The 57,197-nt window shown below is 71.5% G+C and carries 51 protein-coding genes, 1 pseudogene and 1 riboswitch (2 of these 53 running past the window's edge); of the genes and pseudogenes, 15 read left to right on the plus strand and 37 right to left on the minus strand.

Features of this window, described 5'->3' with window-relative positions; all coding sequences use genetic code 11:
- From gvpO to ABZ194_RS09145, 9 genes are all read right to left on the minus strand, one after another.
- A protein-coding gene (gene gvpO / locus ABZ194_RS09105) for a gas vesicle protein GvpO (protein WP_355594042.1) crosses the window boundary here: on the minus strand, positions 1–198 show its 5' end (the start). 282 nt of this gene lie to the left of the window's left edge; 198 of the gene's 480 nt are visible here — the first part of the coding sequence; the start codon lies at positions 196–198; its stop codon lies beyond the left edge, outside the window.
- Between the two features lie 36 nt (positions 199–234).
- Positions 235–465: a gas vesicle protein GvpG gene (locus tag ABZ194_RS09110; RefSeq protein WP_355594277.1), complete on the minus strand. Its 231-nt coding sequence runs from the start codon at positions 463–465 to the stop codon at positions 235–237.
- Positions 466–477: 12 nt separating this feature from the next.
- Entirely contained in the window at positions 478–1,368 is an 891-nt protein-coding gene (locus ABZ194_RS09115) for a GvpL/GvpF family gas vesicle protein (RefSeq protein ID WP_355594044.1), read from the minus strand.
- A gap of 1 nt (position 1,369) precedes the next feature.
- Positions 1,370–1,774: a gas vesicle protein GvpJ gene (gene gvpJ, locus ABZ194_RS09120; protein WP_355594279.1), complete on the minus strand. Its 405-nt coding sequence runs from the start codon at positions 1,772–1,774 to the stop codon at positions 1,370–1,372.
- Positions 1,775–1,813: 39 nt separating this feature from the next.
- On the minus strand, positions 1,814–3,001 hold the full coding sequence (locus tag ABZ194_RS09125; RefSeq protein WP_355594046.1) for an SRPBCC family protein: 1,188 nt from the start codon (positions 2,999–3,001) through the stop codon (positions 1,814–1,816).
- Between the two features lie 5 nt (positions 3,002–3,006).
- Positions 3,007–3,612, minus strand: a complete 606-nt coding sequence (locus tag ABZ194_RS09130; RefSeq protein ID WP_355594048.1) for a hypothetical protein — start codon at positions 3,610–3,612, stop codon at positions 3,007–3,009.
- Positions 3,613–3,857: 245 nt separating this feature from the next.
- On the minus strand, positions 3,858–5,291 hold the full coding sequence (locus ABZ194_RS09135) for a pyridoxal-dependent decarboxylase (protein WP_355594050.1): 1,434 nt from the start codon (positions 5,289–5,291) through the stop codon (positions 3,858–3,860).
- A gap of 127 nt (positions 5,292–5,418) precedes the next feature.
- Positions 5,419–7,065: a phosphomethylpyrimidine synthase ThiC gene (gene thiC, locus ABZ194_RS09140; RefSeq protein WP_355594052.1), complete on the minus strand. Its 1,647-nt coding sequence runs from the start codon at positions 7,063–7,065 to the stop codon at positions 5,419–5,421.
- Positions 7,058–7,169: riboswitch (TPP riboswitch) on the minus strand. (Overlaps the previous gene by 8 nt.)
- 81 nt (positions 7,170–7,250) lie before the next feature.
- Complete coding sequence (locus ABZ194_RS09145; protein WP_355594054.1) at positions 7,251–8,816, minus strand: succinic semialdehyde dehydrogenase; 1,566 nt, start codon at positions 8,814–8,816, stop codon at positions 7,251–7,253.
- Positions 8,817–8,901: 85 nt separating this feature from the next.
- On the opposite strand from ABZ194_RS09145, the gene ABZ194_RS09150 reads away from it, so the two are divergent.
- Complete coding sequence (locus tag ABZ194_RS09150; RefSeq protein ID WP_355594056.1) at positions 8,902–11,055, plus strand: beta-propeller domain-containing protein; 2,154 nt, start codon at positions 8,902–8,904, stop codon at positions 11,053–11,055.
- 292 nt (positions 11,056–11,347) lie between these two features.
- Entirely contained in the window at positions 11,348–14,251 is a 2,904-nt protein-coding gene (locus tag ABZ194_RS09155; RefSeq protein WP_355594058.1) for a M36 family metallopeptidase, read from the plus strand.
- A gap of 108 nt (positions 14,252–14,359) precedes the next feature.
- On the opposite strand, the gene ABZ194_RS09160 is transcribed toward ABZ194_RS09155, so the two are convergent.
- From ABZ194_RS09160 to ABZ194_RS09195, 8 genes and pseudogenes are all read right to left on the minus strand, one after another.
- Positions 14,360–17,968 (minus strand): CDP-glycerol glycerophosphotransferase family protein, encoded by a 3,609-nt coding sequence (locus tag ABZ194_RS09160; RefSeq protein ID WP_355594060.1) that lies wholly within the window; start codon positions 17,966–17,968, stop codon positions 14,360–14,362.
- Between the two features lie 19 nt (positions 17,969–17,987).
- Positions 17,988–18,197, minus strand: a complete 210-nt coding sequence (locus tag ABZ194_RS09165) for a hypothetical protein (protein WP_355594062.1) — start codon at positions 18,195–18,197, stop codon at positions 17,988–17,990.
- A 37-nt stretch (positions 18,198–18,234) separates the two neighbouring features.
- Positions 18,235–18,423: pseudogene (locus ABZ194_RS09170) on the minus strand (UDP-glucose 6-dehydrogenase); the annotation flags it as partial.
- On the minus strand, positions 18,420–20,066 hold the full coding sequence (locus tag ABZ194_RS09175; protein ID WP_355594064.1) for a glycosyltransferase: 1,647 nt from the start codon (positions 20,064–20,066) through the stop codon (positions 18,420–18,422). The gene ABZ194_RS09175 and the pseudogene ABZ194_RS09170, both read right to left, overlap by 4 nt.
- 29 nt (positions 20,067–20,095) lie before the next feature.
- On the minus strand, positions 20,096–22,126 hold the full coding sequence (locus ABZ194_RS09180) for a glycosyltransferase (RefSeq protein ID WP_355594066.1): 2,031 nt from the start codon (positions 22,124–22,126) through the stop codon (positions 20,096–20,098).
- Positions 22,123–23,160: a class I SAM-dependent methyltransferase gene (locus tag ABZ194_RS09185; RefSeq protein WP_355594068.1), complete on the minus strand. Its 1,038-nt coding sequence runs from the start codon at positions 23,158–23,160 to the stop codon at positions 22,123–22,125. The genes ABZ194_RS09180 and ABZ194_RS09185 overlap by 4 nt, the downstream gene beginning before the upstream one ends.
- 274 nt (positions 23,161–23,434) lie before the next feature.
- Positions 23,435–25,177, minus strand: coding sequence for a glycerol-3-phosphate dehydrogenase/oxidase (locus tag ABZ194_RS09190; RefSeq protein ID WP_355594070.1), 1,743 nt, complete (start codon positions 25,175–25,177; stop codon positions 23,435–23,437).
- A gap of 243 nt (positions 25,178–25,420) precedes the next feature.
- A complete protein-coding gene (locus ABZ194_RS09195; RefSeq protein WP_355594072.1) occupies positions 25,421–26,404 on the minus strand; it encodes a transcriptional regulator in 984 nt (327 codons plus the stop codon).
- A gap of 57 nt (positions 26,405–26,461) precedes the next feature.
- On the opposite strand from ABZ194_RS09195, the gene ABZ194_RS09200 reads away from it, so the two are divergent.
- Together ABZ194_RS09200 and nagA are read left to right on the plus strand one after the other, a co-directional pair.
- Positions 26,462–27,634, plus strand: a complete 1,173-nt coding sequence (locus tag ABZ194_RS09200) for an MFS transporter (protein WP_355594074.1) — start codon at positions 26,462–26,464, stop codon at positions 27,632–27,634.
- Between the two features lie 35 nt (positions 27,635–27,669).
- Entirely contained in the window at positions 27,670–28,806 is a 1,137-nt protein-coding gene (gene nagA / locus ABZ194_RS09205) for an N-acetylglucosamine-6-phosphate deacetylase (RefSeq protein WP_355594076.1), read from the plus strand.
- 64 nt (positions 28,807–28,870) lie between these two features.
- On the opposite strand, the gene ABZ194_RS09210 is transcribed toward nagA, so the two are convergent.
- From ABZ194_RS09210 to guaB, 3 genes are all read right to left on the minus strand, one after another.
- The gene (locus tag ABZ194_RS09210; RefSeq protein ID WP_355594078.1) at positions 28,871–29,806 is read right to left on the minus strand and encodes a hypothetical protein; all 936 of its coding nucleotides are present in this window, start codon (positions 29,804–29,806) and stop codon (positions 28,871–28,873) included.
- A 77-nt stretch (positions 29,807–29,883) separates the two neighbouring features.
- The gene (locus ABZ194_RS09215) at positions 29,884–31,002 is read right to left on the minus strand and encodes a GuaB3 family IMP dehydrogenase-related protein (RefSeq protein WP_355594080.1); all 1,119 of its coding nucleotides are present in this window, start codon (positions 31,000–31,002) and stop codon (positions 29,884–29,886) included.
- Between the two features lie 184 nt (positions 31,003–31,186).
- Positions 31,187–32,668: an IMP dehydrogenase gene (gene guaB, locus ABZ194_RS09220; protein ID WP_355594082.1), complete on the minus strand. Its 1,482-nt coding sequence runs from the start codon at positions 32,666–32,668 to the stop codon at positions 31,187–31,189.
- 191 nt (positions 32,669–32,859) lie between these two features.
- Here guaB and ABZ194_RS09225 point away from each other — a divergent pair, with 191 nt between their 5' ends.
- Complete coding sequence (locus ABZ194_RS09225; protein WP_355594084.1) at positions 32,860–33,237, plus strand: DUF5319 family protein; 378 nt, start codon at positions 32,860–32,862, stop codon at positions 33,235–33,237.
- Here the strand turns inward: ABZ194_RS09225 and ABZ194_RS09230 are convergent.
- The 4 genes from ABZ194_RS09230 to groES form a co-directional block, all read right to left on the minus strand.
- On the minus strand, positions 33,198–33,401 hold the full coding sequence (locus ABZ194_RS09230; protein WP_355594086.1) for a hypothetical protein: 204 nt from the start codon (positions 33,399–33,401) through the stop codon (positions 33,198–33,200). The genes ABZ194_RS09225 and ABZ194_RS09230 overlap by 40 nt on opposite strands.
- A 91-nt stretch (positions 33,402–33,492) precedes the next feature.
- Complete coding sequence (locus tag ABZ194_RS09235) at positions 33,493–34,131, minus strand: sigma-70 family RNA polymerase sigma factor (protein ID WP_355594088.1); 639 nt, start codon at positions 34,129–34,131, stop codon at positions 33,493–33,495.
- A gap of 273 nt (positions 34,132–34,404) precedes the next feature.
- A complete protein-coding gene (gene groL / locus ABZ194_RS09240) occupies positions 34,405–36,027 on the minus strand; it encodes a chaperonin GroEL (RefSeq protein ID WP_355594090.1) in 1,623 nt (540 codons plus the stop codon).
- Positions 36,028–36,117: 90 nt separating this feature from the next.
- The gene (groES, locus tag ABZ194_RS09245) at positions 36,118–36,429 is read right to left on the minus strand and encodes a co-chaperone GroES (RefSeq protein WP_184712660.1); all 312 of its coding nucleotides are present in this window, start codon (positions 36,427–36,429) and stop codon (positions 36,118–36,120) included.
- A gap of 267 nt (positions 36,430–36,696) precedes the next feature.
- Between groES and ABZ194_RS09250 the strand changes: the two genes are divergently transcribed.
- The 3 genes from ABZ194_RS09250 to ABZ194_RS09260 all read left to right on the plus strand — a co-directional run bounded on the left by ABZ194_RS09250 (position 36,697) and on the right by ABZ194_RS09260 (position 39,953).
- On the plus strand, positions 36,697–37,377 hold the full coding sequence (locus ABZ194_RS09250) for a Uma2 family endonuclease (protein WP_355594093.1): 681 nt from the start codon (positions 36,697–36,699) through the stop codon (positions 37,375–37,377).
- Positions 37,378–37,396: 19 nt separating this feature from the next.
- Positions 37,397–38,563, plus strand: coding sequence for a class I SAM-dependent methyltransferase (locus tag ABZ194_RS09255; protein WP_355594095.1), 1,167 nt, complete (start codon positions 37,397–37,399; stop codon positions 38,561–38,563).
- Between the two features lie 190 nt (positions 38,564–38,753).
- The gene (locus ABZ194_RS09260) at positions 38,754–39,953 is read left to right on the plus strand and encodes a hypothetical protein (RefSeq protein ID WP_355594097.1); all 1,200 of its coding nucleotides are present in this window, start codon (positions 38,754–38,756) and stop codon (positions 39,951–39,953) included.
- Between the two features lie 77 nt (positions 39,954–40,030).
- On the opposite strand, the gene tsaD is transcribed toward ABZ194_RS09260, so the two are convergent.
- The 11 genes from tsaD to glmS all read right to left on the minus strand — a co-directional run bounded on the left by tsaD (position 40,031) and on the right by glmS (position 50,427).
- On the minus strand, positions 40,031–41,062 hold the full coding sequence (gene tsaD, locus ABZ194_RS09265) for a tRNA (adenosine(37)-N6)-threonylcarbamoyltransferase complex transferase subunit TsaD (protein ID WP_355594099.1): 1,032 nt from the start codon (positions 41,060–41,062) through the stop codon (positions 40,031–40,033).
- Positions 41,055–41,507, minus strand: a complete 453-nt coding sequence (gene rimI, locus ABZ194_RS09270) for a ribosomal protein S18-alanine N-acetyltransferase (RefSeq protein WP_355594101.1) — start codon at positions 41,505–41,507, stop codon at positions 41,055–41,057. Before rimI ends, tsaD begins: the two co-directional genes overlap by 8 nt.
- Entirely contained in the window at positions 41,504–42,187 is a 684-nt protein-coding gene (gene tsaB, locus ABZ194_RS09275; protein ID WP_355594103.1) for a tRNA (adenosine(37)-N6)-threonylcarbamoyltransferase complex dimerization subunit type 1 TsaB, read from the minus strand. Before tsaB ends, rimI begins: the two co-directional genes overlap by 4 nt.
- A 132-nt stretch (positions 42,188–42,319) precedes the next feature.
- Positions 42,320–42,871 (minus strand): class F sortase, encoded by a 552-nt coding sequence (locus ABZ194_RS09280; RefSeq protein WP_355594105.1) that lies wholly within the window; start codon positions 42,869–42,871, stop codon positions 42,320–42,322.
- A gap of 7 nt (positions 42,872–42,878) precedes the next feature.
- Positions 42,879–43,580 (minus strand): hypothetical protein, encoded by a 702-nt coding sequence (locus tag ABZ194_RS09285; RefSeq protein WP_355594107.1) that lies wholly within the window; start codon positions 43,578–43,580, stop codon positions 42,879–42,881.
- Between the two features lie 198 nt (positions 43,581–43,778).
- Entirely contained in the window at positions 43,779–44,222 is a 444-nt protein-coding gene (tsaE, locus tag ABZ194_RS09290; protein WP_355594109.1) for a tRNA (adenosine(37)-N6)-threonylcarbamoyltransferase complex ATPase subunit type 1 TsaE, read from the minus strand.
- On the minus strand, positions 44,219–45,367 hold the full coding sequence (locus tag ABZ194_RS09295) for an alpha/beta hydrolase (protein WP_355594111.1): 1,149 nt from the start codon (positions 45,365–45,367) through the stop codon (positions 44,219–44,221). The genes tsaE and ABZ194_RS09295 overlap by 4 nt, the downstream gene beginning before the upstream one ends.
- A gap of 15 nt (positions 45,368–45,382) precedes the next feature.
- Positions 45,383–46,510 (minus strand): alanine racemase, encoded by a 1,128-nt coding sequence (gene alr, locus ABZ194_RS09300; RefSeq protein WP_355594113.1) that lies wholly within the window; start codon positions 46,508–46,510, stop codon positions 45,383–45,385.
- A gap of 17 nt (positions 46,511–46,527) precedes the next feature.
- Entirely contained in the window at positions 46,528–48,006 is a 1,479-nt protein-coding gene (locus ABZ194_RS09305) for an NAD(P)H-hydrate dehydratase (protein ID WP_355594115.1), read from the minus strand.
- Positions 48,007–48,075: 69 nt separating this feature from the next.
- Complete coding sequence (locus ABZ194_RS09310) at positions 48,076–48,426, minus strand: holo-ACP synthase (protein WP_355594117.1); 351 nt, start codon at positions 48,424–48,426, stop codon at positions 48,076–48,078.
- A gap of 156 nt (positions 48,427–48,582) precedes the next feature.
- The gene (glmS, locus tag ABZ194_RS09315) at positions 48,583–50,427 is read right to left on the minus strand and encodes a glutamine--fructose-6-phosphate transaminase (isomerizing) (protein ID WP_355594119.1); all 1,845 of its coding nucleotides are present in this window, start codon (positions 50,425–50,427) and stop codon (positions 48,583–48,585) included.
- Between the two features lie 169 nt (positions 50,428–50,596).
- Between glmS and coaA the strand changes: the two genes are divergently transcribed.
- Positions 50,597–51,499 (plus strand): type I pantothenate kinase, encoded by a 903-nt coding sequence (coaA, locus tag ABZ194_RS09320; protein ID WP_355594281.1) that lies wholly within the window; start codon positions 50,597–50,599, stop codon positions 51,497–51,499.
- A 102-nt stretch (positions 51,500–51,601) separates the two neighbouring features.
- Here the strand turns inward: coaA and ABZ194_RS09325 are convergent, their stop codons facing one another.
- Both ABZ194_RS09325 and ABZ194_RS09330 read right to left on the minus strand, forming a co-directional pair.
- A complete protein-coding gene (locus ABZ194_RS09325; protein WP_355594121.1) occupies positions 51,602–52,765 on the minus strand; it encodes a protein-L-isoaspartate(D-aspartate) O-methyltransferase in 1,164 nt (387 codons plus the stop codon).
- On the minus strand, positions 52,765–52,890 hold the full coding sequence (locus tag ABZ194_RS09330; RefSeq protein ID WP_355594123.1) for a hypothetical protein: 126 nt from the start codon (positions 52,888–52,890) through the stop codon (positions 52,765–52,767). Before ABZ194_RS09330 ends, ABZ194_RS09325 begins: the two co-directional genes overlap by 1 nt.
- 627 nt (positions 52,891–53,517) lie before the next feature.
- Between ABZ194_RS09330 and ABZ194_RS09335 the strand changes: the two genes are divergently transcribed.
- From ABZ194_RS09335 to ABZ194_RS09360, 6 genes are all read left to right on the plus strand, one after another.
- The gene (locus ABZ194_RS09335; RefSeq protein ID WP_355594125.1) at positions 53,518–54,048 is read left to right on the plus strand and encodes a UTRA domain-containing protein; all 531 of its coding nucleotides are present in this window, start codon (positions 53,518–53,520) and stop codon (positions 54,046–54,048) included.
- Positions 54,049–54,091: 43 nt separating this feature from the next.
- Positions 54,092–54,763: a GntR family transcriptional regulator gene (locus ABZ194_RS09340; protein WP_355594127.1), complete on the plus strand. Its 672-nt coding sequence runs from the start codon at positions 54,092–54,094 to the stop codon at positions 54,761–54,763.
- A gap of 234 nt (positions 54,764–54,997) precedes the next feature.
- Positions 54,998–55,258: a hypothetical protein gene (locus tag ABZ194_RS09345; RefSeq protein ID WP_355594129.1), complete on the plus strand. Its 261-nt coding sequence runs from the start codon at positions 54,998–55,000 to the stop codon at positions 55,256–55,258.
- A complete protein-coding gene (locus tag ABZ194_RS09350) occupies positions 55,255–55,581 on the plus strand; it encodes a hypothetical protein (RefSeq protein ID WP_355594131.1) in 327 nt (108 codons plus the stop codon). The genes ABZ194_RS09345 and ABZ194_RS09350 overlap by 4 nt, the downstream gene beginning before the upstream one ends.
- Positions 55,582–55,882: 301 nt before the next feature.
- Positions 55,883–56,842 (plus strand): DUF389 domain-containing protein, encoded by a 960-nt coding sequence (locus ABZ194_RS09355; protein ID WP_355594133.1) that lies wholly within the window; start codon positions 55,883–55,885, stop codon positions 56,840–56,842.
- Between the two features lie 229 nt (positions 56,843–57,071).
- Positions 57,072–57,197, plus strand: the beginning of a protein-coding gene (locus ABZ194_RS09360; RefSeq protein ID WP_355594135.1) for an ABC transporter ATP-binding protein. The gene runs 780 nt beyond the window's last position; the window shows 126 of its 906 coding nt (coding positions 1–126); the start codon lies at positions 57,072–57,074; the stop codon falls past the right edge of the window.

A 57,197-nucleotide genomic window follows, 5' to 3' on the forward strand; every position in this document is an offset into this window, starting at 1 on the left:
TGAGACCGGCTCGTCCTCCTCGTCTCCCTCTTCCTCCTCGTTTTCCTCGCCCTCCTCGTCCAGGACCTCCTCCTCGTCCTCGTAAAGGTCGTCGTCCTCGCCGGGGGGCTCCTCGTAGAGATCGTCGGGAGCCTGGGCGTCGGCGACTGGCTTCTCGGGAGACCCGCGCTTACCCTGCGACCCACGCTTGACGGACACGAGACCACCCCCCTTCCTGGCTTTCCTCTCGCACGGTCACACCGGCGGGCCCGGCTGAGCGATCACCTGCCCGAGGATCCGCTCCACCTCCAGGGCCGCGTCCTCCTCGGAGATCTCGCCGGTGAGCCTGGCCTCCTCCACCTCCTCCAGCCGGCGCCGGACCGCCATCGGACTCCGGGTCTCCAGATCGACCTGCTCCTGGATGATCTCCGCGAGCCGGATCAGCCCTTTGACGGGGGCGAGCGGCCAGCCGAAGAGCAGTTCCATCAGATCCACGCGTCATCCCTCCTCGCTCGGGGAGCCCACGAAGTCGTACGGCGCCAGCGGGCCGATCAGGCGCAGCTTGACCCGGTCGGCCCACTGGTGACCGAACTCGTTCACGATCTCCTCAAGATCCCCCCGCCGGTCGGTCTCCGCCAGGAGGGCCAGGTGCACCGCGTCCCATTCGTGAGACGGCTCGCGGACGGCGACGGCGACGCACACCGGGGCGAGCGCGTCGGCCAGCGTCCGCGTGTCGGTGTCGCGGCCGGCCTCCACCGCCTGGCCGATCACCTCTCCCAGCCGGATCCGCGCGTCCCAGGTCGCCTCCTCCGGCAGACCGCGGATCTCCTCACGCAGCCTCGCGGCCTCCGCGTTCCCTGCGAGGATCTCGCCGACCACCACCTGCTCGGCGTAGCGGCCCTTGACGACGTACTCCGCCCGCCCCTCAAGCTCGCGCAGCGCGGTGAGGAACTCGTCGTGGTAGGGGGTCAGCAGCTCGTCGACGACCGCCTGCGGGGTTTTGACCACCGCCCCGAAGCGGAGCGGCAGGACCGGCACCTCCGTGACGGCGGCATCCAGCAGCCGCTGGTGGGCGAAGAGGTCCTCCGGCCTGCCGAGCGGGTGATCTACGGAGACGTCGCTTGTCAGCGCGGCGATCTCGCCGTGCCGTACCAGCTTGATCCGTCCTGGGGGATCTCCCACCCCGCGGGCGTCGGAGGCGAGTTCGACGTCGGCCGGCACGATGCCGTAGATGTAGGAGGCCGTGCCGGATCCGTCGGGGGTGCCCCGCTCGGAGGCGGCCCGTTCAGGGGCGGCCCGCTTGGAGGCGGCCTTCGCGGACCCATGAGAGGTGGAGCCCCCCTTCGCCGGTCTCCTGCCGGTTTCCGATCGTCCGCTGGATGGAGGCATCTCATCGCTCCCGTCGCTTCCGCCGAGGGGCAGGTTCCTCTTCCTCCTCCTCGGGCTCACCGACGAGGTCGTGGAGTTTCTCACCCGCCGCCTCCAGCACCCCCTGAGCCGCGCCCTTGGTCGTGGCCTTGCTCCCGCCCTGGGTGACGTCCTGCAGGAGATCCGGCAGGCCCTTCTGTCCTGTCTGGGATAGATCGAGGCGGTTTACGGCCTCGGCAAACCGCAGGTAGGTGTCCACGCTCGCCACGACGACGCGCACGTCGATCGTCAGAAGCTCGATGCCGACGAGCGAGACCCTGACATAGGCGTCGATCACAAGTCCCTTGTCGAGGATCGTGTCGATGACGTCGGCCAGGCCCGACGCGGAGGACCCGCCGGCCGGCCCTCCCCCCGAAGGTTGAACCATGGTCATCGGCTTCTCCTCGGTCTCCGTTTCCTGTCAGGATCACGCGCTCCGCGCGGCGGCCCTTCTACGACGGACCGGACGTGAGGGCGGCTCCTCCTCGGGCTCCTCCTCGGGCTCTTCGCGAGACCGGCCCCGTGCCGGACGCCGGGCCCGCGCCCTGGGCCGCTCCTCCTCTTCCTCTTCCTCTTCCTCTTCCTCTTCCTCCTCCTCTTCTGGCTCCTCTTCTTCCTCCTCCGGCTCTTCTTCTTCCTCTTCCTCTTCCTCCTCTTCCTCCGCCCGCTCCCCCTCGGGCTCCTCTTCCTCCTCCTCGGGCTCCTCTTCCTCGGCGCCCTCGGGCTCTTCTTCCTCCGCCCGCTTCTCTTCGGGCTCCTCCTCCTCGGCGCCCTCGCGCTCCTGCTCCTCCGCGAGAGCGGTCTCGTGGTCCTTGACGACCTGGCTGTCGCGTATCTCACCCCGCCAGCCCTCGATCTCATCGGGGTGCAGTACGGACTGCGTCATGACATGGCGGCGGAAGTGCTTGAACTCCAGCCGCACACGCCGTCCCTGGGCCCTCCAGATGTTGCCGGTCCGCTCGAACAATCCCTGCGGGTGGTACTCCAGCACGAGCAGGATCCGGGTGAGGTCGGGGGCGATCTCGTGGAAGGTCACGGCGCCGTCGACATAGCCCTTCGGCCCCTTGGATCGCCAGATGATCCGCTGGTCGGGGATCTGCTCGACGATCGTCGACTCCCAGTTGCGGTGGGAGAGGAAGATCTGCGCCTTCCAGGCCACCTTCTCCTCGGCCTCCTGCTCCACGCTTTCGACCTTCTTCATGAAGCTCGGGAAGTCCTGGAACTGGGTCCACTGGTCGTAGACGAGCCTCCGTGGAGCGCCGATGTCAAGGGTCTCGACGATGTTGGTGAACTTCAGTTTCTTGCTCCTGCCGCCTTTGCCCCCCTTGCCGCCCCCGGTCATCAGGGACAGCGTGCCGCCGGCCAGCTTGCCGAGCCCCTTCCTCAGCGGCCCGCCCGAGCCCGTGGACCCGATCAGTGTGCTGACCAGACTCGGCCCCTCGTTTTCGACGTAGTCGAGGAGCCTGTCGGTCAGCCCGTCGATCTTGTCGGTCACGGAGGCCAGCAGCCGCTCCAACGCGGCTTCGACGAGACGCTGCACCTCATCGGTCAACGGATTGGCGGGAAGATCCTGAACGGCTTCCTTGACCGGCCCGCCCTGCGACTTCTCGGCCATCGTGATCACCTCCGCGCCCGGCGAACCGGCCGGTCGGACGACGACGCCTTTTCCCGGGTCGCGGTGCCCCGGCTCCTCGCCGGCTGCTTTCTCGGCTCCTCGGGCTCGGACTCCTCGGGCTCCTCGTCCTCAGCCGGAACCCTCCTCCGGGGCCTGGTGGCCGTTTCCTTGGCCGCCGGCCGCTTCCCGGCCCCGCTCGCCGACTCCTTACGGGGTCCGGCGGTGGTCTTCCTCCGAGGCTTCTCCACCGCCTCCTCGCCTTCCTCCTCCTCGTCCTCCTCGTCCGGTTCTCCTTCGAGACCGGTGGCGCCCAGCGGCCCCTTGGCCCGTTCGGAGAGCCTGGAGCTCAGCGAGTTGATCTGCCTGCTCGCCGCGGTGACGGCCGCGGCCTTGCCCGCTTCCAGCAGGCCGCTGCGGACGCTCTCGGCGATCTTCTCCAGTTCCGGGGAGGATCCGAGGAGCTTCATTCCCTGTTCCAGCAGGTTGCCCTGGGCGCCGAGCCTGCCCGTCGCCCCGGCCAGCGCGAGGGTGAGCGCCAGGCGCAGCTTGTGACACCGGCCAAGGAGATAGCCCACGGCGATGGCCAGGGCGAGCTCTGTCTTACCTTCCATGTTCACTGCTCCTCACCCGATCACCCGCCCGGAAATCCCTCCCAGACGGCCCAATTGACCGGTCACACAAGTAGAGGAGGGCGCCAGCGGGTACTGACGCCGGCCTGTTGTGAACGTGCGCGAGGCACGTGGCTTTCGATCGGCGCCTTCATACCCGAGAAGGGGACACAAAAACACATAGCAGAACAAACCGGACATGCTTGATCGAGATTTGGAGCGGAGAAACGACGCCGCCCGGCACCCGCTCACTCACCGGCGGAAAGCCCCACCTCACCGATCCGGTCGAGCAGCGCCTCCAGGGTCTTGTCGTCCGTGGCGGGGGCCATCACGGTGACCCGCAGATGGCGGAGGCCGCCGATCTCCGTCGAGGTGAGATGGAACGCACCGTCCGCCATTAGGCGCTCACGGATCAGGGCCTGGTCGCCCGTGCCGTACCGGAAGCAGACGATGTTGCTCTCCGGCTCGTAGGGGCACTCGAAGCCGGGCCGCTGCCGGGCCAGCTCCCAGAAGCGGCGCGCGGTGGCGTACTGCCGCGCGACGTGGTCGCCCAGGCCCCGCTCACCTCGCCAGGCCAGGTTGAGGAAGACCTTCAGGCCCAGCTCGGCCTTGCTGCACTCGACGGTCCTGCCGATCAGGTCGACGCCCCGCTCACCCTGGGGAAGGTCCCGCTCCCCCTGGGGAAAGTCCTGGTCGCCGTAGAACAGATAGCTGGCCCGCTGCCGGAAGGCCGCGTCCAGGTCGCCCCCGCGCCTGGTGAGGACCGCGGCCACCAGGCTGGAGGTCCGCAGCATCTTGTGCGCGTCCCAGATCAGCGAGTCGGCGAGCCCGAGCCCGTCGAGCAGGTGACGGTGCTCCTCGGTGAGCAGCGCCGACGCGCCGTGGGCGCCGTCCACGTGGAACCAGACGCCGTTGGCCGCGCAGAACTCGCCGATGCCGCGCAGGTCGTCGTGGAGCCCGGTGCCCGTCGCGCAGGCGGCGGCCACCAGGGCCATCGGCCGCCGTCCCGCCCGCCGTACTCGGTCCAGGGCGTCGGGGAGGCGGGCGACGTCGATCCGGCCGAGCCGGTCCGCGTCCAGCGGCACGACGGCCCGCTCCCCCAGGCCCAGGATCGCGGCGGCCCGGGTGAGCGAGTAGTGGGCGGACTCGGGCGCGAGCAGGGCGAGGTCGCCGGGGACGCCGTCGGTCCACGCCTCCGGTGCCGCCGCCGCCCGCGCGGCCAGCAGGGCGGTGAGGTTGGCCAGTGATCCGCCGTGGGTGAGCACGCCGCCGCCCGCCTCGCCGTACCCGACCTTCTCCAGCATCCAGCGCAGGACCTCGAACTCGACCGTCGCCGCCGAGGCGCCCATCTCGTAGATCGCCATCGGGTTGTTGGCCGCGCCGTGGACGAAGTCGGCGAGCGCGGCGGGGAAGTCGGGGGCGGTGATCTGGTGACCCAGGTGGCCGGGGTGGTGCAGCCGGGTGCCCTCGTCCAGGTAGGCCGCCAGGAACTCCGCGTAGGTCTCCGGCGTCATCCCGCCCTCGCGGATCCACCGCCCGAGGTCGAGCCGCGCGGCCAGTTCGCGCGGCGGGCGTCGCCGGAGCACGGGGGGCAGTCCCCGCTGGCTGTCCTCCACGTAGGAGGCCAGCCGGTCGACGGTCACGCCCGCGGCGCTGACGAACTCCTCAACGTTCCAGGTCACACCGGGATACTGGTCGAATCTACGACAGATCGCCAATAGAGCATGAATTCCGGAACCGGTTCACCCCCGACGAGGGCCGGCCCCGGCCAGGGTCACCCCTCGGCCAAGGGCCGGCCGCCGGCCGGGATCAGTCCTCGGCCAGGGGCAGGTAGACGCGACCGCCCCGGCGGGTGAACTCCTCGGCCTTCTCCCGCATCCCCGCGCTCAGGGCCTCCTCCTCGGGCATGCCGTGCTTCTCCGCGTAGGCGCGCACATCCCGGGTGATCTTCATGGAGCAGAAGTGCGGCCCGCACATCGAGCAGAAGTGCGCGGTCTTCGCCGGGGCCGCGGGGAGGGTCTCGTCGTGGAAGGACCGCGCGGTGTCCGGGTCGAGGGAGAGGTCGAACTGGTCCTCCCAGCGGAACTCGAAGCGGGCGTCGGACAGGGCGTCGTCCCAGGCCTGCGCCCCGGGATGCCCCTTGGCCAGGTCGGCCGCGTGCGCCGCGATCTTGTAGGCGATCACCCCCGCCTTCACGTCGTCGCGATCGGGCAGGCCCAGGTGCTCCTTCGGCGTGACGTAGCAGAGCATCGCGGTGCCGTACCAGCCGATCATCGCGGCGCCGATGGCCGAGGTGATGTGGTCGTAGCCGGGCGCGATGTCGGTGGTCAGCGGCCCCAGGGTGTAGAACGGCGCCTCGGCGCAGAGCTCCATCTGCAGGTCGACGTTCTCCTTGATCTTGTGCATGGGCACGTGACCCGGCCCCTCCACCATGACCTGGCAGTCGTACTCCCAGGCGACCTTCGTCAGCTCCCCCAGCGTCCGCAACTCCGCGAACTGGGCCTCGTCGTTGGCGTCGTGGATGGAGCCCGGCCGCAGTCCGTCGCCGAGGGAGAAGGTCACGTCGTAGGAGGCGAAGATCTCGCACAGCTCCCGGAAGTTCGTGTAGACGAAGTTCTCCGCGTGGTGGGCGAGGCACCAGGCCGCGAGGATCGAGCCGCCGCGTGAGACGATCCCGGTCTTCCTGCGGGCGGTCAGCGGCACGTACGCCAGCCGTACGCCGGCGTGCACCGTCATGTAGTCGACGCCCTGCTCGCACTGCTCGATCACCGTGTCGCGGAAGACCTCCCAGGTCAGCGCCTCGGGACGGCCGCCGACCTTCTCCAGGGCCTGGTAGATGGGCACGGTGCCGACCGGCACGGGGGAGTTGCGGAGGATCCACTCGCGGGTCTCGTGGATCCTCGGCCCGGTGGACAGGTCCATGATCGTGTCGGCGCCCCAGCGGGTGGCCCAGCGCATCTTCTCCACCTCCTCGTCGATCGAGGAGACGACGGCCGAGTTGCCGATGTTGGCGTTGATCTTCACCAGGAAGTTGCGGCCGATGATCATCGGCTCGCTCTCCGGGTGGTTCACGTTGGCGGGCAGGACCGCCCGGCCGCGGGCCAGCTCGTCGCGGACGAACTCCGGTGCGACGCCCTCGCGCAGGGCGACGAACTCCATCTCCGGCGTGATCTCGCCGCGCCTCGCGTGCGCCATCTGGGTGGCGCCCGGGGACGGGGAGCCGGAGTCCCGGTACGGCGGGCCGGAGTCCCGCCGCTCGGTGCGGGGGGAACGCCACGCCGACCTCAGCTCGGGCAGCCCCCGGCCGAGGTCCGCGGTGTACGCCGGATCGGTGTAGGGCCCTGAGGTGTCGTAGAGGACGACGGTGGCGCCGTTGGTCAGCGAAACCTCGCGCATCGGCACGCGGATGTCCGGACGCGAGCCGACGAGATAGGTCTTTCTGGCAGGGGACGGCATGAGCACAACTCCCTACGCCGGCATTACCCGGTCAGGTTCAAGCGGTCGGCGGCCGTGTCAGCCGCCCTCTCAGCCCGGTGCTCCGGGCTCCCGCGTTCGGTCTTCCAGACACTAACCCGAGACCGCCCCATTGCCGCAACCCGCGACCGTGGGGTATGGGCGCCGCCCACGGGTGCCGGGGACCGTCAGTGCAGGCGGAACCGTTTCATGGCCTTGAGCAGGCCGGACAGGGTGTCGGCGTACTTGTCGTAGGTCATGCCCAGGATCGGCTCGAAGCCCAGCCTCAAGGACTGGCTGGCGACGGTCTGCGCCTCCGTGTACTTCAGCAGTCCCTCGGTCCCGTGGCGGCGTCCCAGCCCCGAGGACTTCATCCCGCCCATGGGCGCGTCGTAGGAGGCGTAGGCCGCGCCGTACCCCTCGTTGAGGTTGACGGTCCCGGCGTTGATCCGGGAGGCCATCGCGCGCCCGCGAGGCAGATCGCGGGTCCAGATGGAGGCGTTGAGGCCGTAGGCGGTGTCGTTGGCCCTCTCGACCACCTCGTCCTCGTCGCGGAAGCGGTAGATCGCGACGACCGGGCCGAAGGTCTCCTCACGGCAGAGGTCCATGCTCTCGTCCACGTCGGCCAGGATCGTGGGCTCGTAGAAGAGCGGGCCGACGTCGGGCCTGGCCCTGCCTCCGGCGAGGACCCTGGCCCCCTTGGCGACGGCGTCGTCCACGTGGGCGGTGACCGCCTCAAGCTGGCGCCGGGAGGTGAGCGACCCCATTTGCACGCTCCAGTCGAGCCCGGCGCCGAGTCTCATGTTCCGGGCCTGCCGGACGAACCTCTCCAGGAACGCGTCGTGCACGGTCTCGTGGACGTAGAGCCTCTCGATGGAGATGCAGAGCTGGCCGGCGTTGGTGAAGCAGGCGCGCAGCGCGCCCTGGGCCGTCACGTCCAGGTCCGCGTCGTCGAGCACGATCATCGGGTTCTTGCCGCCGAGTTCGAGCGAGCAGCCGATCAGCCGCCTGGCCGCCGCCTCGGCGATCTTCCGGCCGCCCCGGGTGGAGCCGGTGAACGCCACGTAGTCGGCGTCCTCGATCAGGGGGTCGCCGATCTCGGCGGGGTCGCCGAGGACGACCTGCCAGATGTCGCGGGGCATCCCGAGGGAGACCAGCAGGTCGATCGCCCAGAGCGTGGAGAGCGCGGTCTGGGTGTCGGGCTTGTGGACCACGGCGTTGCCCGCGAGCAGGGCCGGGACGACGTCGGTGACGCCGAGGGAGAGCGGGTAGTTCCACGGGGAGATCAATGCCACCGTCCCCTTGGGGCGGCGCGTCTCGACCACCTTCGTCGCGACGGGGAAGATGCCCGCCCGGCGCTGGGGCGCCAGGAGGCCGGGAGCTCGCCGGACGTAGTGGAGCGTGCAGCCCGCGACGTCGAGGACCTCCTCGAAGGCGTGCCTGCGGGCCTTTCCGGTCTCCCACTGGACGATGTCGAGGATCTCCTCGCGCCGGTCGAGGATGGCGTCGTGCAGGCGCAGGAAGGGCCTGATCCGCTCGCGCACCGGCAGCGCCGCCCACGCCCGCCGGGCCTCGCGGGCCTTGGCGTGGGCGGCGCGGACGTCCTCGGCGCTGGAGAGGGGGAGTTCGGCGAGGGTTTCACCGGTGAACGGCGCGGTGATGGTCTGGGTCTTCCCGCTTGAGGTCACCTGCCGGACGACGCGCTCGATCATGCCCAGGTCAAGTGTCCGGGTTGCTCCAAGAGTGACGGCCATGTCCGAAGGGTATGCGGGTTGGGAGCCAGCGGCTACCAGGAAGTAATGGGTTGAACCGGACAGGATTTCGATCCGTCGTAGAGGCATGAGGACATCGATTCGTACGGCAGGCGCCGTCACCCTCGCCGCCGCGCTGCTCGCCACGGGGTGCAGTTCCACGGAAACGGGGCCGGGCGCGAGCCGTACGACGCCGGTAATGGATCTGGGAAAGATCAAACTGGTCTCCTACAACAGCTGTGACGACATGCTGGCCGGGCTGCGGACCGCGACGGCCAAGAGCGTCGGGCCGTGGGGGCTCGGCCCGATCGGCATGGACCCTCGGCTCATAAGCGCGGAGATGCGCGGGGACATGCCCGCGGCCCGCGGCAAGATGGAGGGGGACGTCCCCGAGCACTCCACCACGAACGTGCACGAGGCCGGGGTGGACGAGCCGAACCTGGTGAAGACCGACGGCAAGCGGGTGATCACCGTGAACCGCGGCGTGCTGCGGGTGGTGGACACCGCGACCAGGAAGGTCACCGGCAGGCTCAAGCTGGTCAACGCCGAGCAGATGTGGGCCCCGGCCGACCTGCTGGTGAGCGGGGACCGGGCGCTGGTGCTGTTCTCCGGCGGCGGGATCATCCCCTTCGGCGCGATGGCCAAGCGGGCGGCGAGCCCTGGTCCGCGCTACGTCCTCGTCGATCTGTCCGGGACGCCGAAGGTGATCGGCTCGCTCACTCCGAACGGCGCCCACGTGGACGCCAGGATGATCGACTCGACGGTGCGGCTGGTGGTCCGCAGCCAGCCCGAGATCGACTTCTCCTACGACGGCCCCGACCTCTCCGACGCCGAGCGGACCCGGCGGAACACGGACATCGTCGCCAAGGCGCCGATCGAGGCGTGGCTGCCGAAGTTCGAGGTGGCGGACGCCAAGGGCGTGACCAGGACCGACACGGTCAAGTGCGAGCAGGTCAGCCACCCGGCGGAGTACACCGGCACGTCGATGCTGACCGTGCACACCCTCGACATGTCCCAGGGGATCGTCGACACCGTCCCGATCAGCGTGGCCGCCGACGGTGACACGGTCTACGGGACCGGCTCCAGCCTGTACGTGACCAGCAACCCGCGCTGGTGGTGGCCCAGACCGATCGAGTCGCCCATGGTCGACGACGCCCCGACCGCGCCGGTCGACCCGATCGAGCCGGCGGCGACGCCCCCCGCGGACGCCCCGCGGGCCGAGCCGACCCCGGCGGAGCCGAGCGCGGCCACCTCCCACGGCATCCCGGACTCCACCGGGTCCCCGAAGTCGTCTCCGCCGTCCTCGGCGACGGCCTCCCCGTCCCCCTCCCGCGTCCCCCCGAAGCCCGTCGTTCCCCGCAAACCCCCGCGGGCGCCGGTCCAGCCCCCGGAGGAGACCGAGATCTACCGGTTCGACCTCACCGGGACGGGCGCGCCGCGCTACGTCGCCTCAGGGAAGGTGCCCGGCCGGCTGCTCAACCAGTACTCCCTGTCGGACTACGAGGGGCACCTGCGGATCGCCACCACCTCGACCACCGGGCGGCACAGTTCGAGCGCCGTCTACGTGCTCAAGACGGACACGCTGAACAAGGTCGGCGAGATCGGCGGCCTAGGTGTCGGGGAGCGGATCTACTCGGTCCGGTTCATCGGCCCGATGGGCTACGTGGTGACCTTCAGGCAGGTGGACCCGCTCTACACGATCGACCTGAGCACCCCGGCGGCGCCGAAGAAGACCGGCGACCTGAAGATCACCGGTTACTCCGCCTATCTCCACCCGGCGGGTGAGGGGCGGCTGATCGGCATCGGCCAGGAGGCCAGTGAGAAGGGGCGCACGCTCGGCACCCAGGTCTCCCTGTTCGACGTCTCCAACCCGGCCCAGCCGCGCCGCCTGTCGCAGATGTTCCAGAAGAACTCGGGTTCCGAGGCCGAGTGGGACCCGCACGCCTTCCTCTACTGGGCCAAGACCAGGACGGCCGTCCTGCCGCTGAACAGCTGGGACGGCACCGGGCGGACCGGCGGTTCCGCGATGGTCCTCACGATCGACGATTCGGCCGTCACCAGGACCGGCACCATCACCCATCCCAGACCCAGGCCCGTCAAGGACACCCGTTTCGCCCCCGCCGACCCGAGTATCCGCCGCTCGGTCGTCATCGGCGACAGCATCTGGACGGTCTCCGACCTCGGCCTCAAGGTCAGCGACATGAACGGTCTGGCCGACCGGGCCTGGATCCCTTTCTCCTGATCCGCTGACCTACCGGCACGGCCCGTGATCCACTGAGCTTCCGGTACGGCTCGCGGGACCACCGCCCGCGACGGCAGCGCCGCTACCCCCGGTCCCTTCCTCGGCCGGGGGTACCGGCGTTCCTCAACCGGGGTCTCCCGATAGCCGCAATGGCCCAAAAAAAGCCCATTACACCGACATATCGCCCTTTACAAGATCTTGTCAGAGCACTTGAGTAAGTGTTACCTCTTGCGCAACACACGTGCCCCACGTGTGGCATGGCCCACCAGGCCATCTCCCCGCAGGAGGATCGGTGTCGACCAAACCCTGGTCACGCATCACCGTCATCGCGGCCGCGACCGCGGCGCTCACCCTTCCCCTCCCTGGAATCGCCCAGGGTCAGCCCGGCGGGCAACCCGCCGGGAGCCACGACCTCCAGACCGAGCGGTATGAGAAACCCGACCTGGACAACCGGCGCGGCAGCGTCGCGCCCCCGGCCTCGCTCGGCACCGCGGGCACCGCGACGATCCGCTGGAACACGCTGGGCACCCCGGCGACGGTCACCGGCTCCGCACCACTCGCCAAGGGCCTGGGCGCCGACCCCGAGCGGGCCGCCCGCGCCTACCTCAAGGCCAACGAGCCCCTCTTCGGCCTGTCCGCCGAGGCGGTGGACGCGCTGGAGAAGGTCGCGGTCAACCCCATCGGGGACGGCCACGCCGTACTGCTCAGGCAGCGGTTCGGCGACCTGCCCGCGGGGATCGACGGGCAGGTGGCGGTCGGCGTGGCGGGCGGAGAGGTCGTCCACGTCACCTCGACGCTGTCACGCTCCAGCTCGCCGCCGCCCGCCGCCCGGATCACCGGGCGGCGGGCACTGGAGATCGCGGCCGGGGACGGCGGGATCGACCTCGCCACGGCGAGCACCAGGAAGGTCACCCCGGTGGCGGTGCCCGCGCCCGACGGGACGCACAGTGCCTTCCAGGTCACCCTGATCGGCGGAGCCGGGGGTGAGGCCGCCGGATACACCACCCACGTGGACGCGGTCAGCGGCGAGATCCTGACCCGCGAGAACCTGGTGGACCACGACCTCCAGCCCGACGGCCCGCGCTGGAAGGCGTTCACGGCCACCCCGCCCGCCGACTACTCCTCCACCGACACCCGGGCGACCTGGTGCCACCGGGCCGGGCCCGGCTGCGACCAGGCCCCCACCGGCGACCCCGGCACAGGCGTGGCGTGGGACGTGAACCACGCCACGGGCGCACCGACCGGCACCAGCGCCGGCAACGCCGCCACGACCGTGGAGAACCGCGCCGACGCCGACCCCTACACCGTCGGCACCCGCGGCAACGTGCTCACACCGGACCGCGAGTACGCCTACCCGTGGGCCAACAGGTGGTACACCGCCAAGTGCGACCCCGCCACGTTCGACCAGCCCGGCGAGGCCGACCTGGAGGCCGCGATCTCCAACCTGCACGTCATGCACAACCGGATGCACGACTGGTCCTACCGGCTCGGCTTCACCGAGACCGCCTGGAACATGCAGGACGACAACGGCACCCGAGGCGGCCTGGGCTCCGACCCCGAGCGGGGCAACGCCCAGGCGGGGGCCAGGGACTTCACCGTGCGGAACAACGCCAACCAGATCACCGGCCCCGACGGGGTCGCGCCGATCACCAACATGTACCTCTGGCAGCCGATCGCGGGCGCGTTCTACTCGCCCTGCGTGGACGGCGACTACGACATGTCGGTGATCGGGCACGAGTACACCCACGCGATCTCCGGCCGCATGGTCGGCGGCCCGGCCGCCGGATGGAGCGGCGCCCAGGCCGGTGCCATGAACGAGAGCACCTCCGACCTGTTCGCCATGGAGTATCTCTTCGAGTCCGGCTTCCGGCCCGCGGGCGACACGCCGTACGTCACCGGCGGCTACGTCACCGGTGACCGGAAGGCCGGCATCCGCAACTACGACATGTCCGCCTCCCCGCTGAACTACAGCGACGTCGGCTACGACCTCGTGGGCCAGCAGGTGCACGCCGACGGCGAGATCTGGACCGCCACCCAGTACGACGTGCGCGAGGGCTTCGTCCAGCGGTACGGCCGGGGCGGGCCGGATCGGCAGCGGGCGTGCGCCGAGGGCAGGACCCCGCTGGACCGGTGCCCCGGCAACCGCCGCTGGGCGCAGATCTCGTTCGACGCGCTGCTGCTGATGGCCTCCGGGGCGGTCAGCTACGTCGACCACCGCGACGCGCTGCTCGCCGCCGACGCCATCCGCTTCGGCGGCAGGGACCGGGACATCATGTGGCGGGCGTTCGCCGAGCACGGCCTGGGCGAGGACGCGGCGAGCACCGGCCCCAACGACGCCGACCCGACGCCCGGCTTCGCCGACCCCGTCGGCCGGAACGGCGAGGTGCGGCTGAGGCCGCCGTCCGGCGACGAGGACGCTGCGCTCCGGCTCTACGTGGGCGACTACGAGGGCCGCGCCGTACCGGTGGCCGACACCGACCCGGCGACCGCCCTCGACGACACCGCCGAGCTGACCCCGGGCCGCTACGACTTCCTGGTCGTGGGCGGCGGATACGGGCACACCAGGGTCAGGCTGGCGGTGCGGCCCGGCGCGAAGCTGCCGGTGGCGCCCCCGCTGACCAGGAACCACGCCTCCGCGGCACTGGGCGCGACGGCCACCGGCGACGGCGTCAACCAGGGCAGGCTGATCGACGAGACCGAGGCCACGGACTGGGCCTCGCTCACCGCCCCGGTCAAGGACAGATCCGTCACCGTCGACCTGGCCGGAACCGAGCCGGTCCCGGTCCGCAGGGTCCAGGTCAGCGCGATGCTCCGGCCGAACATCAACGACCCGGCCGACCCCGGAGGCCAGAACCGTTTCACCGCCCTGCGCTCGTTCCAGGTGCTGGCCTGCGACGCCACCCGCCGGGACTGCTCATCCCCGCAGGCGTACACGGTGGTCTACACCAGTCCGGCCGACGCCTTCCAGACCCGCCTGCCACGTCCCCGGGGCGCCGATCTGATCATCAAGTCCTTCGGGATCCCGCCCACCAGGGCGACCCACCTGACCCTGCGGGCCCTCTCCACCCAGTGCACCGGCAACCCGCTCTACGCCGGTGAGCAGGACAACGACCCCAACTCCGCGACGGACTGCGCCACCGCGGGCGCGGCCAGGAACCAGCTGCGCGCCGCCGAGTTCCAGGCATTCTCCCGCTAGCCCGCCAGGACGACGACCCCACCCTCTCGGGCGCCCCTCCCCCTCGGGGAGGCGATCGGGTACGGCCTCCGCCCGCGCGGCGGGAGCCGTACCCGATCGCCGGGACGGTCACTTCAAGTGGTCGCGCACGATTTGCCGCGACTGCCGGGGAACGCCCATGTTCCCGGAGCCTCCGGGGCGCCCCGCCCCTTGGGGGTCTCCCTCGGCCCCCCGGGGCACCGAGGTCTCAGCCGCCGGTCGTCCGTGGAAGATCCGGTCGACGACCCGGGCGGCCGCCCCGCCGTCGTCCAGCGGGCAGAACCTCGCCACGAAGTCGCGGTGGCGTCCGGCGTACTCCGCCGCCACCCGGTCGAGGTCGCGGACCGCCTCGGCCACCTCACCGGTCGTGCGCAGCAGCGGCCCGGGGGCCTCGGCCTCCAGGTCGAAGGAGAGACCGCGCACCTCGTCCCGGTAGTGCTCCAGGTCGTAGGTGTGGAGCAGGATCGGCCGCCCGGTGACCGCGAAGTCGGCCATCGCCGAGGAGTAGTCCGTGACCAGCACGTCCGCGACCAGGTAGAGATCCCGGATGTCGGGATAGGCGGAGACGTCGACGACGAAGTCCCTGCCCGCCCGGGGAACCCGGTCGAAGGTGTTCGGGTGCCTGCGCACCATGACCACGTGGTCCGCGCCGAGTTTCGACCACATCCTGTGCGGGTCGAAGCGGAGGTCGAACCTGGAGCGGCCCCTGCCGTGATACCTGTCGTCACGCCAGGTCGGCGCGTACAGGACGACCTTTCTCCCCTGGGGAAGCCCGAGGCGCCCGCGGATCTCCGCCACCGCCTCCGGCTCCGGGCCGACGAGCGTGTCGTTGCGCGGATATCCCGTCTCCAGGATCTCCCCCTCGAACCGGAAGGCGGCCCGCAGGATCGGCGTGCACCACGGGCTCGGCGACACCAGATGGCTCCACTGACCGACCTCCACGGCCAGCCGCTCCCGGTGGGCGGCCTCGGCGAGCGGCCCCCGGTCGATGTCGAAGCCGACACGTTTGATCGGCGCCCCGTGCCAGGTCTGCACGACCACCTGGCCCTCCCTGCGCCGGAACCACTTCGGCAGCGCGGTGTTGGTGACGACGTACCGGCAGGTCGCCAGCGCCTCGAAGTGCTCCCGCCCGGACGTCCTGACCGGGACGACCCCCCGCGGCCCCTCGGGCAGCGCCACCTGATCGTCCCTGACGTTCCACAGGAACTCCAGGTCGGCCCCGCTCCGCCGCAGCTCCTCGTAGATCGCCCGGGGGTTGTCCGAGAACCGCCTGCCTCCGTGACTGTCGAAGAAGACGGCCTCGCGGAGCGGCTCCCCCGCCCGCAGCCGGGGGTAGAGCCGGTCGCGCAGCATCCGCCGCGTCTTGGCGTCCTGCGCCTCCCCCCTCAGGTCGCCGCCGACGGTGAGCACGGGCACGCCGTCCTGGTCGCCCTCGAAGACGAACCCGCGGTGCGCGGACTCGTGCCGCACCGGCGCGTCCAGGCCGCACACCAACCGGCGCCCTCGGTCGCCGGACCGTACGGCCAGATCGTAGGCGCCCGAGGGCAGGGGCAGCCGTCCGGCGAGCGAGCCGACCTCCCGCGGGGTCACCGTGACCGTGAAGCGCCCGTCGGCGGACAGGCGCAGCGGGAACAGGTGCTCGTCGAACCGGTTGCGCGAGGTCACCACCAGGTGCGCGGGCCCGTGACCGGCGGCGCCCCCGGCCGGCTCCAGATCATGACCGGCCGCGGTCCCGGCCGGCTCCAGATCGTGACCGGCCGCGGTCCCGGCCAGCTCCAGATCGCCTCCGGAGGTCCATCCGGCGTGGTCCACGTGGAAGGCCGCCGCGTGCTCGCGCAGCACGAGGGCCCCCGAGGGGGAGGCGCCCGCGGTCAGGTCCCGGCCGGCGTACACGTGGCGGCACTCGACCCCGGCCGCCACCGGTCCCGCGCCCTCCACCTCCAGCCGCCACTCGGCCGTCGTGTCGAGTGTCCCGGCCTCCGGACTCGACGCCGGCAGCGCGGGCAGCCGGGAGGAGAGCAGCTCCCCCAGGGCGACCACGGCCCGGAAGGTCCCGTCCGACACGGTGACCGGACAGCGGTGGGGGAACCCGCCCCCGGCGCGTGACACGACCAGGACGGGGTCCGGCCCGAGATCTTCGAGGACCGGGCCGGAGAGCAGCAGCCGGTCGCCGTCCAGCGCGCACTCCGTGGCCCGCGCGCGCTCCCGCTCCACCCGGACGCGGAACTCCCCCGACTCCGCCCAGTACGGCCAGACCCTCACCCGAGGCTCCGGCTCGTGATACCCCAGCCGCCCGGCCGACGCCGGATCCGGCCGCCTCAGCCGCTCACGCCGGAGCATGCCCCGGTGCAGGACCCAGAGCTCCACGTGCCAGGTCGCCGCGTCACCGCCCAGCCTGCGGGGGTCGACGGCGAACCGGAACCCGCACCAGTCCTCCGACTCGCGCGACAGCATGGAGACGGTCCGGAAGACGGTGACCGGGACCCTGATCCTGCGGCCGGTGTCCTCGCGCACGAACCAGGCGAACACCCGCTGGTGCCTGCGCTCACCGGGGCTCAGGTATCTCAGCGTCGCCCGGCCCTCCACGCTGAGCCTGCCGCCGTCCCAGCGGACGTCGTCGATCCGCTGGCGCAGCTCCAGCTCCTCGCGGAGCCGGGTGACCCGGGACGGGAGCGCCACGGGACAGGCGAGGTGGTGGCGGCGCAGTCGCCGGACAACCCGGGCGTCCGGCTGAACCGTGCGCTCCCACTCCAAAAACTCCAGCAGCTCGGGCAGGCGGCGCTCCCGAACCAGCCGCCACCTCGCCCTCCTGGGCGCCGGGAGCCGGGCGAGCACCCGGGGGTCGACGGCGTCGAGATAGTCGCCCGCGAGGTCGAGAAAGCGCTCCCGGAACGCCTCATCGGCCCTCTCCAGCGCCTGGACGAAGACCGGCAGGTCACCGTCGAGCACGGTCCGGTCCCACGCGGACACGTGGGCGGCACGGCCGTTGCCGAGCAGGAAGCGGCGGACCGCCGTCACCGACGCGAAGCGATCCTCGATGCCCTTGACGTTCGTGCGGTCCTGGGTGATCGACAGGCTGTCCCCGTCACGCTCCCGCCACAGGTATATCGGGCAGGTGAGCACGTCGGCGGCGTCGGCGAGGAAGTGGGCCGGCAGGGCGACCGAGGTGTCCTCGTAGAGCACCCCCTCGGGGAATCGAAACCCGTGCCTCTCCCAGAACGACCGGCGCCACAGCTTGTTGGTGACCAGGCGGTCCATCAGCAGGGACTCCCGGCGGGTGACGTGTGTCCGCGGCACCCGCTCGGCGAACGCCTCCCGGTGCATCGGCGACTGCCACGCGCCCCGGCCGTTGAACCGGTGCACATTCCCCGTGACGAGGTCGGATCCGGTCTCCTCCAGCGTGGCCAGCATGGTCTCCAGCGCGTGCGGCGGGAGCATGTCGTCGCTGTCGACGAAGGCGAGGTACTCCCCCGAGGCGGCCCGCAGGCCGGTGTTCCTGGCCGCGCCGAGCCCGGCGTTGGCCTGCCGGAACAGCCTGAACCGCCCGTCCCGCCGGGCGAACCCCTCGGCGATCTCCGCGGCGGCGTCCGGCGAGCCGTCGTCCACCATGACGACCTCGACGTCCTGCCACGTCTGGCAGGCGAGGGATTCCAGGCAGGCCGCGAGATACGGCTCCACGTCGTAGATCGGAACGATCACACTCAGTCTGGGCAAGGTGTCAACCCCCATGGCTGGAGCCGGCTGAAGCGGTCCGTGGACCGGGAGGGTGGAAGGGGCGGCCGAGGGCGTGGTACCGCCAGCCCGCGGCACGCCAGATCTCGGCGTCGAGGGCGTCGCGGCCGTCGACGACGACCGGGTGGGCGACCAGCTCCCGCGCCTTCACCGGGTCGAGGTCGGCGAACTCCCGCCATTCGGTCAGCAGCAGCACCGCGTCCGCGCCCGCCAGGACGTCCAGGGCCGTGGCGGAGCATCTCCCGCAGGCCGGGCTCGTAGATCGGCGGATCCCCGGCCCGCAGGCGGGCGACCTTCTCCGCGTCCACGTCGACGCCGAGGACCTCCGAGCCCAGCTCCGCCAGGCACGCCGACGTCGTCGTCCCCAGATATCCGGTCCCGAGCACCGTCAGGCGCGGCGTCACCGCCGGGCGCGGCGTCATCCGGAACGGCTTCCGCCGCGCGTGGACGGACGCCGTCTCCGAGGCACCCCGGCGAGGGAGAGTCCCCTGCCGAGCATCCGCCTCAGGCGGCGCATCGGCGTACGGTCGAGCCGGCCCCGCAGCCGCCTCACCCTGCGCCTCCAGCGCAGCGCCTTCCTGCGCCACCGCGCCGCCGCGTCGGCGGGCCGGGCCGGCTCCTCCGCCTTCTCCATCGCCGGCAGACCCCACGTCTCCCCATCCAGCCACTGCGTGCCGAAGGTGGCCTCCACCACGTCCTCCAGGTGGCGTTCCTCCCGGATCATCCGGGCCCGGTGGAACGCGGCGGTCCGTTCGAGCCGGGCCGCGACCACTCCGTCGTCCTCGGCCAGCGCCAGCGAGACCAGGCCGTACCCCTCGGAGTCGGCCAGCCGGATGAGCCGGTGCAGACAGTCGGGCCTGGGCACCCAGCCCGGCGGGCACACGAACCGGAAGGGGGTGGGAAAGGGCGTCTCGCCCACGCTCTCCGCCAGGCGGACCCGGCCGTCGTGCGCGTAGAGCTCGTGGACGAGCCGCAGGTCGACGGCGGGCTCGTCCAGCGGGGCCCGGCGTCCGCCGGGGATGGCCGACCACGGTCCCACCACGGTGACGCCGATGTCCGCCGTCGATCCGGCCAGAAACCCGTCGACCGTGGCGCGGACCCGCTCGTAGGAGGCGTCCCCGACGGTCACCACGACCTCGACGAACGGCACCTCCCACAGCCGGGCGGCAGGTCTGCGCAGCCAGCGGTAGCTCGGCACCCGGTTGGCGAGGAAGACCCAGTTGTGCCGCTTGACCTCTCGCTCCCTGCGCATCACCGTGGACGCCCCCAGGTGCCGGCTCAGGGACTCCCCGTCGGCCACGAAGACCGCGCCCGCCTGCGCCAGGCGGTATCCCAGCTCGGTGTCCTCGGCGAGCACCAGGGAGGTGTCCATCCCCCCGGCGCTTCTCAGCAGCGCCGCCGGCAGGGAGGCGCTCGCGCCCACGTGGACCTTGAAGCCGTCGAGCCCGGCGTCGCGCAGGCCCCTGGTCCGCTCTATGTACTCGCTGCTCCAGGTGTCGGTGACGTTCTCCCCGGCGCCGAAGAGCCGCTCCGCCGTGCCCGCGCGCACCTCGGCGTGCACCTCGGCGGGGCTCAGGCCCGCGTCCCAGGCCGAGACCATCTTGAACCGGCCCAGCACGGTGAAGTAGTCGGCCAGGTGGTGCCAGCGCATCTGCGCCTCCACCTGCTCACGAAATACGATCATGTCGGCGTCCAGCCAGTGGATCACCTCGCCCTCCGCCACGTCGGCACCCGACTGGCAGGCCCAGGCGCGTCCCCAGCCCCCTGGACGGCTGGGGACCACCCGGGTGCGCTCCGGAACGATCTCGGGGAGCCGCAGCGGGAACTCGCCGCCGTCGTCGACGACGATCACTTCGAGCAGATGGGCCGGGTAGCTCTGCGCGGCCAGACTCGCCAGGGTCAGCGGAAGGGTCCGGGACCGGAACGCGGGGACGACGACGCTCACGGTCCGGCCGGGGGTCCACGCGCCCAGTTCCTGAGGGGTCACCCGGCCGTAGTCGTTGAGCCGGATCAGCGGCTGGGGTGCTCTTACCGGATCGACGCGTCCGGTCGGCGTGTTCAACATCGATACCCTTCACCTGTTCGCTGAGCTGCTTACCGGGCCTGGCCGTACTCCCCGTCCGGGGAGAGTCCTTCCATCTCCATCAGCGGGTTCGCGTGCAGCCCTCTCCACTGCCGCCGGAACGACCGGAGAAAGCCGGTGATGGGCTCCTGCCACGTGTGCCCCGCGGCCTCCCGGCGCCGGAGGATGTAGTTGAGGCCGTGGGTGCGGTAGATCCTGCCGCCCGCGGCGGTGACCGACTCCAGCAGCTGGCCGTCCACGGTGCGCGGGATCGGGCGGAACCCTCCGGCGTCGTCGAACACCGCGCGGGACATCAGCATGGTGCCGCCGGCCACGACACCGGTGTAGGTCTCGGTGGCCAGGTGACGGCGTACGGTGACCCCGATCCGTTCCAGGTGGACGAACTCCGGCGCGGACCCCACGAGGTCGGCGGAGGAGTAGCGCCGGGCGAGCAGCAGGTCGGACAGGTGGTCGGGGCCGTACCAGTCGTCGTCGTCCATCTTCGTCAGGTAGGCCCCCGAGGCGCGTGCCGCGGCCTGGTTGAGCGCGGCTCCGAACACCAGGCCGGTGTCCGCCTCGACCACGGTGATCGTCCCCTTGTAGGCGGACACGGCCGACGCCGCGTCCGGCCGGTCGGCGGAGAACCCGTGCAGCGTCAGGATCACCTCCACCTCCGGCCCCCGCTGCCGGCCCACCTGCTCCAGGGCGAACCCCACCATGTCGGGCCGCCGCGTGCAGAGCAGCACCGAGACCGACGGCGGGGCGGGCGTCCGGAGACCGTGGGCGGCGGCGAGCCTGCCCCACCTGCCCGCGACCCCGTGCCGGGCCAGCGCGCACCGCCGGAGCCGGATGCTGAACCACTCGCGGGCGAGCGCGTCGGACAGCCGCCCCGCGTCGAACCCGTCCAGCAGCCCCGCCAGCTCGGCGCCCAGCAGGTCGCGCCACTCCCCGCCGGGCTCGGCGATCACGGGCACCCCGGCCGCGGCGAGGCCGCAGACGGCACGGGCCACCCCGAAGGAGACGGGCCGGCCCCCGTGGAGATCCACCGCGACACCGGCGAGGCCGCGCAGCCGGGCGACGTCCACGTCCGTGAGGGAGCCGGACGGCGGGACGCGCACCACGACGTCGTCCCCCCGCACCACCGCGTGGGCCCCGGCCAGCTCCACCAGCTCCGCCAGGGGGCCGTCGTCGGCCGGGACGAACCCGATGGGACAGACCGACCGCTCGTCGATCGGCGCGAGGCACTCGGGTGAGAGACGCTCAGGTGGGAGACGCCGGGGTGAGAGATCCGGGCCGATGGCCGGCACCCGCCCCCAGCCGGTCGCAGGCGCCTGCTCCCCGCCACCGGCGGGCGGCGGTTCCCCGCCGGTGGCGGGGTCCGGCCGGTCGACCAGGGGTACGGCGGGCGCCTGCCCCTCGGGCGCGTCGCCGCCCGCCGTACGGAGCACGAGGTCGCACCCGGGCGCGTCGCGCCGCCGCGGGACGGGCCCCGACAGCGGAGCCGGTGTGACGTTGGGATCCCCCGGCCGCCACCGGCCGGACCCCGCCCCCACCAGGGAGACCACCGGCGTGTGCAGGGGCTCCCGCCCCGGGCCGTCCAGGCCCCGGCAGAGGGCCCGCAGGACACCCCCGGCCGGCGCGGGCTTGGAGAAGCTCACCTCGACCCGCCAGAGGGGGCGGGCCGGGTGACCGGAGCGGCGTCCCCGCCCCTCCCCTCGGCGGACGCGGACGTCGAGCAGGGTGCGCCAGAACCTGGCGCCGTCCACGACCGGCACGGGTGCCAGGCGCCACGGCGGAGACTCCATGATCATCACGGTCAGCCTGCCTGCCCAGGGAAGCATGTTCCCGTACGGCACCGCACGCCTCAGGTCGGCGGGCGTCCTGGCCAGCAGGAAGAAGTCCTCCAACTCCTCCGAGGCGCCCAGGTGGCCGGCGGGGAGCGCGTCCAGGTCCACCCAGGAGACACCGTCCGCCTCACCCGGGGCCGCCGGCGGTTCCGCGTCCCCCTCGAACCCGATGTGGCAGCCGAGAGCGGGCGGGGACGCCCGCGGTTCACGGTTCACACCCGGCTCCTGACGAACACGTCCAGGCCCTTCTCCGCGGCGTAGGCGGTGCGGACGACCTCGGGGAACCTGGCGGCCCACAGGTCGCTCACCGCCCGGTCGCCCTCCCTCGCCGCGTCGTCCAGGAAGACGGCGACCTGCTCGGAGCAGCGGGGCAGCAGGAGCGGAAGGGCGGGGTAGCGTGCGGCGGGCCCCGTGTCGCCGGGTGGCCCGTCGACGAAGACGAGCCCGATGTCCGCGAGGCCCTCCAGGGCCTGTGACGAATACCACCGGTAGGTCTCGGCTCCGCTCTCCCACAGCTCAAGGGGGGCGTCGCGGACCTCGACCACGGCGGAGAGGCCGTGGGCGCGCACCAGGTCGCGGCTGGCCTCCGCGTAGCGCGGGTCGTGCTCAAGGGCGACGACCGTCGCCCCGACCTGCTCGGCGACGTAGCCCATCCACACACTGGAGGACCCGCTGCCGCATTCGACGATCGTCTTCGGCCTGGCCCGCAGGACCCATCCGACCATCATCCGCAGCACGTCGGGGGAGGCCGCCCAGCCCCTGAGCGGGGGAAGCGGGGCGCGGGGGCTGATGAGCGCCCGCAGGTCGGCGAACGCCTCCATCTGGGTGTAGGAGCGGCGGAGCTCCCGGTCCAGGGAGCGGCACTCCCCCCTCACCCGGGCGAACTCGCGCTCCATCAGTTCGCGTGACCCGGCGACGGCGCCGAGGGATTCGGCGTGCCGCGCCCCGCCCGCGACCTCCAGCGCGCCGATCCTCCGCTCCAGCGCGCCGAGTCTGCGCTCCAGCGGGGCGGCCTTGCGTTCCAGCCGGACCAGCGACCCGCCCACCACCTTGATCCTCTCGGTGTCGCGGCGGGCCCCGCGCTGGAGCGAGCGCAGGGCGGCGAGCGCCGGCACGGCGGCCAGCACCACGAATCCGGTGGACAGCGCCGACGGCAGACGGCCGTCGACACCACCGGCACCGTAGGCCAGCGCCGACGCGGAAAGCGCCAGGCCGGCCGCCGCCCCGGCGGAACGACTGGGATATCTCATCGACGGCATGCGCATCCGGGCCTCCGGGGGAATTACCCGCATGGATCGCGACTCCGCGTCCACCGGCCATTCAACGGGCAACGTTGTGGAACAACGTAGGGGCCGCCCTCAGCCGGCCGTCCGGACTTGGTCCCGGCTTTGCGAAGCCCGGTCCAAGCGCTTGCGCACCGGAAAAGCGACGGCGGAGGGCCCCTAAAATCTCCCGAATACCGATATTTGGCGATGAACACCGAAAACACGGTTGCCGGTTGAAGTCCGCTTTCCCGTCCCGGACCTACATGTGGTCCGTCTCGGGGCCGTCGACGGGGACGATCTCGGGAGCGCCGAGGCGGATGGCGTCGGCCTCATGGTCGGTGTCCTGCTCCTGGGAGAGTCTCTCGGCCTCGACGCGCTTGGTGTAGTACTCCATCTCGCGCTTGATCTGCTCGGCGTCCCACTCCAGCGGCCCGGCGAGCAGCTCGGCGACCTCCTCGACCACTCCCAGCCCCCGGTGGAAGGTCTCGATCGAGATGTGCGTGCGCCGGGCGAGCACGTCGTTCAGATGCCGGGCGCCCTCGTGGGTGGCCGCGTAGACGACCTCCGCCCGGAGGTAGTCGTCCGCCCCGGTCAGCGGGAGCGCCAGAGACGGGTTCTCCTCGATCAGCGCGAGGACCTCGTCGATCAGCGAGCCGTACCGTTGCAGCAGGTGCTCGATCCGGGCCACGTGGAGCCCGGACAGCCGGGCCAGCCGATGCCGGGAGTTCCAGAGCGCCTGGTGGCCCTCGGCCCCGGCCAGCGGGATCCGGTCCGTGCACGACCGCGGGACCCGCTGGTCGAGCCCGTGCGCCACCGCGTCCACCGCGTCCCGCGCCATGACCCGGTAGGTCGTGTACTTCCCCCCGGCGACCATGACCAGCCCCGGCACCGGATGGGCCACCACGTGCTCGCGGGAGAGCTTGGACGTCTCCTCCGACTCCCCGGACAGCAACGGCCGCAACCCGGCGTAGACGCCCTCGACGTCGTCGCGGGTGAGCGGCACCGAGAGCACCTCGTTGACGTGTTCGAGCACGTAGTCGATGTCGGAGCGGGAGGCCGCCGGGTGCGCCCGATCCAGGTCCCAGCGGGTGTCGGTGGTCCCGATGATCCAGTGCCGGCCCCAGGGGATCACGAAGAGCACCGACTTCTCGGTACGCAGGATGATCCCGGTGAGCGCGTGGATCCTGTCTCGCGGGACGACCAGGTGGACGCCCTTGGACGCGCGGACGTGGATCTGCCCGCGTCCCCCGACCATCTCCTGGATGTCGTCGGTCCACACGCCGGTGGCGTTGACCACCTGACGGGCCCGCACATCCAGCTCGGCCCCGCCCTCCAGGTCGCGCACCCGGACCCCGGTGACCCGTTCCCCCTCCCGCAGGAAGCCCACCACCCGGGCGCGCGAGGCCACGTGAGCGCCGTACGCGGAGGCGGTCCGCAGCATGGTCATCACGTAGCGGGCGTCGTCCACCTGGGCGTCCCAGTACTGCACCGCGCCGGAGAACGCGGTCCGCCGCAGCGCGGGCGCGAGCCGTAGCGCCCTGCCCCGCGACAGATGCCGGTGTCCGGGCACACCGCGGGTGAACCCGAAGGAGAAGCCCAGCGAGTCGTACATCATCAGACCGGCCCCGACGTACGGCCGCTCCCAGCCCAGGTGGGTGAGCGGGAACAGGAACGGCACCGGCCGGACCAGGTGGGGGGCGATTCGCTGCAGCAGCAGTGCCCGCTCCTGGAGCGCCTCCCTGACCAGGTCGAAGTTGAGCTGTTCCAGGTAGCGGAGGCCGCCGTGGATCAGCTTGGACGATCTGGACGAGGTGCCCGAGGCGAAGTCGCGCGCCTCGAACAGCCCGGTGCTCAGCCCCCGGGTCGCCGCGTCGAGCGCGACGCCGGCGCCGACGACACCGCCGCCGATCACCACCACGTCGAGCTCCTGAGCGTTCATCCGCGTCAGCGCCGCGGCCCGCTCGGCGGGGCCGAGCCGCGCCGTGCCCATTCGCGCCGTCATGATGCATCCCCCTGGGGTACGGGTTCGTCGGCTTGCATCGGATATCTACCCGCTCAGCCCCGCCGTTACTACTGACCGGTAACGAACCCCGGCTGGGATCCGGCCCGTCGGTCACCCGGACACCGGGCGGTCTCCCCGGCCTCCGGCCCACTTCTCCCGCTCGGCACTCGCACCCGGCCGTGGATCATCCAACCAGTATTCAGAGGGATATATCTGCGGATGTCCCTCATGCGGGATGCGGGGTCACCCGCTCGGGGCGTCCCGGTTGAGCCGGGGGTCGGCGAGGTGGTCGCCGAGGGGGGTGCGGTAGTAGAGCACGGATCGCCCCGATCGGCGGCGCCGTACGAGCTCCGCGTCCAGCAGGACCCTGAGGTGGCCGCCCACCGACCCCAGGCCGTGACCGGTCAGCGCGACAAGCTGGGTCGTGCTCTTGGGCTCCGCCAGGCGAGTGAGGATGCCGGCGCGCACCGGGCCGAGCAGCCTGCGCAACGCCTCCGGGGGTGCGCCGCCCGGCGGGTCGGCCAGGAGTCCGGTACACGGATAGACCACCGCGTACCGCCGCGGGGGATCCCAGCCGACCCAGCCTCCGTTCGTGGTGGCCGGGATGAACAGCAGCCGGGCGTCGGCGGCGATGTCACGCGGCGGGTTGTCGTAGGCGTTGATCCGGAGCCGTCCGTCGCCCAGCCATCGCATGCCCGGCCGCATGCCGCTCAGCGCGGCGGCCCAGCCGCCTGAGCTCAGTCTCTGGGTCCGTGCGACGACGTCGGCCTCGAACACGCGGCTCAGACGCCCCCACTCCGGCCTGACCGTGTGGGTCCAGATCCATTCGAGCAGGCCGGCGGCGCGGCCGGGGAGGTCGGGCACACGCAGCTCCGCCGGGACCGGCCCGCCGAGCCCGGCCGCGAGGTCGCCGACGGCCACCTCGGCGGGTGTCTCCCGGACCCGCGACAGCTCGTCGTGGAACGTCCGATCGCTCTCCAGCGGCGGCATGGTCACGAAGTCGGCCAGCCAGTTTGGGCGTAGTGCCGCCTGGACGAACAGCGCCTCGACGGGGTTCGCGGCCAGACGGTCACGGTAGGCCGGGATGTGGGCGCGCAGCCACGGCTCACGGCCGGAGACCGGCCTCCCCCGGTGCAGGGCGAGGAGCGCCGCGACGGTCTCCGCCAACGGCGACACGGTGAAACGACTCCGCGCCAGCACGTCGGCGCCGACCCGCCAGACCCCCACGTTTCGCCTCCACGCGAAACTTTACCCCTTCCGCCCGGAGCCCAGCAGACTCCCCGCATGCGCACCTACGGAGAGTTGTTCCCCACCCCCGAGTTCACCCCGCTCTTCGCGGCGGTGTCGGCGCAGGTCGCCGGCGGGACGGTCAGCGGGCTGGCACTCGGCTCGCTCGTCTACGCCGCCACCGGGTCACCGCTGCTGTCGGCGCTCAGCGTCTTCGGGTCCTCGTTCGCCCAGGTGATCGGCGCCACGGCGCTGCTGTCCCTCGCGGACCGCCTGCCGCCCAGGGCGCTTCTCACGACGGTCGCGACGATCTTCGCGGCGGGCACCGCCGCCATGGCGATACCGGGGATGCCGATCTGGGGGCTCTTCGCGGTGATCATGGCGCTGGGCCTGACCGGCTCGGTGGGCGGCGGTGTGCGCTGGGGCCTGCTTAGCGAGATCCTCCCGGACGAGGGGTACGTCCTCGGCCGGTCGATGTTCAACATGGCCGTCGGCGCCATGCAGATCGGCGGATTCGCCCTCGGCGGAGTCCTGGTCACCGCCCTCTCCCCCCGTGAGACGCTGCTCATCGGCGCCGGGCTGGACCTCCTGGCCGCGGTCGTCATACGGACCGGCCTGACCAGGCGCGCGCCGCGGGCCACCGGCCGCCCGTCCGTCCGGGAGACGTGGCGAGTCAACGCCCTGCTGTGGTCGTCTCCTGCCCGGCGCCACCTCTACCTCGCTCTGTGGATCCCGAACGGGCTGATCGTCGGGTGCGAGGCGCTGTTCATCCCCTACGCGCCGGACGCCGCCGGGGTGCTGTTCATGTCCGGCGCCCTCGGCATGCTCGCGGGCGACACGGTGATGGGCCGGTTCGTCCCCCACGAACGGCGGGGCGGGCTCATCACACCCCTGCGGCTCCTCCTCGCCGCGCCGTACCTGCTGTTCGCGCTGCCGCTCCCCTTCCCCGTCGCCATGGTGGCCGCCGCCACAGCCTCGGCCGGGTTCAGCGCGGGGCTGCTGCTACAGGACCGGCTCGTCGCGCTGATCCCGGACGGCATGCGCGGGCAGGCGCTCGGGCTGCACTCCGCGGGCATGCTGACCATGCAGGCCGTCGGCGCCTCCGTCGCCGGATCCGTCGCCCAGTACGTCTCACCCGCCACCGCGATGGCACTGATGGCGTCCGCGTCCTTGGCCGTGACGGTCGCCCTCACCCCTCGGCTGCGCGAATCCGCCGGCGCACGCCCATGACCGCCGGGGCGCCGGGAACCGGAGAGGATGGGACCATGAGCATCACACTCGCCGACGCCCGCCTCGTGACCCCCGACGGTGTTCATGAGGGCTGGCTCACCATCGAAGACGGCCGGATCACCCACGTGGGCCGCGGTCCGGCCCCCGGGCCGGGGCACAGTCTCACGGGCCGCTACGTGGTGCCGGGGTTCGTCGACATTCACAGCCACGGCGGGGCGGGCGGCTCCTTTCCCTCCGGCGATCCGGACGAGGCGAGCCGGGTCGCGGCCCTGCACGCCCGGCACGGCACCACCACGCTGATGGCCAGCCTGGTCACCGCGTCCCTGGACGATCTGGCCAGGGCCGCGTCCGCGCTGGCCGACCTGTGTGACGACGGCCTGCTGGCCGGGATCCACTTCGAGGGCCCCTACATCTCCCGAGCCCGCTGCGGCGCGCACGACCCGGCCCTGCTGCGGGAGCCCTCCCCGCGGGAGCTCTCCGAGCTGCTCAAGGCCGGGCGCGGCCATGTACGGATGCTCACCGTCGCCGCCGAGCTGCCCGGCGCCCCGGACGTCATCAGGGAGGCGACGGCCAACAACGTGATCGCCGCCTTCGGCCACAGCGACGCCACCTACGAGCAGACCGTCGAGGGCGTCGAGGCCGGCTGCACCGTCGCGACCCACCTCTTCAACACGATGCCGCCGCTGCACCACCGCACCCCCGGCCCGGTGGCCGCGCTGCTGCAGGACGAGCGCGTCACGGTCGAGCTGATCAACGACGGCGTGCACCTGCATCCGGCGATGACGCGCCTGGCCTACGACGTCGCAGGCCCCGGCAGGACCGCGCTGATCACCGACGCGATGGCGGCGACCGGCATGGGCGACGGCGCCTACGAACTCGGCCCGATGAAGGTGAACGTGGTCGGCGGCGTCGCCCGGCTGGCCGACGGGGACGCCATCGCGGGCAGCACGCTCACCATGGACGTGGCGTTCCGGCGAGCCGTACGGCAGGTCGGCCTGTCCCTGACCGAGGCGGCCGAGATCGCCTCGCTCACCCCGGCCCGGGTGCTCGGCGTGGCCGACCGGCTCGGCTCCGTCTCGGTCGGCAAACAGGCCGACCTGGTGGTGCTCACCGACGATCTGGAGGTCTCCGGCGTCATGAGGGGCGGACGCTGGATCACCGAGCCGCGCTGACCCCGCCGCCCGCGCCGCGGCCCGGTTCTCACCGGTCACGCCGGCTTCGGCGGGCGGCGCGTCCTCACGGCCAGTCCCAGCGGATTCCGACCAGGCCGGGCTGGAGGGAGTCGGTCACCAGGTGGACCGCGTGGTGGGCGTTGAGGGTGAGCTCGCCGTGGTCGTGTTCGCCCGGACCGTGCTCGTGGCGGGCGAAGCGGCGAATGCGGGTCGGCAGGGTCGTGGGGGTGAAGCCGACCCGGAGCGTGTACTGACCGGCCGGGGAGCGGAAACCCCGCTCGTACTCGGTGGTCTCCACACCGCTCGGATCCGCGAGCTCGTAGCGGATCACCTGGGTGTCCCCGGTCCGCAACGCCCGGTCGAACAGCAGTTCGGCCACCACCAGCGCGGTGGGCCCGTCACGGCGGACCCTGCCGACCCGGCAGTCCTCCAGCGCCCGGATGCGCACCCGTTCCACGTCACAGCCCAGATCGCCCCGGTAGACGATGATGTGGCGGTCGACGGCGTCCTCGTACGCCCGCACCACCTGGAGCGTCTCGCGCCGGACGGTGCTGCGGTCCGGCCCGATCTGCAGCGTCTCGTACATTCCGGCGACCTGCAGCCGCCGGTCGTCGGGCGTGCCGTCGAGATCGTGGAGCAGGGCGGAGAGCGCGCGGGACGGCTCCAGGATCGAGGAGCAGGACACGGCGCCCTGCGCGGCCCCGCCGCCGTGAGCCCGTCCCCGGGGGCGGGGCGGGCCGAGCAGGCCCATCAGCGAGCGCGGCGGCAGGATGAGGATCTCCTCCAGGGCGCGGACGGCCCGCAACGACTCGGGCCGCTCCGGGCGGCGCAACCCCTGCTGCCAGTAGCTCAGGCTCGTCATCCCGACCCGTAGCCCGCGCTCCTCCAGACGGTGGCGGAGCCGGTCCAGAGTCAGGCCCCGCGCCTCCACCGCGGCACGGAGCGCGACGTGGAAGGGGCCCTCGCGGAGAGCGATCCGGAGCTCGCGATCATCCGACACAGAGGAATGTTCACAGATTTTCCCTCATACGTCACTTTCGCCGGGAGAACCGCGCTCGGGAAGGGTCAGGTGGGCTCTCAGCGGACCTGCGGGGCGACGACGACCTCGACCCGCTGGAACTCCTTCAGGTCGGAGTATCCCGCGGTGGCCATCGTGCGCTTGAGCGCGCCCATGAGGTTCATGGAGCCGTCGGCCACCGAGGACGGGCCGTGCAGGATCTGCTCCAGGGTGCCGATCGTGCCGAACTCGACCCGCCTGCCCCGGGGCAGCTCGGGGTGCTGTGCCTCGGAGCCCCAGTGGAACCCCCTGCCGGGGGCCTCGGCCGCCCTGGCCAGCGGTGAGCCGACCATCACCGCGTCGGCGCCGCAGGCGATCGCCTTGGCGATGTCACCGGAGGTGCCCATGCCGCCGTCGGCGACGACGTGGACGTACCGGCCGCCGGACTCGTCCATGTAGTCGCGGCGGGCCGCGGCCACGTCGGAGATCGCGGTGGCCATCGGCACCACCACGCCCAGCACCGTGCGGGTGGTGTGCGAGGCGCCGCCGCCGAAGCCGACGAGCACGCCGGCCGCACCGGTCCGCATCAGGTGGAGCGCCGCGGTGTAGGTCGCGCAGCCGCCGACGATCACCGGGACGTCGAGTTCGTAGATGAACTGCTTGAGGTTGAGCGGCTCGGCCCGTCCTGAGACGTGCTCGGCGGAGACCGTGGTGCCGCGGATGACGAAGATGTCCACACCCGCGTCGATGACGGCCTTGTGATACTGGACGGTGCGCTGCGGGGAGAGGCGGACGGCCGTGGTCACCCCGGCCGCGCGGATCTCCTCGATGCGGCGGCCGATCAGCTCCTCCCTGATGGGCGCGTTGTAGATCTCCTGAAGCCGCCTCGTGGCGGCCTCCCCCTTGAGCTCGGCCACCTCGCCCAGCAGCGGCGTGGGGTCCTCGTAGCGGGTCCAGAGCCCTTCGAGGTCCAGCACGGCCAGGCCGCCGAGCCTGCCGACCTCGATCGCGGTCTTCGGCGAGACCACGCTGTCCATCGGGCTCACCACGACGGGCAGCTCGAACCGGTAGGCGTCGATCTGCCAGGCGATCGAGACCTCCTCCGGGTCACGGGTGCGCCGGGACGGGACGATGCCGATCTCATCGAGCGCGTAGGCACGGCGGCCGTTCTTGCCGCGTCCGATCTCCACCTGAGTCATATGTCTGTCTTTCCCATTCATACGTGTACGGCGTGCGTCACGCGGACGCGAGCCGTACCGTGCCGGTGTAGGCCGGTATAGAGCTGATATGAACCGATGAGGATCGCGGACCGGGGTGGCCCGCCGGAGCACCGGCCCTGTCGCGAGTCCCGCGCCGTTCGTCCTCAATCCCCGCGACAGGACTCTACCGACGGTGGTAGTTCGGGGCCTCGACCGTCATCTGGATGTCGTGCGGGTGACTCTCCTTGAGACCGGCCGCGGTGATCGGCATGAGCTCGCACCTGGTGTGCATCTCCTGGACCGTGCGGCACCCGGCGTACCACATGCCCTGGCGCAGGCCGCCGACGAGCTGGTGGGCGACCGCGGCGACCGGGCCCCGGTAGGGCACCTGGCCCTCGATGCCCTCGGGGATGAACCTGTCCTCGGTGCCGACGTCGGCCTGGGCGTAGCGGTCCTTGCTGAAGGAGGCGCCGCCGCGCTCGCGGTTGCGGACCGCGCCGAGCGAGCCCATCCCCCGGTAGGACTTGAACTGCTTGCCGTTGATGAAGATCAACTCACCGGGGGACTCCTCGCAGCCCGCCAGGAGCGACCCCAGCATGACCGCGTCGGCCCCGGCGGCGATGGCCTTGACGATGTCGCCGGAGTACTGGAGGCCGCCGTCGCCGATCACCGGCACCCCGGCGGGGCCCGCGGCGAGCGAGGCCTGGTGGATGGCCGTCACCTGCGGGGCGCCGACGCCGGCGACCACGCGGGTGGTGCAGATGGAGCCGGGGCCGACCCCGACCTTGACCGCGTCGGCCCCGGCGTCGACCAGCATCTGGGCGCCCGCGCGGGTGGCGATGTTACCGCCGACGACCTCGGCCCGGGTGTTGGACTTGATCTTGGCGATCATGTCGGCGAGGCCCTTGGAGTGGCCGTGCGCGACGTCCACCACGATCACGTCGACCCCGGCCTCGACCAGGGCCGCCGCCCGCTTCTCCGCGTCCTCCCCGACGCCGATGGCCGCCCCCACGACGAGCCGGCCGTCGGCGTCCTTGGTGGCGAGGGGGTACTGCTCGCTCTTGGTGAAGTCCTTGACCGTGATGAGCCCGCGGAGCCGCCCGCCGCCGTCGACCAGCGGGAGCTTCTCGATCTTGTTCTTCCTGAGCAGCTCGAACGCGCCGTCCCTGGAGACCCCGACCGGCGCGGTCACCAGCGGCATCGGGGTCATGACCTCGCGCACCGGACGGCTGTGGTCGGTCTCGAAGCGCATGTCGCGGTTGGTGACGATGCCGACGAGGACGCCGGCCGCGTCGGTCACCGGGACGCCGGAGATCCGGTAGGTGGCGCAGAGGCGCTCGACGACGGCCAGGGAGTCGTCCGGCGAGCAGGTGACCGGATTGGTGACCATCCCGGCCTCGGAGCGCTTGACGAGGTCGGCCTGCTGGGCCTGGTCCTCGATGGAGAGGTTGCGGTGCAGGACGCCGATGCCGCCCTGGCGGGCCATCGCCACCGCCATCCGCGCCTCGGTGACCGTGTCCATGGCCGCCGAGATGAGCGGGATGCGGAGGGTGATCCCCCGAGACAGCCGCGTGCCGGTGTCCGCCTCACCCGGCTGCAGGTCCGAGTAGGCGGGCACCAGAAGCACATCGTCGAACGTGAGTCCCGCCTCGGTGAACCTGGCCATCTGCACCCCTCCTGCCGCGGCGCTCTCATGGGATGGGGAAGGCGCCGGCCCCCGGATCACAGTTTAGAGTCTGGCTGCAAACATGGAGGACACCGGGGAAAGTTACGAGGTTGGGAAAAGGTTAAGGGCGCATCATGACCGCTTGGGTGGTTCAGAGGTTGTTGGCCACATCAAGGCCATAAGGTGGGATCGTGCTCGACGACGTCCCTCGCGACCCGTTCGCGGACGACCCCGACGACCCGGCGTCCGCGCTGGGTGAGTCCGGCGCCCCGGAGCCGCTGACCTCGGCCGAACGCGACGAGGCGATGACCGACCTCGCCGACGTCGAGGTCTTCCGTTCCATGCTGGAGCCGCACGGTGTGCTGGGCTTGGTCCTCGACTGCCCGGAGTGTGGTGAGCAGCACTACTTCGACTGGGAGCTGCTCCGCGGCAACCTCCGCCTGATGATCGAGAACGGCCGGCCCCAGGTCCACGAGCCCGCCTGCCGGCCCAACCCCACCGACTACGTCACCTGGGAGTACGCCCGGGGCTACGTGGACGGCGTGATCGACACCGAGGAGCACCGCTGATCGACGTCGTCGATCAGGGCCGCCAGCAGGCTCACGGCGGCGTCCGGGGAGGTGACGGGCTCCCTGCGGGAGAGCGCGTCCAGCAGGGCGTCGGCCTCGGCCACGGCGGGATCCCGCTCCGGGCCGTATCTCCGGGCCGGCCGCCGTGGGTGGACGGTCGTCACGACCTCGCCCGCCTCGGACTCCCGCCGGCCCGGCGGGCCCCGTCCCGCGTTCCGCTCCCACGCCGCCGGACCGGGGCCGGCTGTTCGGCGGTCAAGCCGTCGACTCCAGCTCCGCCATCGCGCGCAGCCGGGCCAGCGCCCTGTGCTGGGCAACGCGAACCGCGCCTGGTGACATGCCCAGTACATTACCCGTCTCCTCCGCGGACAGTCCCGACACCACCCGGAGCATGAGCAGCTCGCGCTGGTTGTCCGGGAGCCTGGAGAGCAGCCTGCGGGCGTGCTCGGCCTCGATGTAGCGCACCACGGTCTCCTCGGGCCCGGGCCCCTCGTCGGGCCCGTCGGGGAGGTCCTGGGTGGGTACGGCGGAGCGCACGGAGCTGCGCAGCGCGTCGGCCACCTTGTGGGAGGCGATACCGAAGACGAAGGACGCGAACGGCCGTCCCATGTCGCGATAGCGGGGCAGCGCGGACAGCACCGCGATGCACACCTCCTGGGCCACGTCGTCCGCGATGTGATACTGACCGGAGACCCGGCCGAGACGGGCCCGGCAGTAACGGACGACCATTGGCCGTAACTGCGCGATCAAGGATTCGATCGCGGTGCGATCCCCCTGAACGGCGAGGCGCGTCAGATCCTTGAGATCATCCCGATGGGTGGTCCCTTCAGATCTCGTCGCAAGCCTTACCCCATTTTTGGCGTCGGCGACGCATCCCTCGGTCACGTTAGGCATAATGCCCGCCCCGGTCGGGCGTGTCGTCATAGCGAACGGCTACGGATTGGTCACATTGAGGCGGAGATAACCCGGTGTAATCAATCGAACACAGTAAGGCTTTGGCTATGCGTAAATATTTCATCGGATTACTGAATATGTCGACTATTGGTTAGAAGATGCATTGATCTTCTGCGCATCACAACGCGACGCCCCGGAGCTCCTTTTGGTTTACCGGAAAACGCAAACGGCTCGCCTCCCCTGCGGGACGCGAGCCGTACGGATCCGTGAGGATCAGTGACCGTGGCCGTGGCCGTGACCCTGACCGCCGGCGGCCGGGGCCTCCTCCTCGGGCTTCTCCACCACGAGGGCCTCGGTCGTCAGCAGCATGCCGGCGATGGAGGCCGCGTTCTGGACGGCCGAGCGGGTGACCTTGACCGGGTCGATGACGCCCTGGGCGACCAGGTCGCCGTACTCGCCGGTGGCGGCGTTGAAACCCTGGCCCGCGGAGAGCTCGGCGACCTTGGTGGTCACCACGTAGCCCTCAAGACCGGCGTTCTCGGCGATCCAGCGAGCCGGCTCGATGAGCGCCTTGCGGACCACGGCGACCCCGGTCGCCTCGTCACCGGACAGGCCCAGGTCGTCGAGGGCCGTGGAGACGTGGATGAGCGCGGAGCCACCGCCTGCGACGATGCCCTCCTCGATCGCGGCGCGGGTCGCCGAGATGGCGTCCTCAAGGCGGTGCTTCTTCTCCTTGAGCTCCACCTCGGTGGCCGCGCCGACCTTCAGCACGCAGACGCCGCCGGAGAGCTTCGCGAGGCGCTCCTGGAGCTTCTCACGGTCCCAGTCGGAGTCGGACTGCTCGATGGCGAGCTTGATCTCCTTGACCCGGTCGGCGATCGCCGCCGCGTCACCGGCCCCGTCCACGACGGTGGTGCTGTCCTTGGTGATCACGACGCGGCGGGCGGTGCCCAGCACGTCGAGGCCGACGTGCTCCAGCTTGAGGCCGACCTCCTCGCTGACGACCTGGCCGCCGGTGAGGATGGCGATGTCCTGCAGCATGGCCTTGCGGCGGTCACCGAAGCCCGGGGCCTTGACGGCGACGGAGGTGAAGGTGCCACGGATCTTGTTCGTGACCAGGACCGCGAGGGCCTCGCCCTCGACGTCCTCGGCGATGACGAGCAGCGCCTTCTTGCTCTGCGCGACCTTCTCCAGCAGCGGCAGGAAGTCCGCGACGGAGGCGATCTTGCTCTGGTGGATCAGGATGTAGGGGTCCTCAAGAACCGCCTCCATCCGCTCCTGGTCGGTCACCATGTAGGGCGACAGGTAGCCCTTGTCGAACTGGAGGCCCTCGGTGAACTCCAGCTCCAGGCCCATGGTGTTGGACTCTTCGACGGTGATGACACCGTCCTTGCCCACCTTGTCGAACGCCTCGGCGATCAGGTCGCCGATCTTGGCGTCCTGGGCGGAGATCGTCGCGACGTGCGCGATCTCCTTCTTGTCCTCGACCGGCCTGGCCGACGCGATCAGCCTGTCGCTGACGGCCTTGGCCGCGATGTCGATGCCGCGCTTGAGGGAGAGCGGCTGGGCGCCGGCGGCGACGTTGCGCAGACCCTCGCGGACCATCGCCTGGGCGAGGACGGTCGCGGTGGTCGTGCCGTCACCGGCGACGTCGTTGGTCTTGGTGGCGACTTCCTTGGCCAGCTGGGCGCCGAGGTTCTCGTACGGCTTCTCCAGCTCGACCTCACGGGCGATGGTGACACCGTCGTTGGTGATGGTCGGCGCACCGAACTTCTTGTCGATGACCACGTTGCGGCCACGCGGGCCGAGGGTCACCTTGACGGCGTTGGCGAGGGCGTTCACGCCACGCTCAAGAGCGCGGCGCGCATCTTCCTCGAACGACAGGATCTTCGCCATGTCAGTCCTCTCTAAAAGTACGTCGGCGCATCAAAGCCCCGGGCGCTCTCGCGACCCGGGGCTCGATACGTCATCTTTACGAAGCGTGAATTACTTCTCGATGATGGCGAGCACGTCGCGGGCGGAGAGTACGAGGTACTCCTCACCGCCGTACTTCACCTCGGTGCCGCCGTACTTGCTGTAGAGGACGACGTCGCCCTCCTTGACGTCGAGCGGGATGCGCTTGTCCCCGTCCTCGTCCCAGTTGCCGGGGCCCACCGCGAGGACCTTGCCCTCCTGCGGCTTCTCCTTGGCGGTGTCCGGGATGACCAGACCGGAAGCTGTGGTCTGCTCTGCCTCAAGCGGCTGGACCACAATGCGGTCGCCGAGCGGCTTAACGGGAACCTTGGTGGCGGTCGTCACGTCGGACCTCCCCTTCAGATTTGAATGATCTAGAAGAGGCGACCAGCGGTCTGCCGTCGCGGGTGTCAGACCTGCCTCGTCGCATGTATCTGGCACTCTCACCGGGAGAGTGCCAATACGGAACAGTATGCAAGGTGGGCTTGACAGTCAACACGAACCGCCCCCGATCAAGGTTCGGGAACGTCAAACCCTCCGCCGGGCGACAGCGCCCCCCGATTCGGGGAACATGTGAGGGAGACGAGCGAGCACCGAGGAGAATGTAACCCGATGACCACGTACGGTGACGGGAACGACGCTACGGTGGACGACGTGACCAGCACGATGGGCGTGGAGACGAGCACGCCGCGCGAGAGCGGCGACCCGCTCGCCAACTGGCCTTACCCCCCGCCCGACGGCTGGACCGCCGACGACCTGGACCGGCTCCCCCAGGACGGCCCGAACGGTGAGCCGGACTTCTTCAAGCACGTCGAACTCGTCGATGGAGCCCTCATCTTCATGTCCCCCCAGAAGCGTTTCCACGATGTCGTGATCCGAAGGCTCGCGAACGGTTTCGAAGCTCAGGTGCCCAAGCACCTCGCGGTGGCCACCCAGATGGACATCGTGCTCGGTCCACGACAGCGCCCCTGTCCCGACCTGCTTCTCATCGACGCCGCCTTGGACCACGACCACAACCGCACCTCGTACGCGCCCGGGGAGGTCCACCTGGTCGTGGAGGTGGTCTCACCCGAGTCCAGGCTCCGTGACCGCGAAGTCAAACCAGGGCGTTATGCCGGAGCCGGAATCGCGCATTTCTGGCGCATCGAGGAGGAGAACGGCAAGCCGGTCGTGTACGTCTACGAACTCGACCCCGCGACCCATGCCTACGTGTCCACCGGTATCCATCACGACAAACTCTCGATCCAGGTCCCGTTTCCCATCGAGATGGATCTGACCAGCCCGCTGAACTGAGGCGGTAGCGTCGGACGGTGTGGACCTTGACGCGTTCCGGCAGCTGCTGACACCCCGTGGCCAGGAGGCCCTGAAGGCGGCGGCCGAGGTCGTGGACGACGATCCGGTGACCGCGGTGACGCGGCTCAGGAGGAGCCACGACGCCGGCCTGACCTCGGCGGCGCTCACCCAGGCCACGCTCAGGGCGCGCGCGGCCGGCAAGTTCGGCGCCGACGCCGAGCTGATGTACTTCACCCGGGCCGGTCTGGAACAGGCCACCCGCCGCGAGGTGGCCGACCACCGGGCCCGGCGCATGGCACCGGACTCACTGGTCGCCGACGTCTGCTGCGGCGTCGGCGGGGACCTCCTCGCACTGGCCAGGGCCGGTTGCGCGGTGGAGGCGGTGGACGCCGACCCGCTCACCGCCGCGATCGCCCGCGCCAACGCCGACGCCCTGGGATTGGGCGACCGGGTCTCGGTCCGCACGGCCGACGCCGCCACGGTCGACCCGTCGGCCTTCGACGTCCTGTTCGCCGACCCGGCCCGCCGCACCGCGCGGGGCAGGACCTTCGACCCGATGGCCTACTCGCCTCCCTGGCCCGAGGTGCTGGAGATGGTGGCCAGGTCCCGGGCCGCCTGCCTGAAGGTCGCCCCGGGCATCCCCCACGGGTTCGTCCCCGGCGGCGCGGAGGCCGAGTGGGTCTCCTACCGGGGCGAGGTCAAGGAGGCGGTGATCTGGTGCGGCGGCCTGGCGGGCGGGGGCGGGCGCCGGGCCACGATGCTGCCGTCCGGCGCGACGATGACGCCCGACCCCGCGCTCGGCCGGGCGGAGCACGGCCCCGTGGGCCGCTACGTCTACGAGCCGGACGGCGCGGCGATCCGGGCCCACCTGGTCGCGGAGGTCGCCGCGCTGGTCGGCGGACGGCTGATCGACCCGCAGGTCGCCTACATCACGGGGGACGTCGCGGCGCGGACCCCGTGGGCGTCCGGGTACGAGGTCCACGAGGTGCTGCCGTTCTCGCTCAAGCGGCTGCGGGCGGCGCTGCGAGAGCGCGGAGTGGGCAACGCGACGATTAAGAAGCGCGCCTCGGCGGTCGATGTGGATCGCCTCAGAAAGGACCTGAGGCTCTCCGGCGACCAATCGGCCACGGTCATTCTCACCCGGATCAGGGAAAGGCCGTTTGCCCTCATCTGCACCCCTTTCTGAGCTGGCAAAACAGTAGATCAGGGCAATTCACCGGCAATCATCGCCTTTCACCTTCGACGCAGAAAAATCTTGATCAGAAAGCTAAGGTGACCGCGCGGGAGTTCTCCCCGCCCGCGGTTCGACCGCGCCCGTCAGCATGCCGTACCGACCCCACCGCGCGGCCGATCGCCGGCGAGTGAAGGAGCTTTCTGTGGATCACTCCGACCACACCCTGCTCCAGGCAGGCGGTCAGACCGCCATCTCCGACCGGATGCGCGAACTCCTCGCCCGCGCCGCCCAGGACCACGTCTACGAGCAGCGGACCCAGGGCGCGGTGCTGGATGAGATCCGCCGGCGCCTGGAGGGCATGGAGTGGCTGCTGCGGGAGGTCAGGGAGCGCGAGCTCGGCGGCCTGAGCGGCACTCTGGAGTCCGTCCACGGCCGCCTGGCCGACATCTCCGCCCGGCCTCCCGAGTGGGCCGAGGGCCTCGCCCAGCACGTCGAGGCGGTCCGCGACCACGTGGACGCCGTCGGCGAGCGGGTCGGCGCCCTCGGCCGGAGCGTCGAGTCGGTGCGCGAGCGGGTCGTGCCCGTCGGCGAGCTGCCGAGCCTGTGGGCCGACGTCGGCGCCGTGGGGGAGAACGTGGACGAGGCGCTCGTCCAGCTGCGGTCGATCGCCGGCGGCGCCCGGGGCGCCGATGACCGGCTGGACGAGCTCGCCCGGCTTCTCGGCCACGTCCAGACGAGCATGGAGGCCGCCGCCGTCCGGTTCACCCGCCTGGACAGGGCGCTGGGCGAGCTCGTCCAGCGCACCGGCCGCCTTGAGTCGGAGCTGCCCGGCCTGTCGGCGGGCGTCCGGGAGACCGTCGACGCCGCGACCGGCCGCCTGCTCACCGCCCTCGGCGAGCTCACCGTCCGCCACGAGAGCCGTTCCGAGGCGCTCGACGAGCGCCTCGACGACATCGAGGGCCGGGTCACCGGCAGGATCGACGCCGTCGACTCCCGCCTGTGCATGCTGGACGGCCACGCGGAGCGGGCCGCCGGGCGGCTGGAGAGCGTGGACGAGCGCGTCGAGGCCGTCGACCGGCGTCTCGGGCGGCTGTCGGCCACCCTCGACATCGGCGACGTCCACCCGAGCCTCGGCGCACTCCTCGGCACCCAGGCCGACGACCGGACCAAGCGCTTCGACTCCCTGGACGAGCGCGTCGACCAGGCTCAGGCGGCGCTCGCCCCGCTGGCCGGCATGCTCCGCGCCCAGCCCGACCGCGATCAGCTCGGCACGGCCCTCACCCGGAGCATGGAGCCCGCCCGCTCCGACCTCAACCGCCGTCTGGGCGCGCTGGAGGAGACCATGCTGGCCCTCGCCGAGGCCCTCCTCCGCTCCACCCGGGGCGACGACGACAAGGACTGATCAGATGATCGTGTCAGGCGGGGTTCCGGCCTTACGCCGCCCTGAAGGACGGAGTCCGCGGCCTTCAACGAGTTAGATCACACGCGGACGGTGGTGATCGGCATCGAGGAGTCCGCGGGGATGTCCAGCGGGGACGGCTCGGCACCGGCCGCCACCAGGTCGGAGCCGAGCGTGGCCACCATCGCCCCGTTGTCCGTGCACAGCCCCGGGCGGGGGACGCGCAGCCTCACCCCGGCGGCGTCGCACCGCTCCCTGGCCAGGGTCCGCAGGCGGGAGTTGGCCGCCACACCGCCGCCGATCAGCAGGTCCCGGACGCCGTGCTCCCGGCAGGCCCGCAGGGCCTTGCGGGTGAGCACGTCCACCACGGCCTCCTGGAACGAGGCCGCCACGTCCGGCACGTGGATCCGCTCACCGGCCCGCTCCCTGGCCTCCACCCAGCGGGCCACCGCGGTCTTCAGCCCGGAGAAGGAGAAGTCCAGCGTCCCGTCGTCCTGCTTGCCGCGCGGGAAGGCGATGGCCGTGCCCGAGCCGTCGCGAGCCACCCGGTCGATGTGCGGGCCGCCGGGGAAGGGCAGGCCGAGCACCCGGGCCACCTTGTCGAACGCCTCACCGGCGGCGTCGTCCACGGTCGACCCCAGCGAGACGACCTCCTTGGCGACGTCCGGCACCAGCAGCAGGGAGGAGTGCCCGCCGGAGACCAGCATCGCGACGCACGGCTTGGGCAGGGCTCCGTGTTCGAGCTGGTCCACGGCCACGTGGGCGGCCAGGTGGTTCACACCGTACAGCGGCACGCCGAGCCCCAGCGAGTACGCCTTGGCGGCGGCGACGCCGACGAGCAGGGCGCCCGCCAGCCCCGGGCCCGCGGTCACCGCGATCGCGTCGATGTCGGTGAAGCGCAGGCCCGCCTGTGCGAGCGCCCGCTCGACGGTCGGGGTCATGGCCTCCAGATGCGCCCGTGAGGCCACCTCGGGCACCACCCCTCCGAAGCGGGCGTGCTGCTCGACGCTGGAGGCGATCGTGTTGGCCAGCAGGGTGTGCCCGGCGACGATGCCCACCCCGGTCTCGTCGCAGGAGGTCTCGATGCCCAGCACCAGGGGTTCGTCACGCATTGAGGTCCTTCTTCATCATGATCGCGTCGGTGCCGTCCTCGTAGTAGTGGCGGCGCACACCGATCCGCTCGAACCCGAACCGGTCGTAGACCGCCCAGGCGTCCGGGTTGTCGGCACGCACCTCAAGAAAGACCGACCGCGCCTTCCGCCGTACGGCCTCCGCCAGCAGCTCGGTCAGCATGGCGCCGCCGATCCCCGCCCGGCGGCGGCCGGCCAGGACGGCGATGGTCTGCACGTCCGCCTGATCCCCCGCGGCGAGAAGCCCGGCGTAACCGACGATCTCGCCGTCCATCAGGGCCACCACGTAGTGCCGGGTCCTGGGCTGGTCGTCCAGCTCGCCGCGGAGCATGCCCTCGCTCCAGGCGTCATGGGGGAAGGTCTCCCGCTCGACCCTCATCACCTCGGGCAGATCGTCCAGGGTCATCGGGCGCAGCACGAAGGTCATGTGGAGACCTTCTTGGGCGGCGAGGGCAGCCGGGCGTCGGGGCGGCGCAGATAGATGGGGTGGGGCGGGCTCAGCACGGGGTGGGTGCCGCTCTCCACGACCTCGCGGACGTCCGGCTCGCCGAGCTGCTCGGCGGCCAGCGCGGCCAGCGCCCCCGCGAAGGGGTACTCCGGGGCGTCCGCCAGCCGGGACGCGCCCAGGGCATCGGCGTACATCCGCGCGCCCGAGCCCACGAGCGGGAGCTCCCCGGGCAGGTCCTGCGGCCTGTCCACCGACGGCCCGGACAACCGGGTGCGCGAGTCGGCGTAGCCGCCCCAGAACACCTCCTTGCGCCGCGCGTCGGTGGCCACCAGGAACGGCCCGGTGAGCCCGCTGCCGTAGGCGACGGCGTCGAGGGTGCACACGCCGTAGGCCGGGACGTCCAGTGACGCCGCCAGGGCCTGGGCGGTCATCAGCCCGACTCTCAGCCCGGTGTAGGGGCCGGGGCCGGCGCCCGCGACCACGGCGGTGACGTCGCCGAGTGAGGCCCCCGCCTCCCGCAGGACCTTCTCGATCGTGGGCACGAGCAGTTCGCCGTGGCGGCGGGCGTCGACCGTCGTCGACTCGGCGAGGACCCTCGAACCGTCGTGCAGCGCTGCGGTGACGGCGGGGGTAGCGGTATCAAAGGCCAGGACCAGCACGAACAGTTAGCCTAGTCCGTCGCGCGAGGCCCCCGGGTCCGTCCCCGTACGGCGGGCCGGGCGCGCGGGGGATCGGGACCCGAGGGCGTGCCCTTGACCGGCACCGGCACCGGCGGGCCGGGCGCGCGGGGGTCAGGTCTTGACGAGGGTGGCGTAGACGATGACGTTGTCGTGGTACTCGTGCTTGTTCCAGTCGAAGTCGCCGCCGCAGGTGATGAGCCGGAGACCGTCCTCAAGATAGACCTTGTCCGCCGGGAACCGTTCCTTGCTCACCTGCTCGATGGAGTCCACCCGGTACTGGGCGACCTTGCCGTCGCTCCGCGTGACCTTGATGGCCTGTCCCGCCCGCATCTGCTTGAGCCTGTAGAAGACCGCGGGGTCGGTCCGGGTGTCGACGTGCCCGAGGATAACCGCGGAACCCGGGTCGCCGGGGACCGCGCTCTCCTTGACCCACCCCGCCGTGTCCGGCTTCTCGAACGGCGGAAGCTCGATCTGGCCGTCTGTCACGCCGAGTTTCATCAGCGGCGCCTTGACGCCCAGCGAGGGGATGTCGAGGCGGCTGGGCACGACCGCCCTGCGGGCCGGCGCCGTGTCCACGCCGCCGCCCTTGTCGAGCGCGACCATGACGACGCCGGTGACGACTCCGGCCACGACGATTCGTGACCAGCGGGGGGACTCTGCCATCGGCCGGCTACGAGCGGCGGCGACGCGCGACCGCGACCCCCACGCCTCCGGCGAGGGCGACCCCCAGCAGGACCCCGGTCACCCCGAACGGCATGCCCGAGTCGCCGTGCGGGCCGTCGGCGGCGGTACCGCCGCCGCCCGTGCCGGGTCCGTGGGTGCTGATGACGGTGCGGGTCGCCTTGGGAGTGGAGCTCGGCCCGCCGGTCGGCTTCTCGCTCGGTCCGTCCGTCGGCCTGTCGCTCGGCTTGCCGTCGCCCACGACCCTGAGGCTGGCCTTGCCGGTGTCGTTGGTCCCCTCACATCTGGCGTTGACGTCGTAGACGCCGGCGTCGGTGCCGGGTGCGACGACGGCTTGGCCGCGGACCCAGGGCCGCGCCGCGGGCGTGGCCCCGGCCGAGGCCGAGGGGCTGGGCGTGGCCATGATGGGGTCGAGGGTGACCGGCGCGCGGAAGGCCAGTGAGGAGGAGGTGCCCCGATGCTCGGGACCACCCTCGGGGATCGGGCAGTTGGCCAGGACCCACACCTTCTGCCCCGCCTTGGCGCGGGCCGGCTGGAGCTGGACCTCGACGTTCTCCCTGCTGATCGCCGTCTGCCTGGCGACCGGCGAAACGGCCTCCCCCGGGCTGCCCGAGCTCGCCCCCGCCGCGCATCCGGCCACCCCGAACAGGGCGATGGCCCCTAGAACCGCGACACCTCTGACCCTTGGCACCGTCGCACTCCACTCCGCAGTCCGGTCGACGACCCTCGCCCGGCACAACTTCCCGCCTGCTTCCCATTAAACATGGGCATACCCGCAAGAATCGATCTTCGACCCCGATGATTGATATCAAGTGGGACGTAGTGCCAGCCTGCCAGGATTCCCACGCCTACGGGGGTGAATCAGGCAGCGAATCGGATGACCGGGGGATCAGACGACGCCCTGCCAGCGGGCGCCGACCCCGCGCAGCCGTACCGTCCGGTCCTCACCGGACTCACCGCGCTCGATGAGGATCTCCAAGCGGTCGTCGGCGAGCCCCTCGACCAGGCCCTCGCCCCACTCCACGACCGTCACCGACTCCTCCAGCGAGGCGTCCAGGTCCAGATCGTCGACCTCCAGGTCCCCGCCGAGCCGGTAGGCGTCGACGTGGACCAGCGCGGGGCCGCCCGACAGCGAGGGGTGCACCCGGGCGATGACGAAGGTCGGGGAGGTGATCGGCCCGCGCACCTTGAGCCCGTCGGCGATCCCCTGGACCAGGGTCGTCTTGCCCGCGCCGAGCGGCCCGGAGAGCACCGCCAGATCTCCCGCGCGCAACAGCCCGGCCAACTCCGCGCCCAGTTCCCGCATGCTCTCCGCGGTCGGTACGGCCCTCACTGCCCACTCTCCTCCGCCGCCGGCCCAGCCTGCTCTGCCGGTCCAGTCCGCTCAGCCGGTCCCGGCGGCCCGGTCGGTCTCGGCGGCCCCGCGCCCTCGGTGGCCGCCCGCTTGAGCAGGTCGCGCAGCGCGCCGTTGACCACGGCCGGGCGCTCCAGCTGGACCAGGTGCGAGGTGCCGGAGACCTCGGTGAACCGGGCGCGAGGCAGCGCCGCCGCCATGGCCTTGCTGTGCTCCACCGGCGTCAGCCAGTCCTTGTCGCCGACCATGATGGAGGTCGGCACCGCGTCCAGCACGTCCAGGGCGCTCAGCTTGTCGTGCGACATCAGCGCCGGATAGAAGTCGGCGATCACCTCGAACGGGGTGGAGCGGATCATCGACTCGGCGAAGTCCACCACCGTGGGGCTGACGTTCCTGGAGTCGCCGAAGCCCAGGTGGCGCAGGGCCAGGAAGGCCACGTCACTGCCCACCTGGCGCCCCCTGTCCACCAGCGTGCCGCCGCGGCTCAGGAAGGACACCGTGCCGGGCGTGGCCTTGTGCACCGCCTTGGCCAGCAGCGCGGGCAGCCCCAGGGAGATCTCGGCCAGCTTGCCCGCCGAGGTGGAGATCAGCGCCACACCCTTGATCTTCTCGCCGAACAGCTCCGGGCGCCGGTCGGCCAGCGCCATGACCGTCATGCCGCCCATGGAGTGGCCGACCACCACGCACGGGCCCGGCACCAGCGCCTCGATCACCTCGGCCAGGTCGTCGCCGAGACGGTCGATCGTGGAGTCGTCGACGTTGGCGCGCGGCGAGCGCCCGTGCGAACGCTGATCCCACAGGACCAGCCGGTAGGAGTCACGCAGGTCACTCCGCTGGTAGTGCCAGGAGTCCAGGTTGAGCGTGTAGCCGTGACAGAACACCACGGTCAGCGGGGCCTCCTCGGGACCGTCCACCTCGGCGTAGAGGCACACGCCGTCGGAGGTGGTGACCGCGGTGGGCCGGCCGCGCAACTCGCCCAGCGGCTCGCTCGCCTCCAGGTCGGGCCGGAGCCTGATGCGCCCGACGGCGTACCGTTTGGCGAGGGCCGCGGCGGCCACCCCGGCGGAGGCGGCGCCGACGACGACACCCGCTATACCGACCTTGCGCCGTGCGGCAGTGCTCATGCGCCCCCCTGACTCTCACCGGTAAACGCGCGGAACTCGCGAACCGATCCCGGTCACAATCTCATGCGTAATCGTGCCAAGGGAATCCGCCCACTCCTGCACAGTTGGCTCACCCTGCGAACCGTCACCGAACAGAACGATCTCGTCACCCTCGGTCAGCGACTCGTCCTCCATGTCGATCATGAACTGGTCCATGCAGACGCGGCCGACGATCGGCCGCCGCCCACCGCCCACCAGCACCTCGGCCCGGCCGGTGGAGTGCCGGGGGACACCGTCCGCGTACCCGAGGGGGACGAGGCCAAGCGTGGTCTCGCGATCGGTGACGTACAGGTGCCCGTAGGACACGCCGGAGCCCGCCGGCACCCTCTTGGCCAGCGCGATCCGCGCCACCAGGGTCATCGCCGGGCGCAGTCCGAAGTCTCCCAGTTCGGGCACGGGGCTCAGGCCGAAGGCCGCCAGCCCCGGCCTGATCATGTCGTAGCGCGCCTGCGGCAGGGTCAGCGTCGCCGCCGAGTTGGCGATGTGCCGGATCACCTGCGATCCCCCGGCCCCCGCCTTCTCGGCGAAGGCCACCGCCTCGTCGAAGGCGGTCAGCTGGGCCTCGATGGACGGGTGCCCCGGGATGTCGGCGCAGGCGAAGTGCGACCAGAGCCCGGCGATCTCGATCGTCCCCTCGGCCTGCCCGGCCAAGGCACGGTCCACCAGCGCGGGCCAGGCGGCGAGCACCGCGCCACCCCGCGAGAGGCCGGTGTCCGCCTCCAGGTGCAGCCGGGCGACCCGGCCGGTACGGCGCGCCGCCCCGGCGATCGCGTCCACCATGCCCACGGCCCCGGCCGACAGCTCCACGCCCTGGACGATCGCCTCCTCCAGCGGCTCACCCGGCGTGATGATCCACGACAGAATCGGCGCGGTGACCCCCGCGGCCCGCAGTTCGAGGGCCTCGCGGAGATAGGCGGTGCCGAGCCTGGTGGCTCCGCCCTCCAGGCAGGCCCCGGCGACGGCCACCAGACCGTGCCCGTAGCCGTCGGCCTTGATCGCGACCATGATCTCGGCCCCCGGGGCGTGCTCGCCGAGCAGCGCGACGTTGGCCCGGATCGCGGAGAGGTCCACCCGCGCCTCGGCAGGGGTCATCGGGAAACTCATCTTTCCAGTCTGGCAGGTCAGGGGCCGTGTCCGTGCCGGGCGGCGACCGACCCGACGACCCCGGGAAGGGCTTTCAGGACGTCCCCGGCGGCGAGCGGGCCGTGCCGCCCGGCGAGTCCGTGCAGATAGGCGGCGCAGGACGCCGCGTCGTATCCGCCGAGCCCCGCGGCCAGCAGCGCGCCGGCCAGCCCGGCCAGCACGTCCCCGGTGCCGGCGGTGGCCAGCCAGGCGCTACCGGTGAGATTGACCCTGACCGGCAGCCCCTCCTCGGCGACCAGCGTGGTCGAGCCCTTGAGCAGCACGGTCACGCCGAGGTCCTCGGCGGCCCGCCGTACGTGCTCAAGCCTGCCGGCCTCGATCCGCGCCCGGGGCACTCCCAGCAGACGGGACAGCTCTCCGGCGTGCGGGGTGATCAGCACCGGCGCGGTACGGCGGAGCAGCGCGCCGTCCCGGGCCGCCAGCGTCAGCGCGTCGGCGTCCACCAGCACCGGGACGTCGCTCGCCAGCACCGAGCGGGCCAGGGCCAGCGCCTCGGGGCCGGTCCCGAGGCCGGGTCCGAGCACCCACGCCTGCACCCGGTCCACCCTGTCGACCCCCTCGCCGGGCTCCAGCTCCGTGATCACGGCCTCGGGCCAGCGGGCCCGCACCTGCGCCACCGGTTCGGCGACCCCGGCGTAGCGGACCATGCCGGCCCCCGCCCGGATCGCCCCGCCCACGGCCAGCACCGCGGCCCCGGTGTAGGACCGGCTGCCGGCCGCGACGCCTACCACTCCCCTGCTGTACTTGTCGGAGACCGCGCCCGGCCTGGGCAGCAGCGCCGCCACATCGGCGCCGGTCGGCGCGGACACCCCGGGATCCGGCAGGTAGGGCCCGAGCCCGATGTCGACGAGCTCCACCCGCCCCGCGTGCCCGGCGCCGGGATCGACGAGCAGCCCGACCTTGCGGGCGCCGAAGGTGACCGTGACGTCCGCGCGGACCGCGGCCCCCTCGACCCGCCCGCTGGAGGCGTCCACCCCGCTCGGCACGTCCACCGCGACCACCGCGCCGGGCGCGTCACCGGTCAGGCCGGCGAGGGTGGCGTACGGCTCGCGCAACGCCCCCGTCCCGCCGATGCCGACCAGCCCGTCCATCACCAGGTCCGCCCCCCGGACAAGGTCGTGAACCGTCGCGGGCGCGGCGCCGCGAACGTCCGTCACCCGGCCCCCCGCCCCTCGCAGGGCCGCGAGTCCCGCCTCGTGGACCCGCGCCCCGGCGAGTACCGCGTCCACCCTGGCCCCCCTGGCCGCGAGCCGCGCTCCGGCGTGGAGGGCGTCGCCTCCGTTGTCGCCCGCGCCGACCAGGATCACCACGCGCGAGCCGTACACGTCACCGAGCATTCCCGCGCAGGTCACGGCGAGCGCGAAGGCCGCCCGTCGCATGAGCGTGCCTCCGGGCAGCCTCGCCATGAGCGCCGCCTCGGCCGCCCTGATCTGATCGGAGGTGTACGCGGTCAGCATGGTCTTGACGCTATCGGGCGCCGATCACCGGCGCGTGCTCCGGCACGGCCGATGGGCGGTGCGGGTGACTCAGCCCTCGGCGATGACGTAGGCGACGGCCACGCCGCCGTCGTGGGTCAGTGACACGTGCCAGCGGATCACGCCGAGCGTGGCCGCGACCTCGGCGACCCGGCCGCTGACGTGCAGCTCCGGCCTGCCGTACGGGCCCCTGCGCACCTCGGCGTCCAGATGGGCCAGGCCGGGAGGCGCGCCGAGCGCCTTGGCGACCGCCTCCTTGGCCGCGAACCTGGCGGCCAGGGACCGTACGGCCAGCACCTGCTCCGCCTCGGTGAAGAGCCGCGCCCGCAACTCGGGCGTCCGGACGAGCGACGCCTCGAACCGCGCGACGTCCACGACGTCCACCCCGATGCCCACGATCACGCTTCCAGGCTAGCGAAGGCCCGTCCGGTCAGGACGAAGAGCCGACCAGATCCGGATTTCGCCCCTCTTTCCCCGTTTTACTCACCGGCAATCCATAGCCGTTGTCCACAGCCTGTGGACAACGGCTCGTCGCGACGGCACCGGCAGGGGCCGCGCCTACTCCACCGTGACGGACTTGGCCAGGTTACGGGGCTGATCCACGTCGTGCCCCTTGGCCGCGGCCAGCTCGCAGGCGAACACCTGGAGCGGCACGGTGGCCACCAGCGGCTGGAGCAGGGTCGGCACGGCGGGGATGTGGATCAGCGTGTCCGCGTAGGGCTCGACGGCGGTGTCGCCCTCCTCGGCGATGACAATGGTCTTGGCCCCCCTGGCCCGGATCTCCTGGATGTTGGAGACGATCTTCTCATGCGTCACGTGCTGACCCGTGGGGGACGGCACCACGACCACCACGGGGAGCCCCTCCTCGATCAACGCGATCGGCCCGTGCTTGAGCTCCCCCGCCGCGAAGCCCTCGGCGTGCATGTAGGCCAGCTCCTTGAGCTTGAGCGCCCCCTCCAGCGCCACCGGGAAGCCCACGTGGCGGCCGAGGAAGAGCACGCACCGCTCGTCGGCCAGCGACCTGGCCAGCTTGCGGACCTTCTCCGACGTCCCGAGCACCTTTTCCACCTTGGACGGCATCTCGGTCAGCCGGTCGATGATCTGGGTGATCTCGTCACCGAACTTGGTCCCCCGGACCTGGGCGAGGTAGAGCGCCACGAGATAGCAGGCCACCAGCTGGGTGAGGAACGCCTTGGTGGAGGCGACGGCGATCTCCGGGCCCGCGTGGGTGTAGAGGACGGCGTCGGACTCGCGCGAGATCGTGGAGCCGTTCACGTTGCAGATGGCCAGCACCCGGGACCGCTGCTCGCGGGCGTGCCGTACGGCCATCAGCGTGTCCATGGTCTCGCCGGACTGGGTGATCACGATGATCAGCGTGTCGCGGTTGAGGATCGGGTCGCGGTAGCGGAACTCGCTGGCCAGCTCGACCTCGCACGGTATGCCCGCCCAGTGCTCGATGGCGTACTTCGCGATGAGCCCGGCGTGGTAGGAGGTGCCGCACGCGACCACGATGATCTTGTTGACGTCCCGCAGCTCCTGGTCCGACAGCCGCATCTCGTCCAGCACCAGCGTGCCGTCGGGGCCGACCCTGCCGAGCAGCGTGTCCGCCACCGCCCGGGGCTGCTCGGCGATCTCCTTGAGCATGAAGTGGTCGTAGCCGCCCTTCTCTGCGGCCGAGGCGTCCCAGTCCACGTGGTAGTCGCGCGTCTCGGCGGGGGCCCCGTGAAAGTCGGTGACCGTCACCCCCGACGCCCGCAACTCGACCACCTGGTCCTGGCCGAGCTCGACCGCCTCACGCGTGTAGGCGATGAACGCCGCCACGTCCGAGCCGAGGAAGTTCTCCCCCTCCCCCCGCCCGACGACCAGCGGCGAGTTACGCCGCGCGCCCACCACCACGTCCGGCTCGTCCACCGAGACCGCCAGCAGCGTGAAGGCCCCCCGCAGCCGCCGGCACACCCGGCGCATCGCCTCGGCCAGCCCCTCCTCGGCGAACTCCTCCAGCAGGTGCGCCACCACCTCGGTGTCCGTCTCCGAGGCGAGCTTGTGCCCGTCGTTCTCCAGCTCGGCCCGGAGGTCGGCGAAGTTCTCGATGATGCCGTTGTGAATGACCGCGATCCGCTCGTCACAGTCGGTGTGCGGGTGGGCGTTGCGGTCGGTCGGCGCGCCGTGGGTGGCCCACCGGGTGTGCCCGATCCCGACCGTGGCCGGCGCCGCGGGCCGCTCGGTCAGCACGGAGCGCAGGTTGACCAGCTTGCCCGCCCGCTTCTCCACGGTGAGCTGCCCGTCGGTGCCGACCAGGGCGATTCCCGATGAGTCGTACCCCCGGTACTCCAGCCGCCCCAGTCCCTCGACCACGACCTCAACGGCCTGGCGCTGACCGACATATCCCACAATTCCGCACATGGCGACCCCCTCTTCTCTCTGAAAGATCGACCATTGAGCCTATGGAGAACCCCCCCGGGAACCCAAGAATCCTGCCCGCCATCAGGCAAAGCCGTCCCCCCGGAGAGTCGTTTCCGACCGCTCAGTAGGCTTCGTGACTATGGCCAACGGGTGGGACGCGACGCCGTACGTGGAGCTGAGCCGGGCACGGTGGGGCGAACTCCGCAAGAACACGCCTCTGACGCTCACCGAGGACGAGTTGGAGGAACTGCGCGGCGTCGACGACCCGATCGACCTCGCCGAGGTCACCGACATCTACCTGCCGCTCACCCGGCTGCTCAACCTGCACTTCACCGGCGCCAGGCAGCGCAGCGCGGCGGTCAACACCTTCCTCGGCGCCGGTCAGGGGCCCGCCCCCTACATCCTGGGCATCGCCGGCAGCGTCGCGGTCGGCAAGTCCACCACCGCCCGGCTGCTGCACACCCTGCTGGCCCGGTGGCCCGAGCACTCCCGGGTGGACCTCGTCACCACCGACAGCTTCCTCTACCCCAACAAGATCCTCACCGACCGGGACATCATGCACCGGAAGGGCTTCCCGGAGAGCTACGACCGGCGGGCCCTGGTCAGGTTCGTCGCCGACGTCAAGGCCGGCGTGCCCAAGGTGAGCGCCCCGGTCTACAGCCACCTCGAATACGACATCGTGCCCGGCGCGACACAGACGGTGCGCCGCCCCGACATCCTCATCGTCGAGGGCCTCAACGTCCTGCAGTCCGCCCCGCCCACCGCGCTCGCCGTCAACGACTACTTCGACTTCTCCATCTACGTCGACGCCAAGGCCGAGCACATCCGCGACTGGTACGTCGACCGCTTCCACAAACTGCGCCGCACGGCCTTCGAGGACCCCAAGTCCTACTTCAAGCACCTCGCCGAACTGTCGCACGAGGAGGCGACCACGTTCGCCGAGAACGTGTGGCGCGACATCAACGAGCGCAACCTCCTGGAGAACATCGCCCCCACCCGGGGCCGGGCCGGCCTGGTCCTCCGCAAGGGCCCAGACCACTCCATCCGCCGCGTCCGCCTCCGCCGCACCTGACCCCGGCGATCGCCGTCCGCCAGGCGCATTCCATGATCACCGAAGGAGTGTCCCAACCGGCCTGGTCTGGCGGGTGTCGTAAGGGGGGGAAGATCAAGGTCATCAACCGATGATCCGGTCCGCTCCGTCCAGCCACACCTTCTGCCCATCGGGGGTGACGGTCATGCCGAACCGGGCCCGGCCCGGCTGCCCCCAGGCGACCCACCGGAAGTAGGCGTCGACGACCTCGTCCCAGACCGGACGCCGGCCGTACCCGCGGACCTCGAACTCTCGCCGCCCGGGGCGCCAGGTCACCGCCGCGGCGTCCGAGCCGTCGGCGTCGTAGACCCACAGCCGGTAGAAGTCCGGCCGGCGCAGCCCCTGGGAACGCAGCCCGGTCAGCGCGTGGATCGCCAGGTCGGCCCCGGCCGGGGCGTAGGCGATGGTACGCGGGTCCACCGCCGTGGTGGCGGCCTGGTGGTCGCGGGTGTAACTCAAGACGCCGTCGGCGGGGCGCTGGGAGCGCATCATCATGTAGGAGGCGAACCCGGGATATGTCCCGTGCGCGACGCCGCCGGGGGCGACGATCAGCCGCAGGGCGTGGTCGGCGCCGAAACCGGGGCAGTACGGCAGCACGATGGTGCCGCCGGGGCGGGTCTGCGCCACCCACGTGTACGGCACGGCGCGCACCCCGCAGGTCACGTGCACCCGGTCATACGGACCGTCGGCGACGGTGCCGACGGCGCCGTCGCCGATGACCAGGCGGGGACCGAACCCGGCGACGGCCAGGTTCTTGGCGGCCTGCTCGGCCACCGCCAGGTCGACCTCGATCGAAGTGACCAGATCGCCGTCGCCGACCAGGTGCGCCAGCAGCGCGGCGGTCCACCCGGTGCCGGTCCCGATCTCCATGATCCGGTGCCCGGGGTCGGGGGCCAGCCATCCGAGCAGGGCGGCGACGGTGCTGGGGGCTGAGGCCGAGGAGGTGTAGTCGGCCCCCGAGGGCAACCGCACGACACCGTCGGGGCCGACCACGTCGGCGATGGACAGCGCGCCGTCGTCGAGCTGGGTCACGATGGGGGTGTCGCTGTAGACCGCCTCCCACCACCCGGCCGAATCGGCGGCCCGGTCGATGGCGCGCAGACCTCCACCGTCACCTGGGATCAGCGCCACCGCCGGGACGAACTCGTGGCGCGGCACCGCCCGCAGCGCCCGCTTCACCGGCCCGGCGACGCGGCCCAGACCATCGATCAAAGCGCCGATCCGCTCGGCGAGCGCGGGCTCGTCCACTATCCGCGCTTCCCGTCCTCATCGGGGGCTTCGTGGGCGCCGGGCTCGTGCTTCTGGTCGAAGTTCGGCTTGGGGATCTTGACGTCCTCCTCCTGCGGCCCCTTGCCGTCGTCGTGCTTGCCCATCTATCCTCCTTCGCCGGGGCGGTTCTCTCAGCGTGAAGGTATGGCTACGCACTGTTCCGGACAAGGGGACAACCCCCTCACGTTTCGCCGGGCCGACGCCCACCGCGCCGCGCGATCGTACCGGCGCCGCCCGCAGACCGAATGACGCAACGAGCCGGCCACCACAGGCATGATGATCGCCCCCCGGCGGCCGGGCTCTCCCGCGCCGCCACACCTCCCGCTCGACGCGCTCGAAGACGTCGGCGTCCGTCCGCCGCCGCCACTCCGGCAGATCGTCCCAGTCGGCGACATAGCCCGGCTTCGGGGCCGGGATGTGCTTGTAGATCTGCGCGATGAGGATGCACCGAGAAGAGGCCCCAGGCGCGAAGACTCCAAAGGCCCATCGAAAAACCGCCACCCAACCAGGAGAAAAGCATAGATCTCATCTCACGGCCCCGCCCGTGTCTCCCGGAGGGGCGGGCTCTCGCCAGCCCTCCTCTGAGCCCGTAGCGGCCCGCACTCCGACGGACCGGCCCTGTCTTTCACGGTGTCGGCGGCTGTCCGCCGTTGTCTCGGCAGCCTTCCAAGGACCTCAACCACCATAATGGTTTTCGCGAGAAGTATGATCGGCGGACAAGGAGAGGAAGTATGTGGATTGTAAGCTCCCTGCCCTATCTGTCCCCTCGGCAGGAGGGCCAGATGGACGCCTGGTCGGAGGAGGCGGCGCAGGCCGGCCATGTCGGCACCCAGCGGATTCGTGCGGTGGTCACGGACGCCCCTCCCGCCGATGTCGCCTCCGCGCTCGGCTTACGATCGGCTGCCGCCGCCGTCGTACGGCGTCGGACGATGCTGCTCGACGACCGGCCCGTCGAGCTGACCGACTCCTGGTATCCGGAGCGGATCGCGGCCGGAACGGCGCTCGCCTCGCCGGAAAAGATCAAAGGCGGGGCGGTCACGCTCCTCGCCGATCTCGGCTACGCCGTACACGAGGCCCGGGAGGACATCACCTTCCGCGCCGCCACGGCGGACGAGGCCTCCGAGTTGGAGATACCGGCGGGCACCCCGGTGATCACGTTGTTTCGGACGTGCCTGACCGCCGAGGGGGAACCTTTCGAGGCATCGGTCATGGTGATGGTCGCCGAGAACCGCCATCTGCGATACCGGCTGAAGGCGAGCTGACCACATGATGCAACGAGCCGACGATCGTCCACCGTACGAGCAGATGGCGGCGGACATGCGAGCACGGATCATGGCGGGCGACCTCGCCCCTGGAACACGACTACCCTCGACCGCGCGGCTGGTCGAAGAGTTCGGCGTCTCGAACACGACCGTCCAGAAAGCCCTGGCCGTCCTCAAGGGGGAGGGCTACCTGACGAGCCGACAGGGCAAAGGCGTGTACGTCCGCGACCGCCAGCCGTTCCAGGTTGAGGTGAGCGCATATCTGCCACCGGAGCCGGGCGGCTACTCCTACGAACTTTTGGAGGTCGGCGAGGTCCTTCCTCCTCCCAAGGTCGCCGAGGCACTGATGGTCGAATCCGGCGGTCGCGCCCTTCTGCGCCGCCGGTTGCTCCGGCACGGCGAGCGCCCTGTTGAGATCTCGTGGTCGTACTACCCGTTGGAGCTCGCGGCCGACACGGAATTGGCCAAGCCCCATAGAGTTCGTGGCGGCGCGCCTCGCGTGCTCGCCGAGCGCGGGCATCCTCAACGATCCTTCGTGGACGCGGTGTCGGCGCGGATGCCAACGACGGAGGAGGCTGACCTCCTCGCCCTGCCGGACGTGCCGATTATCCGGCAGTTCCGCGTGATTTACTCCGACCACGACCGGCCCATCGAGGTATCAATCCTGGTCAAAGGCGCCCATCTTTACGAGCTGCTGTACTACCTACCGGTCTGAGGACAGGTACTCCAAGCCCCACCGACCGGAGCTTTTTTGAGAACACCTTGTCTGCTTATCGCGATATCCATTAAAGTTGAGCGCAAGGCCTCCGGCAGCGTCGAAGAACTCTCCGTCGACGCGCCGATCGCCTGCGCCGTACAGCGCCCGGATTCTTCCCCACCTCATAATGCGGACCCGCCCGCCGCTCGCAACGCCTGGGCGGGTCCGCGATCAGACAGGAGGTCCGATCCCATGCATGATGACAGATTCACGATGCCCGACTCCGCGATCCCCGGGTGGCGGGTGATGCGCAGTGACGCCGGGCGGTACTGGGCCAGCCGCGAGAAACCCTTCGACGACGACGGGGAGTGGTACGACCCGCCGTTCCGGACCGTGGACGGCGACACCTTCGAGCAGCTGCGAGCCGAGGTCAAGCGGCAGGAGGAGGTCGCGCGGACCCGCGCCCGAGAGAACGTCCGGGAGGCGGTAGCGTCCGAGGGGACGGCGCCGTGATCGGGCGGCGTGACCCGCACGTCGCGGGACGGCACCGTATCGGGCAGACCCCCGCCGCCGTGCACCGCCGCGTGTGGGACGGCCCGGCCCGTGCCGAGGCCGAGCGATTGGAACGTTCCTGGCCTGGCTGGGTCGTGCTTTACGGCCCCGGCAGCCGCCGCTTCCACGCCCTGGCCGCCTGGCCCTCCCCCGCCCCCATCATGGTCTGCGGCCGCACTCCTGCGGAGCTGGAGGAGGGGATGCGCCAGGCCGAGGCCGACGCCCTGCTGCGCCGCCACCCCTTCCCCTCCCCGGGCGTCCCCGCCCAGCGCCGCCCCTCCTGAAAAGCGGGCGCGGCTCCCGAAACGGGCGCGGCTCCTAAAAGCAGGCACGGCGGCGGACCTTCCCTCCCCCCGCCGTCGCGCCGCCCACCGCACGGGCCCCGGCATTGAGGGGTGACCGGACCCGTGCGTGACGCGGGCGGGCGGAGTCGTTACCCGACCCGCCCGCGTCGCCCGGTTTCCGGGCACCCCGGCGCAACCGGCGCCGAGCCACGACTCCGAGCGGAGCCTGCCCGTGTCGTCGCGCACCTCGGCCACGATCCGCGCATCACCTCCTTGCCGGGTACGGCCCTAAAGTGAGCGGGTGTTGCATCTACGTGTGATCAGCCCGGTGGAGCGAACCGACGACGTGCTCGGGCTGCTGGAGACCGCCGTGGGCGTGACCAACCTCGTCGTGCTGCACGGCGTCGCCCGCTCCCCCAAAGGCGACCTGGTCCAGTTCGACGTCGCGAGGGAGGCGGCGAACGAGGTGATCGAGCGGCTCCGGCACCTCGGGCTGTGCGCGGACGGCTCCATCGCGGTCGAGCGGGTGGACCTGTCGCTCTCGGACGTGGCCGACCGGGCGGAGGAGGAGGCGCCCGGCGAGGGGGACGACGCCGTGGTCTGGGCGGAGCTCGCCCAGCGGGTCTCCGACGACACCCGGATCACCTGGGCGTTCCTCGCCTTCCTGACGATCGCCACGCAGCTCGCGGCGGTCGGGGTGATCGTGAACTCGCCGATCCTCATCGTCGGCGCGATGGTCCTGGGGCCGGAGTTCGGGGCGATCGTGGCCGTCTGCTTCGGCCTGCTGCGCCGCGACGGACCGCTGATCGGCCACGCCCTGCGCACACTGGCCGTGGGCTTCGCCGCGGCGATCGCCGTGACCACCGTCTGCGTCGTGGCCACCCGGCTGTCCGGCTGGATCGGCCCGGCCACGCTGTTCGACCACGAGGAGATCGAGTTCATCGTCAAGCCCGACAGGTGGTCGTTCGTCGTGGCGCTGCTCGCGGGCGCGGCCGGGGTGCTCTCGGTGACGGCGGGCAAGTCCTCGGCCCTGGTCGGCGTCTTCATCTCGGTCACCACCGTGCCCGCCGCCGGTTACTTCGCGGTCGCCGCCGCACTGGCCCGCTGGGACGACATGACGGCCTCGGTCACCCAGCTCGCGGTGAACATCGCGGGCATGATCATCTCCGGTACGGTGACACTTCTTCTCCAGCGGGCCTACTGGTCCAGGTTCGGCCTGCGGCTTCCGATCAGGCCGCCACGGAACTCCGGCCGCGCGTAGGAACGGCGGCGCCCGGGGAGGACCCCGGCACCTCGTGGGAGGGGACTCCGGCCGCGCGGAGGACGGCGGGAGCCTCCAAACACGCCAAACGCCCCCGGCCGGCACTCCGGCCGCGCTCGTAGGACATCGGCGGACAAGCCGCGCGGGAACGTCTACCGGACTTTCGGACGAGGCGATCCTCGTCCATGCGGTGGAGGAATTCGCGCCGAACGATAGGTAGTGTCCGACCATGACTATCCTCGCCACCGAGGGACTGACAAGACGCTTCCCCCGGGTGACGGCGCTCGACCGGCTCACCGTGACCGTCGGCTCCGGCGTCACCGGCCTGGTCGGCGCCAACGGCGCGGGCAAGTCC

Source organism: Streptosporangium sp. NPDC006007 (genome assembly GCF_040614315.1).
GTDB lineage: Bacteria > Actinomycetota > Actinomycetes > Streptosporangiales > Streptosporangiaceae > Streptosporangium.

What these genes read in the sequence shown, in the direction of transcription:
- ABZ194_RS09110 (WP_355594277.1), bottom strand. Translation starts at nt 465, where the DNA reads ATGGAACTGCTCTTCGGCTGGCCGCTCGCCCCCGTCAAAGGGCTGATC.
- ABZ194_RS09115 (WP_355594044.1), bottom strand. Translation starts at nt 1,368, where the DNA reads ATGCCTCCATCCAGCGGACGATCGGAAACCGGCAGGAGACCGGCGAAG.
- gvpJ (WP_355594279.1), bottom strand. Translation starts at nt 1,774, where the DNA reads ATGGTTCAACCTTCGGGGGGAGGGCCGGCCGGCGGGTCCTCCGCGTCG.
- ABZ194_RS09125 (WP_355594046.1), bottom strand. Translation starts at nt 3,001, where the DNA reads ATGGCCGAGAAGTCGCAGGGCGGGCCGGTCAAGGAAGCCGTTCAGGAT.
- ABZ194_RS09130 (WP_355594048.1), bottom strand. Translation starts at nt 3,612, where the DNA reads ATGGAAGGTAAGACAGAGCTCGCCCTGGCCATCGCCGTGGGCTATCTC.
- thiC (WP_355594052.1), bottom strand. Translation starts at nt 7,065, where the DNA reads ATGCCGTCCCCTGCCAGAAAGACCTATCTCGTCGGCTCGCGTCCGGAC.
- ABZ194_RS09145 (WP_355594054.1), bottom strand. Translation starts at nt 8,816, where the DNA reads ATGGCCGTCACTCTTGGAGCAACCCGGACACTTGACCTGGGCATGATC.
- ABZ194_RS09150 (WP_355594056.1), top strand. Translation starts at nt 8,902, where the DNA reads ATGAGGACATCGATTCGTACGGCAGGCGCCGTCACCCTCGCCGCCGCG.
- ABZ194_RS09175 (WP_355594064.1), bottom strand. Translation starts at nt 20,066, where the DNA reads ATGTTGAACACGCCGACCGGACGCGTCGATCCGGTAAGAGCACCCCAG.
- ABZ194_RS09185 (WP_355594068.1), bottom strand. Translation starts at nt 23,160, where the DNA reads ATGAGATATCCCAGTCGTTCCGCCGGGGCGGCGGCCGGCCTGGCGCTT.
- ABZ194_RS09190 (WP_355594070.1), bottom strand. Translation starts at nt 25,177, where the DNA reads ATGACGGCGCGAATGGGCACGGCGCGGCTCGGCCCCGCCGAGCGGGCC.
- ABZ194_RS09200 (WP_355594074.1), top strand. Translation starts at nt 26,462, where the DNA reads ATGCGCACCTACGGAGAGTTGTTCCCCACCCCCGAGTTCACCCCGCTC.
- nagA (WP_355594076.1), top strand. Translation starts at nt 27,670, where the DNA reads ATGAGCATCACACTCGCCGACGCCCGCCTCGTGACCCCCGACGGTGTT.
- ABZ194_RS09215 (WP_355594080.1), bottom strand. Translation starts at nt 31,002, where the DNA reads ATGACTCAGGTGGAGATCGGACGCGGCAAGAACGGCCGCCGTGCCTAC.
- guaB (WP_355594082.1), bottom strand. Translation starts at nt 32,668, where the DNA reads ATGGCCAGGTTCACCGAGGCGGGACTCACGTTCGACGATGTGCTTCTG.
- ABZ194_RS09235 (WP_355594088.1), bottom strand. Translation starts at nt 34,131, where the DNA reads ATGCCTAACGTGACCGAGGGATGCGTCGCCGACGCCAAAAATGGGGTA.
- groL (WP_355594090.1), bottom strand. Translation starts at nt 36,027, where the DNA reads ATGGCGAAGATCCTGTCGTTCGAGGAAGATGCGCGCCGCGCTCTTGAG.
- ABZ194_RS09250 (WP_355594093.1), top strand. Translation starts at nt 36,697, where the DNA reads ATGACCACGTACGGTGACGGGAACGACGCTACGGTGGACGACGTGACC.
- tsaD (WP_355594099.1), bottom strand. Translation starts at nt 41,062, where the DNA reads ATGCGTGACGAACCCCTGGTGCTGGGCATCGAGACCTCCTGCGACGAG.
- rimI (WP_355594101.1), bottom strand. Translation starts at nt 41,507, where the DNA reads ATGACCTTCGTGCTGCGCCCGATGACCCTGGACGATCTGCCCGAGGTG.
- ABZ194_RS09280 (WP_355594105.1), bottom strand. Translation starts at nt 42,871, where the DNA reads ATGGCAGAGTCCCCCCGCTGGTCACGAATCGTCGTGGCCGGAGTCGTC.
- ABZ194_RS09295 (WP_355594111.1), bottom strand. Translation starts at nt 45,367, where the DNA reads ATGAGCACTGCCGCACGGCGCAAGGTCGGTATAGCGGGTGTCGTCGTC.
- alr (WP_355594113.1), bottom strand. Translation starts at nt 46,510, where the DNA reads ATGAGTTTCCCGATGACCCCTGCCGAGGCGCGGGTGGACCTCTCCGCG.
- ABZ194_RS09305 (WP_355594115.1), bottom strand. Translation starts at nt 48,006, where the DNA reads ATGCTGACCGCGTACACCTCCGATCAGATCAGGGCGGCCGAGGCGGCG.
- glmS (WP_355594119.1), bottom strand. Translation starts at nt 50,427, where the DNA reads ATGTGCGGAATTGTGGGATATGTCGGTCAGCGCCAGGCCGTTGAGGTC.
- ABZ194_RS09330 (WP_355594123.1), bottom strand. Translation starts at nt 52,890, where the DNA reads ATGGGCAAGCACGACGACGGCAAGGGGCCGCAGGAGGAGGACGTCAAG.
- ABZ194_RS09335 (WP_355594125.1), top strand. Translation starts at nt 53,518, where the DNA reads ATGTGGATTGTAAGCTCCCTGCCCTATCTGTCCCCTCGGCAGGAGGGC.
- ABZ194_RS09340 (WP_355594127.1), top strand. Translation starts at nt 54,092, where the DNA reads ATGGCGGCGGACATGCGAGCACGGATCATGGCGGGCGACCTCGCCCCT.
- ABZ194_RS09345 (WP_355594129.1), top strand. Translation starts at nt 54,998, where the DNA reads ATGCATGATGACAGATTCACGATGCCCGACTCCGCGATCCCCGGGTGG.